This is a genomic window from Kitasatospora sp. NPDC058170 (assembly GCF_042883905.1).
Classification (GTDB): Bacteria; Actinomycetota; Actinomycetes; order Streptomycetales; family Streptomycetaceae; genus Kitasatospora.
In genome coordinates, this window is the sequence record NZ_JBHVUV010000008.1 from 1 (window position 1) to 54889 (window position 54889).

At 75.1% G+C, this 54889-nt stretch carries 53 protein-coding genes (1 of these 53 cut by a window edge); 22 read left to right on the forward strand and 31 right to left on the reverse strand.

The annotated features are described in order from the left end of the window. The 5 genes from ACFVVX_RS10910 to ACFVVX_RS10930 form a co-directional block, all read right to left on the reverse strand. Positions 1-1036: ALF repeat-containing protein (locus ACFVVX_RS10910; protein ID WP_387943800.1), on the reverse strand; the 1036-nt coding region annotated here is incomplete at its 3' end. A gap of 374 nt (positions 1037-1410) precedes the next feature. Next, complete coding sequence (locus ACFVVX_RS10915; protein ID WP_387943802.1) at positions 1411-3390, reverse strand: trypsin-like serine protease; 1980 nt, start codon at positions 3388-3390, stop codon at positions 1411-1413. 658 nt (positions 3391-4048) lie between these two features. Then, complete coding sequence (locus ACFVVX_RS10920) at positions 4049-4273, reverse strand: hypothetical protein (RefSeq protein WP_387943804.1); 225 nt, start codon at positions 4271-4273, stop codon at positions 4049-4051. 319 nt (positions 4274-4592) lie between these two features. Then, positions 4593-5432, reverse strand: a complete 840-nt coding sequence (locus ACFVVX_RS10925) for a hypothetical protein (RefSeq protein WP_387943806.1) — start codon at positions 5430-5432, stop codon at positions 4593-4595. 137 nt (positions 5433-5569) lie between these two features. After that, positions 5570-6271 (reverse strand): hypothetical protein, encoded by a 702-nt coding sequence (locus ACFVVX_RS10930; RefSeq protein WP_387943808.1) that lies wholly within the window; start codon positions 6269-6271, stop codon positions 5570-5572. A gap of 345 nt (positions 6272-6616) precedes the next feature. Between ACFVVX_RS10930 and ACFVVX_RS10935 the strand changes: the two genes are divergently transcribed. Beyond that, complete coding sequence (locus ACFVVX_RS10935; RefSeq protein WP_387943810.1) at positions 6617-7075, forward strand: MarR family winged helix-turn-helix transcriptional regulator; 459 nt, start codon at positions 6617-6619, stop codon at positions 7073-7075. A gap of 183 nt (positions 7076-7258) precedes the next feature. Next, positions 7259-8083 (forward strand): aldo/keto reductase, encoded by an 825-nt coding sequence (locus tag ACFVVX_RS10940; RefSeq protein ID WP_387943812.1) that lies wholly within the window; start codon positions 7259-7261, stop codon positions 8081-8083. 229 nt (positions 8084-8312) lie between these two features. On the opposite strand, the gene ACFVVX_RS10945 is transcribed toward ACFVVX_RS10940, so the two are convergent. Beyond that, complete coding sequence (locus ACFVVX_RS10945) at positions 8313-8561, reverse strand: DUF5302 domain-containing protein (protein WP_387943814.1); 249 nt, start codon at positions 8559-8561, stop codon at positions 8313-8315. A gap of 193 nt (positions 8562-8754) precedes the next feature. Here ACFVVX_RS10945 and ACFVVX_RS10950 point away from each other — a divergent pair, with 193 nt between their 5' ends. Beyond that, a complete protein-coding gene (locus tag ACFVVX_RS10950) occupies positions 8755-9288 on the forward strand; it encodes a hypothetical protein (protein ID WP_387943816.1) in 534 nt (177 codons plus the stop codon). A gap of 114 nt (positions 9289-9402) precedes the next feature. Here ACFVVX_RS10950 and ACFVVX_RS10955 read toward each other — a convergent pair whose 3' ends face one another. From ACFVVX_RS10955 to ACFVVX_RS10965, 3 genes are all read right to left on the reverse strand, one after another. Beyond that, a complete protein-coding gene (locus tag ACFVVX_RS10955; RefSeq protein WP_387943818.1) occupies positions 9403-9654 on the reverse strand; it encodes a hypothetical protein in 252 nt (83 codons plus the stop codon). Positions 9655-9920: 266 nt separating this feature from the next. After that, a complete protein-coding gene (locus ACFVVX_RS10960) occupies positions 9921-10379 on the reverse strand; it encodes a carboxymuconolactone decarboxylase family protein (protein WP_387944242.1) in 459 nt (152 codons plus the stop codon). Positions 10380-10589: 210 nt separating this feature from the next. Further along, a complete protein-coding gene (locus ACFVVX_RS10965) occupies positions 10590-10796 on the reverse strand; it encodes a hypothetical protein (protein WP_387943820.1) in 207 nt (68 codons plus the stop codon). A 182-nt stretch (positions 10797-10978) separates the two neighbouring features. Between ACFVVX_RS10965 and ACFVVX_RS10970 the strand changes: the two genes are divergently transcribed. After that, on the forward strand, positions 10979-12865 hold the full coding sequence (locus ACFVVX_RS10970; protein ID WP_387943822.1) for an acyl-CoA dehydrogenase: 1887 nt from the start codon (positions 10979-10981) through the stop codon (positions 12863-12865). A 92-nt stretch (positions 12866-12957) separates the two neighbouring features. Here the strand turns inward: ACFVVX_RS10970 and ACFVVX_RS10975 are convergent, their stop codons facing one another. Together ACFVVX_RS10975 and ACFVVX_RS10980 are read right to left on the reverse strand one after the other, a co-directional pair. Next, positions 12958-13749 carry a DUF2785 domain-containing protein gene (locus tag ACFVVX_RS10975; protein ID WP_387943824.1) on the reverse strand — a complete coding sequence of 264 codons (792 nt, stop codon included), beginning with the start codon at positions 13747-13749 and terminating at the stop codon, positions 12958-12960. Between the two features lie 87 nt (positions 13750-13836). Beyond that, entirely contained in the window at positions 13837-14451 is a 615-nt protein-coding gene (locus tag ACFVVX_RS10980) for a TetR/AcrR family transcriptional regulator (RefSeq protein ID WP_387943826.1), read from the reverse strand. Positions 14452-14488: 37 nt separating this feature from the next. Here ACFVVX_RS10980 and ACFVVX_RS10985 point away from each other — a divergent pair, with 37 nt between their 5' ends. After that, the gene (locus tag ACFVVX_RS10985) at positions 14489-14815 is read left to right on the forward strand and encodes a rhodanese-like domain-containing protein (protein ID WP_387943828.1); all 327 of its coding nucleotides are present in this window, start codon (positions 14489-14491) and stop codon (positions 14813-14815) included. A gap of 107 nt (positions 14816-14922) precedes the next feature. Here the strand turns inward: ACFVVX_RS10985 and ACFVVX_RS10990 are convergent, their stop codons facing one another. The 3 genes from ACFVVX_RS10990 to ACFVVX_RS11000 form a co-directional block, all read right to left on the reverse strand. Next, on the reverse strand, positions 14923-15138 hold the full coding sequence (locus tag ACFVVX_RS10990) for a hypothetical protein (protein WP_387943830.1): 216 nt from the start codon (positions 15136-15138) through the stop codon (positions 14923-14925). Positions 15139-15455: 317 nt separating this feature from the next. Beyond that, positions 15456-16061: a flavin reductase family protein gene (locus ACFVVX_RS10995; RefSeq protein WP_387943832.1), complete on the reverse strand. Its 606-nt coding sequence runs from the start codon at positions 16059-16061 to the stop codon at positions 15456-15458. A 163-nt stretch (positions 16062-16224) separates the two neighbouring features. After that, positions 16225-16626, reverse strand: coding sequence for a hypothetical protein (locus ACFVVX_RS11000; RefSeq protein ID WP_387943834.1), 402 nt, complete (start codon positions 16624-16626; stop codon positions 16225-16227). A 242-nt stretch (positions 16627-16868) separates the two neighbouring features. Between ACFVVX_RS11000 and ACFVVX_RS11005 the strand changes: the two genes are divergently transcribed. From ACFVVX_RS11005 to ACFVVX_RS11015, 3 genes are all read left to right on the forward strand, one after another. After that, a complete protein-coding gene (locus tag ACFVVX_RS11005) occupies positions 16869-20009 on the forward strand; it encodes a BTAD domain-containing putative transcriptional regulator (RefSeq protein WP_387943836.1) in 3141 nt (1046 codons plus the stop codon). Between the two features lie 105 nt (positions 20010-20114). Continuing rightward, complete coding sequence (locus ACFVVX_RS11010; protein WP_387943838.1) at positions 20115-20927, forward strand: SDR family NAD(P)-dependent oxidoreductase; 813 nt, start codon at positions 20115-20117, stop codon at positions 20925-20927. A gap of 93 nt (positions 20928-21020) precedes the next feature. After that, positions 21021-21686 (forward strand): class I SAM-dependent methyltransferase, encoded by a 666-nt coding sequence (locus ACFVVX_RS11015; protein ID WP_387943840.1) that lies wholly within the window; start codon positions 21021-21023, stop codon positions 21684-21686. A 29-nt stretch (positions 21687-21715) separates the two neighbouring features. Here ACFVVX_RS11015 and ACFVVX_RS11020 read toward each other — a convergent pair whose 3' ends face one another. After that, a complete protein-coding gene (locus ACFVVX_RS11020; protein WP_387943842.1) occupies positions 21716-22906 on the reverse strand; it encodes an FAD-dependent monooxygenase in 1191 nt (396 codons plus the stop codon). A gap of 63 nt (positions 22907-22969) precedes the next feature. Here ACFVVX_RS11020 and ACFVVX_RS11025 point away from each other — a divergent pair, with 63 nt between their 5' ends. After that, a complete protein-coding gene (locus ACFVVX_RS11025) occupies positions 22970-23548 on the forward strand; it encodes a TetR/AcrR family transcriptional regulator (RefSeq protein ID WP_387943844.1) in 579 nt (192 codons plus the stop codon). A 46-nt stretch (positions 23549-23594) separates the two neighbouring features. On the opposite strand, the gene helR is transcribed toward ACFVVX_RS11025, so the two are convergent. Beyond that, complete coding sequence (gene helR / locus ACFVVX_RS11030) at positions 23595-25742, reverse strand: RNA polymerase recycling motor ATPase HelR (protein ID WP_387943846.1); 2148 nt, start codon at positions 25740-25742, stop codon at positions 23595-23597. 293 nt (positions 25743-26035) lie between these two features. Further along, the gene (locus ACFVVX_RS11035) at positions 26036-26788 is read right to left on the reverse strand and encodes a helix-turn-helix domain-containing protein (protein ID WP_387943848.1); all 753 of its coding nucleotides are present in this window, start codon (positions 26786-26788) and stop codon (positions 26036-26038) included. A 254-nt stretch (positions 26789-27042) separates the two neighbouring features. Between ACFVVX_RS11035 and ACFVVX_RS11040 the strand changes: the two genes are divergently transcribed. Genes ACFVVX_RS11040 through ACFVVX_RS11050 form a run of 3 tightly spaced genes read left to right on the forward strand, consistent with a single transcriptional unit; the run spans position 27043 to position 33252 of the window. Beyond that, on the forward strand, positions 27043-30078 hold the full coding sequence (locus tag ACFVVX_RS11040; RefSeq protein WP_387943850.1) for a LodA/GoxA family CTQ-dependent oxidase: 3036 nt from the start codon (positions 27043-27045) through the stop codon (positions 30076-30078). After that, positions 30075-31280: an FAD-dependent monooxygenase gene (locus ACFVVX_RS11045; protein WP_387943852.1), complete on the forward strand. Its 1206-nt coding sequence runs from the start codon at positions 30075-30077 to the stop codon at positions 31278-31280. Before ACFVVX_RS11040 ends, ACFVVX_RS11045 begins: the two co-directional genes overlap by 4 nt. A 10-nt stretch (positions 31281-31290) precedes the next feature. After that, positions 31291-33252 carry a hypothetical protein gene (locus ACFVVX_RS11050; RefSeq protein ID WP_387943854.1) on the forward strand — a complete coding sequence of 654 codons (1962 nt, stop codon included), beginning with the start codon at positions 31291-31293 and terminating at the stop codon, positions 33250-33252. 50 nt (positions 33253-33302) lie between these two features. Here ACFVVX_RS11050 and ACFVVX_RS11055 read toward each other — a convergent pair whose 3' ends face one another. The 6 genes from ACFVVX_RS11055 to ACFVVX_RS11080 form a co-directional block, all read right to left on the reverse strand. Then, positions 33303-33947 (reverse strand): hypothetical protein, encoded by a 645-nt coding sequence (locus ACFVVX_RS11055; protein ID WP_387943856.1) that lies wholly within the window; start codon positions 33945-33947, stop codon positions 33303-33305. After that, positions 33944-35509 carry a DUF58 domain-containing protein gene (locus ACFVVX_RS11060; protein ID WP_387943858.1) on the reverse strand — a complete coding sequence of 522 codons (1566 nt, stop codon included), beginning with the start codon at positions 35507-35509 and terminating at the stop codon, positions 33944-33946. The genes ACFVVX_RS11055 and ACFVVX_RS11060 overlap by 4 nt, the downstream gene beginning before the upstream one ends. Then, positions 35506-36579, reverse strand: coding sequence for an AAA family ATPase (locus ACFVVX_RS11065; protein ID WP_387943860.1), 1074 nt, complete (start codon positions 36577-36579; stop codon positions 35506-35508). The genes ACFVVX_RS11060 and ACFVVX_RS11065 overlap by 4 nt, the downstream gene beginning before the upstream one ends. Positions 36580-36668: 89 nt before the next feature. Then, positions 36669-37226, reverse strand: a complete 558-nt coding sequence (locus ACFVVX_RS11070; RefSeq protein ID WP_387943862.1) for a hypothetical protein — start codon at positions 37224-37226, stop codon at positions 36669-36671. Further along, positions 37223-38317 carry a DUF4129 domain-containing protein gene (locus ACFVVX_RS11075; protein ID WP_387943864.1) on the reverse strand — a complete coding sequence of 365 codons (1095 nt, stop codon included), beginning with the start codon at positions 38315-38317 and terminating at the stop codon, positions 37223-37225. The genes ACFVVX_RS11070 and ACFVVX_RS11075 overlap by 4 nt, the downstream gene beginning before the upstream one ends. 128 nt (positions 38318-38445) lie before the next feature. Next, positions 38446-39300 (reverse strand): hypothetical protein, encoded by an 855-nt coding sequence (locus ACFVVX_RS11080; protein WP_387943866.1) that lies wholly within the window; start codon positions 39298-39300, stop codon positions 38446-38448. A 412-nt stretch (positions 39301-39712) separates the two neighbouring features. Between ACFVVX_RS11080 and ACFVVX_RS11085 the strand changes: the two genes are divergently transcribed. Continuing rightward, on the forward strand, positions 39713-40114 hold the full coding sequence (locus ACFVVX_RS11085) for a recombinase family protein (RefSeq protein ID WP_387943868.1): 402 nt from the start codon (positions 39713-39715) through the stop codon (positions 40112-40114). A gap of 36 nt (positions 40115-40150) precedes the next feature. Here ACFVVX_RS11085 and ACFVVX_RS11090 read toward each other — a convergent pair whose 3' ends face one another. After that, positions 40151-40756, reverse strand: coding sequence for an SGNH/GDSL hydrolase family protein (locus ACFVVX_RS11090; RefSeq protein WP_387943870.1), 606 nt, complete (start codon positions 40754-40756; stop codon positions 40151-40153). A 300-nt stretch (positions 40757-41056) separates the two neighbouring features. Between ACFVVX_RS11090 and ACFVVX_RS11095 the strand changes: the two genes are divergently transcribed. After that, a complete protein-coding gene (locus ACFVVX_RS11095) occupies positions 41057-41677 on the forward strand; it encodes an HAD family acid phosphatase (protein ID WP_387943872.1) in 621 nt (206 codons plus the stop codon). Positions 41678-41978: 301 nt separating this feature from the next. Continuing rightward, positions 41979-42866 carry an MBL fold metallo-hydrolase gene (locus ACFVVX_RS11100; RefSeq protein ID WP_387943874.1) on the forward strand — a complete coding sequence of 296 codons (888 nt, stop codon included), beginning with the start codon at positions 41979-41981 and terminating at the stop codon, positions 42864-42866. A 118-nt stretch (positions 42867-42984) separates the two neighbouring features. Here ACFVVX_RS11100 and ACFVVX_RS11105 read toward each other — a convergent pair whose 3' ends face one another. After that, positions 42985-44097 carry an FAD-dependent monooxygenase gene (locus ACFVVX_RS11105; RefSeq protein ID WP_387943876.1) on the reverse strand — a complete coding sequence of 371 codons (1113 nt, stop codon included), beginning with the start codon at positions 44095-44097 and terminating at the stop codon, positions 42985-42987. 191 nt (positions 44098-44288) lie between these two features. On the opposite strand from ACFVVX_RS11105, the gene ACFVVX_RS11110 reads away from it, so the two are divergent. Next, positions 44289-45293, forward strand: a complete 1005-nt coding sequence (locus tag ACFVVX_RS11110; protein WP_387943878.1) for a TetR/AcrR family transcriptional regulator C-terminal domain-containing protein — start codon at positions 44289-44291, stop codon at positions 45291-45293. Between the two features lie 106 nt (positions 45294-45399). Here ACFVVX_RS11110 and ACFVVX_RS11115 read toward each other — a convergent pair whose 3' ends face one another. Beyond that, positions 45400-45882 carry a peptidylprolyl isomerase gene (locus ACFVVX_RS11115; RefSeq protein ID WP_387943880.1) on the reverse strand — a complete coding sequence of 161 codons (483 nt, stop codon included), beginning with the start codon at positions 45880-45882 and terminating at the stop codon, positions 45400-45402. A 219-nt stretch (positions 45883-46101) separates the two neighbouring features. Continuing rightward, positions 46102-46782, reverse strand: coding sequence for an HD domain-containing protein (locus ACFVVX_RS11120; RefSeq protein ID WP_387943882.1), 681 nt, complete (start codon positions 46780-46782; stop codon positions 46102-46104). Positions 46783-46965: 183 nt separating this feature from the next. On the opposite strand from ACFVVX_RS11120, the gene ACFVVX_RS11125 reads away from it, so the two are divergent. Beyond that, positions 46966-47712: a DUF3592 domain-containing protein gene (locus ACFVVX_RS11125; RefSeq protein WP_387943887.1), complete on the forward strand. Its 747-nt coding sequence runs from the start codon at positions 46966-46968 to the stop codon at positions 47710-47712. Positions 47713-47722: 10 nt separating this feature from the next. Here the strand turns inward: ACFVVX_RS11125 and ACFVVX_RS11130 are convergent, their stop codons facing one another. The 3 genes from ACFVVX_RS11130 to ACFVVX_RS11140 form a co-directional block, all read right to left on the reverse strand. Then, positions 47723-48454, reverse strand: a complete 732-nt coding sequence (locus ACFVVX_RS11130; RefSeq protein WP_387943889.1) for an AIM24 family protein — start codon at positions 48452-48454, stop codon at positions 47723-47725. Positions 48455-48485: 31 nt separating this feature from the next. Next, the gene (locus tag ACFVVX_RS11135) at positions 48486-49178 is read right to left on the reverse strand and encodes an AIM24 family protein (RefSeq protein ID WP_387943891.1); all 693 of its coding nucleotides are present in this window, start codon (positions 49176-49178) and stop codon (positions 48486-48488) included. 105 nt (positions 49179-49283) lie between these two features. Beyond that, on the reverse strand, positions 49284-50651 hold the full coding sequence (locus ACFVVX_RS11140) for a TerD family protein (protein WP_387943893.1): 1368 nt from the start codon (positions 50649-50651) through the stop codon (positions 49284-49286). Between the two features lie 204 nt (positions 50652-50855). Between ACFVVX_RS11140 and ACFVVX_RS11145 the strand changes: the two genes are divergently transcribed. Beyond that, positions 50856-51302, forward strand: coding sequence for an SRPBCC domain-containing protein (locus tag ACFVVX_RS11145; protein WP_387943895.1), 447 nt, complete (start codon positions 50856-50858; stop codon positions 51300-51302). After that, the gene (locus ACFVVX_RS11150) at positions 51299-51652 is read left to right on the forward strand and encodes an ArsR/SmtB family transcription factor (protein WP_387943897.1); all 354 of its coding nucleotides are present in this window, start codon (positions 51299-51301) and stop codon (positions 51650-51652) included. Before ACFVVX_RS11145 ends, ACFVVX_RS11150 begins: the two co-directional genes overlap by 4 nt. A gap of 44 nt (positions 51653-51696) precedes the next feature. On the opposite strand, the gene ACFVVX_RS11155 is transcribed toward ACFVVX_RS11150, so the two are convergent. Further along, positions 51697-52680, reverse strand: coding sequence for an aldo/keto reductase (locus ACFVVX_RS11155; RefSeq protein WP_387943899.1), 984 nt, complete (start codon positions 52678-52680; stop codon positions 51697-51699). A gap of 340 nt (positions 52681-53020) precedes the next feature. On the opposite strand from ACFVVX_RS11155, the gene ACFVVX_RS11160 reads away from it, so the two are divergent. The 3 genes in view from ACFVVX_RS11160 to tgmC are tightly spaced (each overlapping or abutting the next) and all read left to right on the forward strand, a layout consistent with a single transcriptional unit that may run on beyond the window. After that, positions 53021-53251, forward strand: coding sequence for a putative ATP-grasp-modified RiPP (locus ACFVVX_RS11160; protein WP_387943901.1), 231 nt, complete (start codon positions 53021-53023; stop codon positions 53249-53251). Then, positions 53251-54216 (forward strand): ATP-grasp ribosomal peptide maturase, encoded by a 966-nt coding sequence (tgmB, locus tag ACFVVX_RS11165; RefSeq protein ID WP_387943903.1) that lies wholly within the window; start codon positions 53251-53253, stop codon positions 54214-54216. Before ACFVVX_RS11160 ends, tgmB begins: the two co-directional genes overlap by 1 nt. Further along, a protein-coding gene (gene tgmC, locus ACFVVX_RS11170) for an ATP-grasp peptide maturase system methyltransferase (protein ID WP_387943905.1) crosses the window boundary here: on the forward strand, positions 54213-54889 show its 5' portion. Its footprint extends 466 nt past the window's final position; the window shows 677 of its 1143 coding nt (coding positions 1-677); its start codon is at positions 54213-54215; the stop codon falls past the right edge of the window. The genes tgmB and tgmC overlap by 4 nt, the downstream gene beginning before the upstream one ends.

Sequence of the window (54889 nt, forward strand, 5' to 3'; positions counted from 1 at the left end):
GTGCGCGGGCCGCGGCGTTGCCGGCCTTGGTGGCGGCCGCGGCCGCGTTGGCCGCGGCGTTCGCGGCCTGCCGGGCGGCCTCGTTCGCCGCGCCCGCCGCCGAGGAGGCGGTCTGGGCGGCCGTGGCGGCCCGTCCGGCGGCGTCCGCCGCGCGCCCGGCGGCGTTGGACGCCTGCCCGGCGGAGCCCTGCGCCGCCTGTGTCTCGGCCGAGGCCCGTTCGGCGGCCTGCTTGGCCAACCGGGTGGCGTCCAGGGCCTTGCCCGCGGCGTCCTTGGCGGTCTGCGCCTGCTCACCGGCCTGGGCGGAGGCGGTCTTCGTCAGATCCGCCAACTGTGCGACGGTCAGCGTCTCCTGGTCGTGCGCGGCGGCAGTCTGGTAGCCGTACTTCAGGAAGTCCTGGACGTCCTCCATGCCGCCGTCCAGCGCGGTGCCGGCCGCCTTCTTCACCTCCGGTCCGCCGGCGGCCATCAGCTGGGAGAGGTGGACCCGGTCGTCGTCGTCCCTCGCCTTGGACCAGCCCTCGTTCAGGAACCGGGTGACGTCGTCCAGGGAGCCGTCCATGGCCTTGCCGGCGGCGTCCCTCACCCCGGGGCCGCCGGTGGCCATGATCTGTGACAGCCGCACCCGCTGGTCGTCCTCGAAGGCCTTCTTCCCGCCCTTGTCGAGGAAGTTCTGCAGATCGGCCGCGGACCCGGCCAGCGCGGCGGTCCCGGCCTCGCGCACCCCGGGGCCCGAGGCCGCGAGGAGTTCCTCGATCCGCGCCCTCAGGTCCTGGTCGGCCGCGGCCGTCTGACCGGTCGCCACGAACGCCCTCAGGTCGTCGTCCGAACCGGTCAGCGCGGCCTCCGCGGCCCGGCGCGTGGCAGGCCCCCCGGCCTGCCACGCCGCCACCGCCTTCACCCGGTCCGCGACCGGCCCCGTCGCCGGCGTCGCGTCCACTGCCGCCGCCGGGATCGCGAGCAGCCCTGTCAGCAGGCTCCCCGCCACGATCCCGGCCGCGACGGCGGCCCGCGGCCGTATCGTCCTCGGTCTCACTGACACCCTCATCGAAATCCGCTGTCCCTTCCTCTGGGTACCGAAGTGCCGTGCGGCCACCGGCATCCGGGCCGGTGGCTTCGAGAAGCGCCCGCGGGCTGCGGTGGGACGCGGGAGGCGCCCCACCGCACCCCGCGGGCGGCTGTACGGGCGGAGCGGCGCACCCGCAGCCGCCCGGCGAAGCCGTGCCCGGGCCGGCACCGGCCGGTGGCCGCGGTCGTGCCCGGGCAGGCGGACGGCCGCCGACCGGGTGCCGGCGGCCGTCTGTGCCCTGCGCTGTGCCTGTGGCGCTGTGCCTGCGCGGTTCCTGTGCCCTGCGCTGCGTCTGCGACCTGCGCTGTGCCCGTGCCTGTGCCCTGCGCTGTTGGCGCCGCCTACCAGGTGCCGGTCAGGGTCGTGCCGGTGTGGCTGCCCGCGAGGCCCTGGAGGTCGACGGACCGGAGGGGGCTCCAGTTGCCGTCGGCGAGGCGGGCGGTGGTCAGGACGCGGTTGTCGCCGGTGTCGGCGACGAACTGGAAGTCGCCGTCGCCGATGGCGCCGCTGATGGAGGTGGCGGTGATCTGGCCGAGGACGCCGTTCAGGGAGAGGAAGGAGTGCCATGTGCCGTCGGCGTAGCGGACGGTGTGGTAAGCCTTCGTCCCGCCGTCGGTGATGACGGCCAGGTTGACGTCATTGCCCTGGCGGGCCATCGCGACGGCGTTGACGGGGCCGGTGGCGCCGGCCGAGGTCGCGAGGGATCCCCAGGTGCCCCAGTAGCCGTTGGCGTCGCGCTGGGTGTGGAAGGCCTTGCCGTCGGAGACGGCCGCGACCTGCAGTTCGGTGCCGACGCTGGTGGCGGCGAGGGAGGTGATGCCGTTCAGGGGGCCGGTGGCGTCGAGGACCCTGCCGTAGGCGGTCCAGTAGCCGCTGGGGACGCGGACGGTGTGGTAGAGCTGCCCGTCGGCGACGACCACGACGTGGAGGTCGGGGCCGATCGACGTGGCGGCCACCTGGGTGATCTCACCGAGCGCACCGGCGTTGGGGGTGAGGTCCCCGAAGCTGCTCCAGGAGCCGTCGGGCTCGCGGAGGGCGTGGTAGAGGCGGCCGTTGCCGCCGACCGCGAGGACGTGGGTCTGGCGGTCGATGCCGGCGGTGGCCGAGCTGCGCACGCCGCCGATGTTCCCGGCCTTGCTCTGGACGTCCTCGAAGGGGGTCCAGGAGCCGTCGTAGAGGCGGGTCGCGTGGTACAGGTTGGTGCCGCCCTTCACCAGTACCTGGGTCTTCCAGCCGAACGCGGTGGCGCGGACCTGCTGGACCCAGCCGGCGATGTCGTCGGTGCGGGTGCTGGAGGCGCCGGTGCGGGTCTCCGTGCTGCCCAGGCAGCCGCCCTGCCACGAGCGGGACGCGACGGCGACGAGCTCGGTGCCGCCGTTGCGCTCCCGCAGCAGGGGCGCGCCGGCGTCGCCCGCGCAGATCGAGGCCGCACCGGCGGCGGGCGCGGTCTCGATGCCGGTGGCGCTCACGGCCCCGGCGGTGTGGGTGGTGGTGTGCTGTTTGAAGGGGGCCCAGTCCGCGGCCGTGCGCCCGAATCCGGGCACGCGCAGGCTCTCGCCGACCGCGGGCGCGGTGGCGGCGAGGACGGCCGGGGTGACGCCGTCGACGGGGTTGGCGAGGCGGGCCATGACGAGGTCGCGGTCGGTGCGCGGGACGAGCTCGACGATGCCGACGCTCTGGCCGCCGACGGCGGCGGTGGCGGCGACCGGAGGCGCGCCGGGGGCGAGGGCGGCGGCGTTGTCGCTGAAGCAGCCTGCCGCGGTGAGGACCCAGGAGCGGTCGACCAGGGTGGCGGTGCAGGCCCGCGAGCCCGCGCTGCGGCCGGGCTGGCCGACGGTGACGGTGCCGACCGCCGGGTGGTCGGCGGCGGCGGCCGGCGCGGCCGGTCCGTCGGTGGCGGTGAGTTCGAGCAGCGTGGTCGCGTCGCCGGTGCTCTCGCCCACGGGCGTCCAGTCGTTCTTCTTGACGTCGATGCTGGTGACCGCGCCCGCCGTCTTCAACGTGGCCTTGACCGTGTGGTCGTCGCCCCTCAGGTTGTAGACCTTCGGGACCTCCACAGCCAGGTAGCCCGTCGGTCCGGTCACCCTGAAGCAGATGTGGCTGGGCGACGCCGCCCGGCTGTAGACCTCCAGCAGGCCGGGCCCTGACGCGCAGTCGGCGAGCTGGATGTGCCCGTCGCCCGTCTTCAGGACGATGTTGCGCTCCGCGAGGATCTTCGCGGCCCCGGGGTAGGCGAAGTCCTCCACCGCCGCCGACGGCGCGGCCTCCGCGGCGGTGGCCGTCGCCGGCACCACCCCGGCCACCACGGGTACCGCCACCATCACACCAAGAGGCCAGGCCAGTCTTCGAACCGTACGCACGATAACTCCCGCAAAGGACATGCCCGGAGAGGCGCCAGAGCCCCCGAGCCGGCAAAGAGGAAAAGAGTCGGTCGGACGCGGCGCGCCATGCGCCCGCGTCAATCCGTCGGCCGCACCGGCAGCGGGTCTTCGACGAGGGGTCAAGTGCCGCCGCCCGCCGCCCCGAACGGATCCGCCCGGCCCGGATCATTCGTCCATGAACAAGGATTTCCCGGGCGGGGCAAGGGCGGTGGTGGATGCCGGTCGGCCGATGTCCCCAGTCTCACCTCTCCGGCGCGGCCGTGCCTGCACCTGTCGGGTGTAGCCACAGCAGGTGCCCGGTCGTCCCGCACCGGCCGCCGGCGCGTCCACGGCTTACCGGGCCTCGGGGCAGGCCGGTGCGTGCGGCCGCCCTCCCGATGTCCCTGCGCTCCGGTGGCGTGACGGCGGTGCCGCGCCCGGGTGCTGTCCGCGGCTAGTGCCGCGTCAGGCAACTTTTGCCCGTCAAGGAGCGGCGTCCGGTGCGTGCTATCGGCGTGCCGGCCGGAAGTCCTCGTACTGGACGTACTTGGGCTTTCGGCCGGTGCGGCGAGAGTGCGTGCCGGGCGTCGCGACGGGGCGAAGGTTGCCTGACGCGGCACTAGCTGTCGAGCCGGCCCGCCTCGGTGCGGCCGGTGGTGTCCGCGGTTGCCCGCAGGACTCCCGTGACCGCGCTGTCGGCCGTGCGGCTGGGGCAGGCGAGGGAGCGGGAGCACTCCACGGCCTGGCCGAGCCGGACGGCGAACAGGACGACGGCGGCCGTGAGCGCCAGCAGCAGGGCGGCGGCGGACAGCGCGACAACGGTCTGGAGGTGCCTGGTGGTCAAGGGGGTACTCCGTGCGGTCGGGGGCGGGGCGAAGCCCGGTGGACACGAGCCGGGCCGGCTCCCGCAGTTGACGGGGGGCCACGACCGCGAGCATAGGTCAATGATGAGAGTATGTCGATGGTTTAGCTATCGATCCACCCACAGAGGCCCGCACTCCGGGCGAAACCGGGGCGATCCGGCTGCGGGACGTCGCGGGCGGCAGGACCCTCGTCACCGGCGGCGGCAGCGCGGGCGCCCTGCGGGTGCGGCAACTGCCCTGAGGGCCCGTCCGCCCGCGGCGTCCGGGACGGACGGGCAGGCGGGAGTTCGGGGACGGGCCCTACGGCCGCTCGAAGTACTGCAGGACGCCGCCGACCGAGAAGCACAGCGCGCCGGCGAAGGTCCCCCAGTTGGCGATGCCGATGCTGACGAGGCTGTCGGTCTCCGGGCGGGTGAAGGCGGCCAGCGCGGAGACCAGGAACAGCACGGACCCGAACTGGTTGACCGCGACGACCCACCAGCCGAGGCTGCGCGCGCGCCAGCACGGGCGGCCGTGGCAGACCTCGACCAGCGCGAGGTGCCCCGAGACCAGGAACAGCGCGCACCCCACCATGTCGGGGGCCCAGATCAGCCGGTTGACCTGCTGGGCCGAGAGCCCCTGGAGGAAGGAGTCCAGCAGGTTGACGCCGAACACGAGCGTCCCGGCGAACAGGACGAAGGTGCTCAGCCAGTCGATCCGCCCGGGCTCGTAGCTCCACCACCGCCAGCCGCCCGTGACCAGCGAGTCCGCCGCGCCGGAGCGGCGCGGGGCGTTGACCGCCTGGAGCAGCGAGACGTAGCCGCCGGTGTTGAAGAACAGGCCTCCGGCGAAGTAGACCGAGGCGATCGCGGTGGCGCCCACCGAGCCGGCCTCGGCGAGGGCCGCGCCGAGGGCGAACAGGGCGCCGCCGATCGTGAAGGCGACGGCGGCGACGGTGTTGAGGACGCGCAGGCGGTGCAGTGCCGTGTCGTCGGCGCTGCGCGGCGGGCCCTCCGCCCCCGTCTCGGCACGGACCCTGAGGGCGCCGCGCTTGCGGGCCAGGCGGGACTCCCAGACGGCCGAGCCACCCTCGGCCAGCCGCCAGGTGAGGCGGGTGGTGAACGGTCCGGCGCCTTCGGCGCGCTCGTCGGGGCGAACCACGGGGTGAGCCTAGCCCCGTGCGCGCCGTGCGGTGCGGTGCTGGGGGCGTGTCATCGCCGCATGTCATCGCCGTATGTCATCGCCGTATGTCATCGCCGCGGGTCCAGCCGGGCCCCCGGCAGCCGCCCCCGGACCGGTCAGGCGAGCACGTTGACGGCCCGGGCGACGACCAGGCCCAGGATGAGCAGGGAGATGATCGACTGGACGGCCATGGCGATCTTGGCCCAGGCCGCCAGCGGCATGACGTCGGTGGGGCTGAAGGCGGTGGAGTTGGTGAGCCCGAGGTAGAGGTAGTCGATGTACCGGGGCCGCCAGTGCGGGGGGCTCAGCTCGGGGGTGAGCTGCTGGGGGAAGGCGAGGGCCGGGGTGGCGGGCATCCGGTGGGCGCGGACGGCCGGTCCCCCGCTGTCGAGTTCGAAGTAGAGCAGGGAGAAGGCCAGCACCGTGTTGCCCCAGACGCCGCCGCCGGCGCGCAGCAGTGCGGCGGCCGAGGCGGTCTCGCTCCCGCCGTGGACGAGGTCGTCGACCAGTTGGACGGTCGACCAGGCGGCGCTGACGACGAGGACGCCGACCAGGGCGATCGACAGCGCGCGCAGGGCGGTGGAGCGGCGGTCGATCCGTCCCGGGTCGCCGGCGATGAGCGCCACCAGGAGCAGCCCCTCGACGAGGGGGATCACCCAGCGGGGCGCCAGTCGCAGGTCGTCGGGCAGCAGCAGGGTCAGCACCATCGCGGCGCCGACCGCGGTGGCCATCGGCCAGCGGGCCTCGCCGTAGACCGGTTCCTGCTGCGGTCCGGCGCCGTCCGGCGTGCGGGGGTCGGTGGGGCGGTGTCCTGTCATGGTCGGTGGGCTTCTTCGGGTCGCCGGGCGGTGGGGGCGGTGGGGGCGGTGGTCGCCTCGCCGGCTGGGGCCGGGCGGCCCGGCACTCGGGCGGCGGCACAGCGGGGCGGGGCGGGCTGGGGCTGGGCGGGCTGCGAGCGTAACCCGGTGGTGGGCGGCTCCCCGGGTGGCCGGGCCCGGCGGGTGGCGCGTGTCCTCCCGGCGGTCGCAGGCGGCCGGGAAGGGGGTTCCCGACGGACCCAGCCGGGCTCCGATGTATTTGCTTACGCCGACTACATGTAATCGCGGGTAATTTCAGATGTAAGCTATCCTGGAGCGCAGTCGCCCGGGACGGAGGAACACCCCATGACCGCTACGGACCCCGCCCTCACCGCCCTCGCCCAGGGCTGGTGCGCACTCTCGCTGCTGCACGACAGGATCGAGACCCATGTCGAACGGGCCCTGCAGAGCGGGCACGGCCTGAGCGTGCGCGAGTACTCGCTGCTCGACGTCCTCAGCCGCCAGCACGACGGCGAGGGCGGCCACCTGCAGATGAAGCAGGTCGCCGACGCCGTCGTGCTCAGCCACAGCGCCACCACCCGCCTGGTCACCCGCCTGGAGGACCGCGGGCTCCTGGCGCGCTACCTGTGTCCCACCGACCGCCGGGGCATCTACACCAACGTCTCCGGGGCCGGCCTGGAGCTGCTGGAGGAGGCCCGCCCCACCAACGGGGCCGCGCTGCGCGAGGCGCTCGCGGCGGCGGACCTCGATCCCCGGCTCCAGCCCCTGGTCGCGACCGTCAGGGCGGCCGGCACCCCGGTGTGACCGGGCACGCGGCCACCCCGCACGGGCACCGCGGGCACCGCACGGGCACCCGCCGCCCCGCACCGGACCACGCCACCGCCACCGCGGCGCTCACGGCGCGGTCCTGACCGACCGTCCGCTCCCCCACCCGTCCGTATCCGCATCCGTATCCGCACACACCCTCACGACAAGGAACCGTCACCCATGGCATCCGCCCCCACCGTCAAGCTCAACAACGGCGTCGAGATCCCCCAGCTCGGCTTCGGCGTCTACCAGATACCCGACGACGAGACCGCCGCCGCGGTGGGCTCCGCCCTCGAAGCCGGCTACCGCTCCATCGACACCGCCGCGATCTACGGCAACGAGGTCGGCGTGAGCCGCGCCGTCGCCGCCTCCGGGCTGGCCCGCGAGGACCTGTTCATCACCACGAAGGTGTGGAACGCCGACCAGGGCTACGACGCCACCCTCCGGGCCTTCGACGCCAGCCTCGCCAAGCTCGGCACCGACTACGTCGACCTGTACCTGGTCCACTGGCCCGCCCCCGCCCGGGACCTCTACCTCGACACCTGGCGCGCCCTGGAGAAGCTGGCCGCCGAGGGGCGCATCCGCGCCGCGGGCGTCTCCAACTTCCTGCCCGCGCACCTGCGCCGCCTGGCCGAGCACAGCTCCCTCGTCCCGGCCGTCAACCAGATCGAGCTGCACCCCGGCCTGCAGCAGGCCGAGCTGCGCGCCCTGCACGCCGAGCAGGGCATCGCCACCGAGGCCTGGAGCCCGCTGGCCCAGGGCGCGGTGCTCGGCGACGACGCGATCGTCTCCGCGGCCGCCCGGCACGGCAAGTCGCCCGCCCAGGTCGTCATCCGCTGGCACCTGCAGCTCGGCAACGTCGTGATCCCCAAGTCCGCGACGCCGGAGCGGATCCGCGAGAACATCGACGTCCTCGACTTCACGCTCTCGGACGAGGAGATGGCCGCCATCGCCGCACTGGACCGCGGCCTGCGCACCGGCCCGGACCCCGACGCCTTCAACTAGGCCCTGCCGGGCCCACCGGCCCACCGGCCGCCCGCGGCCTCCGCTCCCCCGCCTCGCCCCGCCTCGCCCCCGGGTCCGTCCATCGCCCGGGCGGCCTCGCGGGCGGCCCGGCCGGGGAGCGGAGGCCCGCTCCCCCGACCAGGTGCTCAGGCCGCCCGGCCGGAACCGGGCCCGGCGGCGGCCCCGGCGTCAGCCTCAGTGACCGGAGCAACCAGGGCGACCGGAGTGATCAGCCACCGCTCTTGCGGCGGAAGTTGCGCTTGCCGCCCGCTGCGCTGTGGGCGCCGTGGATCTTCGAGTCCCCGTCCGGACCGCCGCTCTTGCCGCCGGTCTTGGCGCCGTGCTTGCGCTCCAGCGCGGCGAGGAACCGGGCCTTCACGTCATCCTGGGAGCCCGGCTCCGGGGCCTGGGCGGCGTCGGGCGTCTCGGACTCGTCGGGCGTCTCGGGGCTGGTGGATGGCGCTACGTCGCTGCTCATGCAGGACCTCCTGGGTGGGGTGGTGCCGGTAGACGGCTTCACGGGACACCATGTCATGACCGAAGGCCCCCCTGCTGACACCGCCCGTCCCGCACGGCCTCCGCCCGCCGCCGGAGCCGAGGACCGACCCGGAGCCGTCCCGCCGCAGGTCCGACGCCCGGTCGCACCGCGCCGGCCTGGCTAGGCTTCGCCCATGGCGAGCCGGCACCGTTCGACGGAGTTCACCGAGTCCCAGCTGTCGGTCATCGACGAGCTGAGCGTCCTGCCGTTCCCCGAGCAGGAAGGCAGACCGGGGACCGACGGCGGGTGGAGCGGGCCCGGGTATCACGTGGCCGTGCTCCGGGAGAGCCAGGACTTCTGGAACGACCGCGGCGAGGAGATCGTCGAGGCGGCCGAGCAGGAGCTGGAAGCCGATCTTGACGCACTGGCGGCCGTCCTGACCGCCCGCTGGGGCGCCCCCACGACGGTCGATCTGGGCCCGTATCTCGGGTTCGACGATCCGGACCCCGAGTTCACGGCTCCCGAGCCGCTGGGCTTCCTGTGCAACGTCGCCGCCGGCAGCATGCAGCTGTGGCAGCCGCCGTCCGGTGGCCGATGGCTCGCGCTGGCCATCGGCCAGGCGGACCGGGAGCTGCCGTTCGAACTGCTCGCCGCGATCGGCGAGGCGTCCTCGCTCCCGGGACGAGCCGGGCCGGCGGGCCGACCGTCACCCACGGGATCGTCATGAGCGTCGGCGACGGCGAGGGCGAGGGCGAGGCCTGCCGCTGGTGAGGTCCCCGGGCACGCCGCTGCCCCGGGCGGCAGCGGTCGCGGCCCGGGGCAGGAGGCGGGGTGTCCGGGCTCAGGCCATACAGGCGTACCACTGGCCGAGCGCGAAGGAGGCGCCCCCGGCCCAGTAGTTGACGTTGTACGCCGCCACGCACTGGTCGCGCTTCGACAGCTGCAGCACCCCGACCGGCTGGTCGGGGGTGATGTCGAACGGCAGGTCGACGACCGACGGCTTGGAGGTCGGCTCCGCGGCGTTCGCCTGGGCCCCTGCGGTCATGACCAGCACGGGGGCCAGCACGGCCACGGCGGCCGCTGCGGTGATCATTCGGCGGATTCTCATGGGGTGTGCACTCTCCTTCGAGGCGGGCGGGCATCCCGGCGGCAGTGCGCACCCGCGGTACGGCGGGTGCGCACTCCCCCCGGTGTCCGGGCTCCCGCGACGGCTTGCGGCGCCCGGGACCTGGCCGGCGTTCGGCGCCGTACGCCGGATCCTCGCAGCGGCGGTCGGGGCGGCGACATCCCATGTTCCAGGGATGCTCCCGGGACCGCCCCGACCCGGGCCGCCTTCGGGCGCCGGTGGCCGAGGGTGCGTCAGGTCCACTGCTGGGCGGGGGCGACACCGGGGACGGGCTTGCCGATGAGGGCGAGGGGGACGAAGAAGTTGACCTGGCCGATGGCGATGGTGAGGGTGGCCAGCGCCCTGGGGTCGTAGTGGCGGGCGGCCTCGGCGTAGAGGGCGTCGGGGACGCGCTCGCCGTGGGGGTTGGGGGTGAGGACGGCCTCGACGAGGGCGAGCGCGGCGCGCTCGGCGTCGGTGAAGTACGGCGCGGTGTGCCAGGTCGCCACGGCGTCGATGCGCCGGTCGCTCTCGCCGGCCTTGCGCAGCAGACCGGTGTGCATCGCGGTCAGGTAGGTGGAACCGACGATCTGCCCGGCGCGCAGCTGGACCAGGCCGATCGTGGTGCGGGCGACGGAGCGGTTGCCGGTCGCCCGGTAGAGCCAGCCGCCCAGCTCCTTCAGCTCCGGGACCAGCTCGGACGGGTCCGACATCCGCGACGTCGGCCCGGTGGCGGCCTCAACGGCGGTCGCGGCGGTCGCGGCGGTCTCGGCGGCGGTGGCCTCGGTGGCGGCGGCCTCGGTGGCGGTGGTGTTCACGGCGGGCTCCTCTTCAGCGGTTTCTCGTGCCTGCACCCCACTGACGGATCCCGGGCCGGGGTTGTGACAGGCGGCCGCGAAGAAGAGGCCCCCGGCTGCCGGCGGTCAGAACCGCCGGGCCGCCGCTTCGGGCAGGTCGCTGCCGAACGGGTCGTGCTCGGCCGCGAACCACTGCTGCTCGTCGGACGAACCGGCGGGCTCCAGGAAGGGGGACCGCTCCACGGGCAGCAGGCGGGGGCGCTCCTGCTGGGCGGGCAGGTCGGCGGCGGATTCGGAGAAGGGGCGCCACGACGGGCGCTGGTCGGCGGTCATGATCAGCAGTCTGTCAGTCCCGGGGCGGCTCCGGCGCCAGATCGCGGCTCGGCGGTTCGGCGGCGGCGCGCCCGGCCCGCCTGACGGTCCGTCAAGACGGGTGCGGGCGGTGAGCTTGATCACAAGGGCGTGTCGTCCGGGCGGGTCGCGCAATTAGTTCAGACATGACCTCCCTTCCTGGCATGCGCACGCCTTCCGACGACGCACTCGACGCACTTGACGCACCCGGCGCAATCCGCGCATCCGATGCGTCCACCGACCCGACCGCCGCCGAGCTGAGCGGCCTCCTCTTCGGGGCGGACCGCGAGCAGGTCCACGGGCCGTGGCGGGAGTTGGCCGCCGACCCGTGGATGCAGCGGCAGCACGAGACGAGCCCCGCCGACCAGCTCACCGCGTCCTACCGGCGGCTGCGGCGGCTGAACCGGGCGGCCGATCCCGCCCGCCTGGCCGCCGACCCCTACCGCCTGACCGCGCTGCACGAGTGGACCGCCCTGATGGACGGCGGGCTCACGGTGCTGGCCGGCATCCACTTCAACCTCTTCCTCGGCAGCCTGCTCGACCACGACCCCCATGACAAGCGGCCGTTGGACGAGTACCTCGCCATGGAGCGGATCGGCACCTTCCTGTGCACCGAGCTGGGCCACGGCAACGACGCCGCCGCCCTGGAAACCACCGCGGTCTACGACCCGGCCGACCGCACCTTCACCCTGCACACCCCGCACGCCGGCGCGCAGAAGTTCATGCCGAACACCGGCCCGGCCGGGGGCCCCAAGTCCGCCGTGGTCGCCGCCCGGCTCCTGGCCGGGGGCCGCGACCACGGGATCTTCCTCTTCCTCACCCCGCTCACCGACCACGGCGGCACCCTGCCCGGGGTCACCGTGCGCCCGCTCCCGCTGCGCCCCGGCAGCCCGGTGGACCACTGCCTGACCTCCTTCGACCAGGTCCTGCTGCCCCACGAGGCGCTGCTGACCGGCGAACACGGCCGACTCGGCGACGAGGGCACCTTCACCAGCGCACTCGGCAGCAAGCGGAAACGGTTCCTCACCAGCATCGGCCGGGTCACCCTCGGCAAGCTCTGCATGAGCGCCAGCGCCCTCGGCGGCGCCCGGGTCGCGCTGGCCACCGCCGTCCGCTACGCCCACCACCGCCACGTCACCGGCGCCCGCCCGGACCGCAGGGTGCCCCTGTGGGCGCACCGCACCCACCACGGCCCGCTGCTGGAAGGACTCGCCACCGCCTACGCCATGACGGCGCTGCACCGCGCCACGACAGCCCTGTGGGCCGGGCACGACCGCACCGATCCGGCCGCCGCCGCCCTCGCCGAGCGCCGGGTCGCCCTCGCCAAGGGCTGGATCACCTGGCAGGCCCGTGCGCTGCTGATCGAGTGCCGCGAGCGCTGCGGCGCCCAGGGCCTGCTGCCCGTCAACGGGATCGTCTCCCTCACCATGGACATCGAGGGGACGATCACCGCCGAGGGCGACAACCTCGCCCTCTGGGCCAAGACGGGCGCCGAACTGCTGCTCGACCAGGACGCCCCGCCCGCCGCCCCCGAGGGCGAGCCCGCCGACCCGGCCGACCCGGCCGTCCGCCAGGAGCTGCTGCGGGCCGCCGAACACCTGCTGCTGGCCCGCGCCCGCACCCGCCTGCGCCAGGCGCCGCCCGGCGACAGCCTGCGCCGGTGGAACGCCGCCGCCCCCGGCGCCCTGGCCGCCGCCACCGCCCACGCCGAGCACCGCGCCGCGGCCGCCCTGCTCGCCATGGCCGAGCGCGCCGCCGACCCGACGGCCCGCGCCGTGCTCCTCGATCTGCACCTGCTCTTCACCGTGCGGCGCATCCAGGCCCACGCCGCCACCCTCCACGCCGGGCGGTACCTGGCGGCCGACCGGATCGACGCGCTCGCCGACCTGGCGGAGCAGAGCATCGCCCGACTGGCCGGCCACGCGGACGCGCTGGTCGGCGCCTTCGACATCCCGGAGCAGGTCCTGGCCGGGCGCCCGATCGCCAACTCCGGCTACCAGGAGGCCTTCGACGACCCGTCGGCGCACTGGAACGCCGTCCACCGCGCCTGAGCGGGCCCGGTGTGCGGTACCGGGAGGCGGGGCCGGGTGCCGCCCGCCTCCCGGCACCCGGGGGCGGGCGGCCTGCCGGGGGTGCGCCGCCGTCAGCGCCTGACGATCAGGTCGAGGACCTCGGCGAGGCGGGCCTTGACCGCCCCGCCGTGGTGCAGGGGCTGCGGCGGCGACTCGGCGCTCCACCGCACGCCCCGGTCGGCGAGGACGTAGAGCAGGCGCAGCGTGCGCAGGCAGTTGGTGAGGTGGGCGGGGACGGGGACGCTGATGGTGTCGGCGCCGAAGCGGTCGGCGACCCGGTCCAGCCAGGCCGTCGCGTCGGGCCGGTCGAGGTCGGGCCGGGTGAGGATCCGGGCGACGGCCCTCGCCAGGCGGTCGTCCTCCAGCTGGTCGAAGACGTGGTCGGTGGGGGCGGTCAGCCGGGCGGCGGCGAGGTCGAGCATCCGTACCGGCGCCACCTCGGGGTGGCATCCGAAGCGGCCCAGCAGGTCGGCGCCGTGCGCGACCGCGTGGAGCCAGCCGAGTACCTCGTCGTGGCCGCGCAGGTCCTGCTCCTGCGGGTACCACCGTTCGAAGGCCGTCACCCAGGGGGCGCTGAAGTCCCCCGCGCCCACCAGCAGGTCGAGGACGAGGGGGGCGAACGTGCGGGCCTGGACCTCCCGGTCGAGGAGGCGGGCGGCCATCTCGTCGCCCAGGGCCAGCCGCCGGGGTGCGTCGATCACCCCGCGGTCGATCCAGGTCGACAGGACGTCGTAGGCCGCGCCGTCCCGGATCAGCGGGTCGGGGTCCGCCAGGGCCCGGGAGAGGCCGCGTACCAGCTCCTCCAGGGGTCGGTCGGCGGGTACGGCGCAGTCGGCGGCTTCGATCCCGCTCCAGTCGATCACGGTGGGGAGGATAGGCCCACCGCGCGGTTCCGCGCCTGGCATTTACCGGTCCGCGCGGACCGGCTCACGGACCTGCACGGACCGGCCTCACGCCGCGCGGAGGGCGAGGCGCAGCAGGCCGGCCCGGATGCGCTGTTCGCCGAGCTCGGGCAGGAGTGCGGCGACGTGGTCGGCCGCCAGGGCGGCGAGCAGGGCGTGGGCGGTGTGGTCGGGGTCGGGCGCGGTGGTGAGCAGGATCGCCACGTGGCGGTGCCAGAACCGGTAGGCCCCGATCCGGTACCGGGCGCCGGGGGTGGCGGTCTCCGACATCCGGACCAGTGCCAGGTGCTCCAGCAGGTAGTCGAGGTAGGCGTCGAGGAACGCGGCCAGGCGTTCGTCGGGCGGGGCTCCGGGGCCGAGCGGGGGCGGCCCGTGCAGGACCGCCTCCTGCAGCACGCGCTCGCGGGCGTCGAGCAGCGCGGCGGCCAGTCCCGACTTGTCGCCGAACCGGCGGAACAGGGTGCCCTTGCCGACGCCGGCGGCCGCGGCCACCTGGTCCATCGACACCGCCTCGACGCCCTGCTCGGCGAACAGCCTGGCGGCCGCCTCCAGTACCGAGGCCCGGTTGCGGGCCGCGTCCGCGCGTTCCTTGGGTGGCGGGGTGCGCAGGAGTTCCAACGGGATTGCCGAACCGGACTGCGGTCCGTTAATGTCGTGAGCCATAACAGGACTGTAGTCCGATTCCCTGGGAGGCAGCACCATGACCGCACTCATCACCCGCGACGAGCTCGCGGCGGCGATCGAGGCCGGCGCCGTGACCGTCGTCGACACGCTCGGCGGCGAGTACTACGCCCAGCAGCACCTGCCCGGCGCCCTGGCGCTGGTCCCGGCCGAGGTCGACGCCCAGGCGCCCACCGCGCTCCCCGACCGCGGCGCCCCGATCGTCACCTACTGCTCCAACCCGGCGTGCCCCAACAGCGGACAGGTCGCCGACCGGCTCACCGCCCTCGGCTACACCGACGTCCGCAAGTACCGCGAGGGCATCCAGGACTGGGTCGGGGCCGGCCTGCCCACCGAGGCCTCCTGACCCGCCCCGCACGCCGGACGGCCGGCGGGCCCGGGGTGGTGTCGCCCCGGGACCGCCGGCCGTCGAACCCTGGATGCGGCCCTCGGCCGCGGCTCGGACCCGGCCGATCAGCCGTGGGTCTCCTCGGACGCGACCAGCCAGTTGATCCGCGGGCCGACGAGGCCGACCGCGGCGTTCCCGGCCTCCAGCTTGCTCAGGGAGGAGGGCAGCTGCGGCTGGTGCTGCCCGCCGTACGCCAGGGCGGCGGTCGGGGCGGCGACCGCCGCGGCGGCGGCCAGGGTGGCGATCACGACAAGCTTGGGGAGCGTTCCACGCACCGACATTTCAATGTCCTTCCGGTCGTCTCTGGTCTTCCACCGGCCCGCGGGGCGAAGTGCCCCGGGCGGGCCGGGCAAGGAGCTCCCGCAGGGGAGCCGCCGAAGAGACGTTTGCACACCAACTCAGGCCGCCCGCAATCCGATCGGCGCGGACGGGTGAACGGATGCCCCGACCGGGTGAGGAATGCGGTCATCCAGCCCAAGAAGCTGACCTGACGAGTTGCCCTGACGAGCCGACCCGGCAAGTCGCCCGGACGGGCGCCGTCCTGACGAGCCGTCGGGGTGCGGGCGATCCGTCGGGGTGCGGGCGGAGCCGGCCGGGCTCAGCGTCCGGGCCACTGCGCGAACGGGATCCGGGCGATCTCGCGCAGCTCGCCCGTCGTGCCCCACTCGTTCCTGCCGAGCCGCGACAGCGGCCGCATCCGGGTGATGTCCGGGTGCCCGTCCACCAGCACCGAGTCGTCCACCACGGCGTGCACCACCCGGCCGAACACCACGGTCGAGTCGCCGAGGCCGAGGGTGCTGTGCAGCCGGCACTCCAGCGCCACCGGGGAGGCCGCCACCCGCGGCGGCTTGACCAGCAGCGAAGGCTCCGCCTCGATCCCGACCGCCTCGAACTCGCCCTGCTCGGCGGGGAAGTCGGTGCCGGTCGCGTTGATCTGCTCGAACAGTTCCTCCGGCGCCAGGCTCACCACGAACTCGCCGCTCTCCTCCACGTTGCGCAGCGTGTCCTTGCGCCCCACCGAGGTGAACTGCACGATCGGCGGCTGCACGGACGCGATGGTGAAGAAGGAGTGCGGGGCGAGGTTCGCCGTGCCGCTCGCCGACAGCGTGGACACCCACGCGATCGGCCGGGGCACCACGACCGCGGTGAGCAGCCGGTAGAAGTCATCACGGCCGGTGGCCTGGGGATCGAAGTCGACGCGCATACGGCCAAGTATCCCGGCTCGGGTGCGCCGGTCGTGACCGGGTGGGCGGCGCGGGCGGCGCGGGCCGCGCGCGCACGCCCCCCCGGGGGCCGGCCGGCCCGGTCCCCCGTTGTGACTCGGGCCGGCCGGTGTCAACTGCGCGGCGCCGGGGCCGCGGGGCGGGTCAGAGCTGGGTGGCCGTGACGCTCAGGGAGCCGCCCCCGCCGAAGAAGAGCGTGGCGGTGGGGTAGCCCGACCACTTGTTCACCGGGCCGGCGGAGACGCCCACGCCGGTGCCGCCCGACTTCCACTCCGAGTACCGCTCCTCGCCGTTCGCGGCCCGGACCCGCACCTGGTAGCTCTTGTTGGTCTTGTTGGAGTACCCGTTGGCCCAGGCCTCGCCGGTCACGGAGATGTGCACGGCCACCCAGTCGCCCTGGTACCACTTGGAGGCGTTGTAGTACATCCGGCAGCTGGAGTCGTTGCTTCCGACCTCGTTGTAGCAGTTCCTCGTCCCGCTCAGCAGCGGGGCGGGCGCGGCGGAGGCCTGCGCCGGGACCGCCACCGCCACCCCCAGCAGGGCCATTGAACTCAGCGTTGCAGCAAGGAGCTTCGATCGCACGGCGGCTTCCCCTCGGTCGGCCCGCCCGTGGTCCGGGCGGCGCTTTCGGTCGTACGGACGACTGTGCCGCCGGGCGCCACGGATCCGCCCCGGTTCCGCTATGGCCTGTACATGCTCCGCCCTCTTGGTGGGGCCGCGGCCGTCTGCCAAGGTGGCGTACGGACGGTCCGGTGGGCGGACGCGGCAGTCAAAGGCGGGGGCCTGGTGTGGAGTTGAGGGTGCTCGGGCCGCTGGAGGCGGCGGTCGGCGACCGCCCGGTCGCCCTGCCGGGCGGGCGCGCCCGGATCCTGCTCGCGGTGCTCGCCGTGCAGCGCGGGCGTTCGGTGTCGGTGGAGCAACTGACCGACGCCGCATGGGGTCCCGAGCCGCCCGCCACCGCCCGTGCCCAGGTGCAGGCCATGGTGTCGGCGCTGCGGCGCGCCCTGGGCGCGGGCGGCCCCGGGCCCAGGGCGGCGATCGAGACCCGGGAGGCCGGTTACCGGCTGTCCGCGGAGGCCGTGGACACCGATCTGGGCCGCTTCGAGCGGCTGGTCCTCGACGGGCGGGCGGCGGCGGGCGGACGGCGCCCGGCCGAGGCGGTCCGGCGGCTGCGGGCGGCCCTCGCCCTGTGGCGCGGGCCCGCGTTCGACGGGTTGGCCTCGGAGCCGCTGCGGGCGGAGGCCGCGCGGCTGGCGGAGGGCCGGGTGGAGGTCCTCGAGGAGTGCCTGGACCTCGAACTGGCCCTCGGGCCGCGGCCGGACCTGGTCGCGGAGATCCGTGCCGTGGTGCGCGCCCACCCGCTGCGGGAGTCCGCGTACCGGCTGCTGATGCTCGCCCTGTACCGGGCCGGGCGGGCCGCCGAGGCGCTGGCCGCGTTCCAGGACGCCCGGTGCGTGCTGTCCGCCGAGCTGGGCGTGGAGCCGGGAGCCGCGCTGCAGGAGCTGCACCGGCTGATCCTGACGGAGGACCCGGCGCTGCCCCCGGCCGCGGCCGCCGTGCGCCCGCCCGGGCCGGTGCCGGCGCCGGTGCGGTCCGCCGCGCCCGCTCCCGCCGCCGTCCGGGCTCCGCTGTTCGGGCGGGACGCGGAGGTGGCCGAGCTGGCGGCGCTGCTCGCCACCCGGCGGCTGGTGACCCTGGTGGGCCCGCCCGGGGTCGGCAAGACCAGCCTGGCGCTGGCCACCGCGCAGCGGGCCGGCGGCGAGGGCGGCGGGAGCGGGTGCGCCGGGGACGGCGGGGACGCGGGCGGATGCGGCGGCGGGGCCGGGTGCGAGATCGGCGGCGGCGCCCGGCCGGTGGAGCTGGACGCCGTGGACGACCCCGAGCTGGTGCCCGCGGCCGTCGCCGCCGCCCTGGGACTGCCCGCGGGGCCGGGCCGCCCGATCCTCGACGCCCTGTCCGCGGGCCTGGCCGCCCACGACGCCCTGCTGGTCCTCGACAACTGCGAGCACGTGCTGGAGGCGTGCGCCGCCCTGGCCGACGCCCTGCTGTCGCGCTGCCGCGGCCTGCGCATCCTGGCCACCAGCAGGGAGCCGCTGGCGATCCCCGGCGAGAGCGTGCGCACGGTCGGTCCGCTGGAGGTCCCGACGCGCGACTCGCCCGAGGACGTCCTGCGGTCGGCGGCGGGCCGGATGCTGGTCGACCGCGCCGTCGCGCAGGTGCCGTCGTTCGCCGTGACGGCACGCACGGCGCCCTCGGCGGCCCGGATCTGCCGGGCCACCGAGGGGCTGCCGCTGGCCCTGGAGCTCGCCGCGGCGCAGCTGCGGACGCTGCCCGCCGCCGAGGTCGCCGCCCGGCTGGACCGGCAGTTGCAGGTGCTGGCCCGGCGGCGGGCCCGGCCGGCCCGGCACAACTCGCTGCGCTCCGCGATCGGGTGGAGCCACCGGCTGCTGACCGAGGAGGAGCGGTACGTCTTCGCCCGGCTGTCGGTGTTCGCCGGCGGGTTCACCGAGCAGGCCGCGCTGGCCGTGGCCTGCGGCGGCGACAGCGGCGGTACCGGCAGTAGCGGCGGGGCCGGGGTGGGGGCGGTGCTGCGCGACCTCGTCGAGCGCTCGCTGGTCGTGGCGGAGCACGACGGTGAGGCGGTGCGCTACCGACTGCTGGGGGCCGTACGGGAGTTCGCGGCGGAGCAGCTGGCCGCCGAGCACCGGGCGGCGGAGCGGTCGGCGGTGGAACCGTCGGCGGAGCAGTGGCCGGCGCCGGACGGGGGTGCGCGGGCGCAGGCCCTGCGCCGGCACGCCGCCCACTACTGCGGGCTGTGTACCCGGGTCGGGCAGGGCGCGGTCGACGGCAGCGACGTCGGGCTGCGCACGGAGCTGCGGCGGGAGCTGCCGAACCTGCGGGCCGGCCTCGAATGGGCGCTGGGCTCCGGCGCCCGCGCACCGGGCGATCCCGCGCTGGGGGCGGACCTCGTCGGCGCCATGGCCTGGCTGTGGGCCGACCTGCCGCGCGAGGGGCTGTACTGGGTGCGGCGGGCCCTGGAGCGGATGGACCCGCCCGCGCCGCCCGAGGCACGCCGGCATGTGCTGTACGCGGCGGGCATGATCTCCTTCAGCGTCGACCTGAACCATTCGGCGGGCATGCTGGCCGAGGCCGCCCGGCTCGCCGAGGGCTGCGGCGACGTCCCGCTGCAGCTGGAGTCGCTGGCCCAGCTCTCGGTCGTGCGCTGTCTGCAGGGCCGGGCGCAGGAGGCCGCCGCGATCGCGGCGGGCGTGCTGGCGCCCGTGCTGCGGCACGGCACCCGGCAGGCCGCCGCGCAGCTGCGCACCGCGGTCGCGATCACCCACTGCGCGCTGGGCGACACGGAGGCGGCCGGCGCCGAACTCGCCCGCGCCGAGGAGGTCCTGGCGGCCTGCGGGGCCCGCACTCCGCTGGCCGCCGTCCGCTGGGCGCAGGCCGAGACGGCCTACTACGGCGGGGATCCGGAGCGCGCCGCGGCGCTGTCGGGGGCCGCGCTGCGGGACTCCGCCGTGGCCGGCGACCTGTTCGCCGCCGTGTGCCACCGGGCCCAGCACGCCCGGAACCTGCACGCGGCCGGCGATCCGCGCACGGCCGCCCGGTGGCTGGCGGCCTCCCTGCGCGGCTGCCTCGACGCGGGGCTGTGGATGCCCGTGGTGGACGCCCTCACCGCGGCGGCGCACCAGGAGGCCGGGGCGGGACGGCCGGAGCGGGCCGTGGTCGTGCTGGCCGGCGCGCAGGCGCTGCGCGAGCGGACCGGGCGCCACCCCGCGCCCGTGGAGCTGCCGCTGCTGCGCGCACTCCAGGAGCGCCTGCGCGAGCAGGTGGGCGAAGCGGACCACGCGCACGCGCTCAGCAGCGGCGCCGCCATGGGGGTGGAGGAGGTCGTCCGCTACGCCCTCGCCGCCCTCTGAGCCCGGGGCGGTGGGCGTGCGAACGGGCCGGGCGGGCGACCGTTCTGACGCGTCGTAGGATCTGGTGGTCCACAGAGCACCGGTTCCCCGCGGAGGCGTCACCCCATGTCCGACCAGCGCGTTGTCCTCGTCACCGGCGGCGGTACCGGCATCGGTGCGGCCACCGCCCGGCTGCTGCGCGCCGAGGGCTGCCAGGTGGTGGTCTCCGGGCGGCGCCCCGAGCCGCTGGAGCGCGTCGCCCGGGAGTGCGGCGCCCTCGCCCACGTGTCGGACGCCACCGACCCGGACGACGTCCGAGCGCTCGTGGAGGCGGCCGTGTCGGCCTTCGGGCGGCTCGACGGGGTCGTGCTCAACGCCGGTGTCGGCCGGGGCGGTTCGGTGGGCGACGTCACGCTGGAGGACTGGGAGCTGGTGATGCGGACGAACCTCACCGGCCCCTTCCTGCTCCTGCGGGCCGCGCTGCCGCACCTGCTGCGCGCGCGGGGGGCCGTCGTCGCGGTCGCCTCCGTCTCCGCCCTGCGCAACGGGGGCTCCAGCGCGGCCTACGCCACCTCGAAGGCCGCGCTGCTCCAGCTCTGCCGCTCACTGGCCGTCGACTACGGCCACCTCGGGCTGCGGGCCAACACGGTCTGCCCGAGCTGGGTGCGCACGGAGATGGCCGACCGCCGGATGGCGCGCTTCGCCGAGGAGGAGGGCCTGGCAGGCGGCGCCGACCAGGCGTACCGGGAGGCGACCCGGCTGACCCCGACGGGCCGGCCCGGCGAGCCCGCGGAGGTGGCCGCGGCGATCGGCTGGCTGCTGTCGCCGGCGGCGAGCTACGTGAACGGCGCGGTCCTCACCGTCGACGGCGGGGTCACCGCGCTCGACCCGGGGGCCTCCGCCTTCGACTTCCGGATGGAGCCGCGGCGCCCGCTCTGACGCCGTCGGCTCCCACGAACGGACCCCGCGCCGGGGCGGTGCGCGAGCGGTTCGTTCAAGACCCGGGGCCGCCCGGCGGCCGACACTTCCGGCATGACCGAGCAGACCTTCACCCCCGCGCTGGGCCGCGTCGCCCCGAACCGGTTCTACGACCCCGTGGTCGCCCTGACCCGCGAGCGCCTGTGGCGCGCTCTGAGCGCCATGCACGTGGCACCGCAGCCCGAGGACGTGATCGTCGACGTGGGCTGCGGCACCGGCTCGCTGGCCCTGCTCCTGCACCGGATCGAACCGCGGGCGCGGATCATCGGCGTCGACCCCGACCCCGACATGCTGGCCCGGGCGCGGCGCAAGGCGGCCGCCACCGGCGCCCGCGGCGGGGCCGCGCCGCAGTGGCACGTGGGCATGGGCGACGCGTTGGCGCCGCTGCTGGGCGCCGGCTCGGCGAGCACGGTCGTCTCCAGCCTGGTGCTCCACCAGTGCCCGCTCGCCGTGAAGCGGGCGATCCTGGCGTCGATGGCCGAGGTGCTGCGCCCGGGCGGGAGGCTGGTCATCGCCGACTACGGGCTGCAGCGGACCGCGCTGATGCGCCTGGCGTTTCGCACCGTACAGCTGGCGGACGGCCGGGCGGACACCCAGCCGCAGGCCGAGGGGGTGCTGCCGGGGCTGATCCGCGAGGCCGGGTTCCGCGAGGTCCGCGAGGCCGAGGTCGTGCCGACGGCCACCGGGTCGATCTCCGTCTACCTCGCGCGCCGCGACTAGACCCTGTCCGGTCGGTCGTGGCGGATCGCCTACGCGCAGGGGGCCGGGTAGGCGGGCAGGGGTCGGCGGGAGCCGGTGGGTCCGATGCGGCGCTCCGCCGCCGCCATGATCCGCATCAGCGGGAGCCGGACCAGGGTGTTGCGCACCCATCGGGCGGAGCGGGTCCCGGGCACCATGAGGCGGATGTTGACGCCGATCTGCTGCTTCTCCTCCACCCGTGGGCGGTGGCCCTGCTGGTAGCGCCGGAACGCGAGCCCGTGGTCGCCGCCGGCGGCGGCGAGCTCGCCGGCCAGCCGGTAGGCGCCGACCAGGGCGAGTTCCGCGCCCGCGCCGGATGCCGGCGAGGCGCAGTAGGCGGCGTCGCCCACGAGTGCCACCCGGCCGGTCGACCACGACTCCATCCGTACCTGGCTGAGGGAGTCGAAGTAGAACTCGGGGTCGGCGAGCGCCGCGGCCAGCAGCTCGCCGGTGCGCCACGAGGAGTCGGCTGCGAACGCGTCGCCGATCACGCGCCTGTGCTGGTCGGGGTCGCGGTGGTCGTAGCTGATCGGCTCGTCGCTGCGGAAGATGAAGTACGCCTTGGCCTGGGCGTGGTTGCCCGAGCGGTAGATCCCGGCCATCCTGCCCGGCAGGTTGTACATCGTCACCCAGCGGTCCTCCCCCAGCGCCGCGTCGGCATCGGCGAAGGCGAAGTAGTGGCCCTTGTACTGCAGGAACCGCGACTCGGGGCCGAACGCGAGCCGTCGGACGGTGGAGTGCATGCCGTCGGCGCCGATCACCAGGTCGAACCGGCGGGCGGGGCCGTGCTCGAAGGTGGCATCGACGCCGTCGCCGCTCTGCCGCAGTGCCGTGACCGAGTCGCCGAAGACGCGTTCGACGCCGCTTCCCGCCGCCTCGTCGAGAAGCGCGAGCAGGTCGCCGCGCATGATCTCCACCCCGTCGTCCACCCGGGTGTCGATGCGCGCCACGTCACGGTCCTCGGCGTTCACGAACCTGATTCCCAGGATGTCCGTCGCCGCCGCCCGGACCTGTTCCATGATGCCCATGCGCTCGGCCACCTCGATCGCCTGGTCGCGCAGGTCGACGCCGTTGCCGCCGGTGCGCAGCCCGGGTGCGCGCTCGACCAGGGTGGGGCGGAAGCCGAACCGCGCCAGCCAGTGCGCCAGGGTCAGGCCGGCGATGCCCGCCCCTGAGATCAGGATCCGGTTGTTCGTCGGCATGGATTCCCCCCGGCTTAAGTGAAATACTCATTTCAGTTAGAAGGTAGAGAGGGGCCGATCACCATGTCAACATCCAAGCCGCAGCTCCGTGCGGACGCGGCCCGGAACCGTCAGCGCACGCTGGAGGCGACCCGGGTGCTCCTGGCGGACCCCGGTGCCGTCATCACCGTCGAGGCCATCGCCAGGCAGGCGGAGGTCAGTGCGGCGACGGTGGTGCGCACCTTCGGCGGCAAGGAGGCGCTCATCGACGCCGCCGCGTCCGGGCTGCTCGCGCCGCTCGTCCGGCGGGCGCGGGACCTGCTCTCCGGGATGCCCCCCGAGGAGGCGCTGCGGGCCTTCCTCGGCGAGATGCTGGTGTTCCAGGCCGCCCACCACACCATGAACACCCAGATCGAGGCGCTGAGCCTGCCGGCCACGGAGGCGGAGGAGGCCGCGCTGAAACAGGTCGTCCTGGACATGGTCGTCCGGGCGCGCGACGCCGGCGCGATCCGCACCGACCTCGACCCGGTCGTCACCATGACCCTGATCGGCGAGTGCACGTACGCGATCGCCAGGTCGCGGGCGCACGCGCCCGGCCTCGCGGCGGACTACCTCACGGTGCTGATGGACGGCCTGCGCCCGCGGACGCCCACCGCGCGGTAGGCGCGGTGGACGTCCTGTCGGGCGGTGGGCGTCCTGTCGGGCGGTGTCAGGGGCTGGTGAGGACGACGAGCTGACGGGTCGCCCGGGTCATCGCGACATAGCGGTCGACCGCTCCTTCGACCCCCGTGCCGAACGCCTCCGGGTCGACGAGGACGACCAGGTCGAACTCCAGCCCCTTCGACAGCTCCGGGGTCAGCGACCGGACCCGGGGCGTCCCGCGGAACGCGGGGGCGCCGATCACGCAGGCGATCCCGTCGGCGTTCTCGGCGAGCCAGCCGTCCAGGACCGCGTCCAGGTCCGCGACGGACCCGTGCACCACGGGGATGCCGCTGCTGCGCACCGAGGTCGGCACGTTGGCGTCCGGGAGCGCGGCCCGGATGGCCGGCTCGGCCTGCGCCATGACCTCCTCCGGCGTGCGGTAGTTGATGCTCAGGGAGGCCACGTCGATCCGGTCGAACCCGATCCGTTCGAGCCGCTCCTGCCACGACTCGGTGAACCCGTGCCTGGCCTGGGCGCGGTCCCCGACGATGGTGAAGCTCCGGGACGGGCAGCGCAGCAGCAGCATCTGCCACTCGGCGTCGGTCAGCTCCTGGGCCTCGTCGACGACGATGTGCGCGAACGGTCCGGCGAGGGGTGCCGGATCGGCGGCGGGCAGTGTGCTCCCGTCGACCAGGGTGTCCCGCAGGTCCTGTCCGCGCAGCATCGTCAGCGCGCCCTCGCCGTCGTCGTCGGCCTCGATCAGGCGGTCGATGACGTTGGACATCTGCGCGCGTTCGGCGGCGAGGGCGGCCTCGTGCCGGAGCTTGCGCAGTGACGCCTGCGAGTCGCCGAGCCGATGGCGGGCCGCGTCCAGGAGCGGCAGGTCGGACACCGTCCAGGCCTGGGCGTCCTTGCGCTGCAGCCTGCGCACGTCCTCGACGGCGAGCCCGGGGGCGCACTTGCGCAGGTAGGCGGGCACCGTCCACAGGTCGCCGACGAGGTCGGTGGCCTCCAGCATCGGCCACGCGCGGTTGAGGGCCCCGGTCAGCTGCCTGTTCTGCAGGAGCGACCTGCGCAGCTGCTCGGGCGGGGCGTTGCCGGGGTGCTTGTCCATCAGGATCGTCAGCAGCTCCTCGCGGATCTGCTCGCGCGCCTCGTTGTGCGGGGTGCCCGGTTCCGGTGCCTCGAACGCCGCGGCCCAGTCGTCGGGGCTCAGCCAGATGTCGGACCAGTGGGTCTCGACCGTCATCCCCTCGGTGGGCGGCTCCTCGTAGATGCCGACGGCCGGCTCGATCGCCTTCACCAGGTCCGCGGACGACTTCAGGAGGGCCACCCGCGGGTCGGCCTCGACCGCCGCCGCGGCCCCCTCGGCGACGAGGTCGCGCAGGGTGCAGGTCTGCACGCCCTCCTCCCCGAGGCTGGGCAGGACGTCGGCGACGTAGGCCAGGTAGGGCTGGTGCGGGCCGACGAACAGCACGCCGCCGCGGCGGTGGCCGAGGCGGGGGTCGGAGTAGAGGAGGTAGGCGGAGCGGTGCAGGGCGACGACGGTCTTGCCCGTGCCCGGGCCGCCGTCGACGACGAGGGCGCCGCGGGATCCCGCCCGGATGATGGCGTCCTGGTCGGACTGGATGGTGGCGAGGACGTCGCGCATCCGGGCCGAGCGGTTGCCGCCCAGGCTGGCGATGAAGGCGGACTGGTCGTCGAGCGCGGCGTGCCCTTCGAGCCCGTCGGCGGTGAACACCTCGTCCCAGTAGTCGCTGATCAGGCCGCGGGTCCAGCGGTACCTGCGGCGGCTGGCCAGGCCCGCCGGGTTGGCGTGGGTGGCCGCGAAGAACGGCTCGGCCGCGGGGGCGCGCCAGTCGAGCAGCAGCCGGCGGCCGGTGCTGTCGGTGAGGCCGAGCCGTCCGATGTACACGGGCTCGGGGCTGTCCGTGCCGACGATGCGTCCGAGGCACAGGTCCAGGCCGAAGCGGCGCAGGGTGCGCAGGCGGCCGGTCAGCCGGTGGATCTCGGTGTCCCGGTCCATCGCCTCCCGGCCGATGCCGCCCGGTGCCCTGCGCTCGGTGTCGAGGCGGTCGGACAGTTCGGCGATCGACTGTTCGAGGCTCTCGGTGATGGCCGCGAAGTGCCGCTCGTCCTCGGCGATCAGCGCCGGGTCGGCCTTGGCGGAAAGACGGTCGGGAAGGTCGAACGCGCTGGTGGTCAGGGGGCTCATGTCAGCGGCTCCGATCCTGGGTCGCTCCCGCGCGGTCCGGCGACGCGCACGCCCGCGTCCCGGCGGCGGGGGCGCGCCACCGCGGCGCGGGCCCCGTCACCGGCTCGATGTCATGGCACGGCCTGTGGACCGACAACAGCACACGCACTTCGTGGATCTCCCGTTTCTGCAGCTTATGGCCTTGATCAGGGATTCTGCGGCATGACGGGGGCCTTGCCGCAAGCCCCCCGCTGCGCTATAGATTGAGAGTGGCAAGGAGTGGGTTCTTCCTCCTGCCCTCCCTCATCGCCCCCTCACCGTCCACCGTGGACGGGCCAATCCTTTCCGGAGCCCCGGGCATCGCCGGGCGCGTCGGCGCCGTGCGCGAGCAGCGGCAGGATTGCCGCCGGGGTGAGGCCGATCATCTCCCGCAGCCGGCGGTTGAAGTGCGCCTGGTCGGCGAAGCCGGCCGTGGCCGCCGCGTCGGTGATCGACCGGCCCTCCTGGAGGGCCCGGGCCGCGCGGCTGAGGCCCTGCCAGATCCGCCAGCGGGTCAGCGGCATGCCCAACTGGCCGTGGGCCAGGGCGCGCAGGCGCTGCGGCGAGAGTCCGACCGAGGCGGCGAGGGCCGGCATCGGGATCCGCCCGGCGGCCAGGGCGTCCATCGCCGCCAGCAGGCGCGGGTCCAGCTCCTCGGAGGGCCGGGCGCCGGCGGGGCGCAGGTCCTCCTCGGCGAGGCCGTGCAGGTCGTCGGCGGCGCTGATGCCGTGGCCGCGGTGGACGCGCAGCCGGTCGGCGAACGCGCAGTGCGGTTCGACGAAGTAGGTGAGCAGGTCGGGCGTCGTGGCGAGCATGCGGTGGCGCACCATGGGCGGCACCACCAGGACGGGGGCGCTGTGGCGGGTGCCGGCGGCGTCGGCCATGGCCACCTCGCCGCGCGGGGCGAGGGCGATCTGGAACGCGGCGTGGGCGTGCAGGCTACCGGCGGCGGAGGGCCCCCGGTAGACGGCGTACCCCGTACGGACGGCGAAGCTCCCCGCCCCCGGCTCCCCGCCCCCGTCCGCCACACCGTGATGGTGCCAGAGCCCCCCGGCCCAGCCCGAAGCCGGGGTGCCCGGCCCTGGGCGCGCGGGTGGCGGGGCGGATCGTGCAGCGGCGCGGTGCGCCGCCGGCGGGGCAAGGGGTGGGGGCTGATGCCGTCCGGATGGAGTGCGAGGTGCGCTCGAAAAGACCTGCCGGGCGCGCTTTTCGGGGGTGGCGTTCGCAGGCTGGTCCCAGGACGGGCGGGTGTGCCCGGGCCGCCGTATCCGAGGGAGCACACATGATCGGGACCCCTGAACCCGCCGACGGGCCCGCCGGGCCGGCGGGGCTGCCCGGCTGCGCCGACGACGCGGCGGGCGCGCTGCAGCAGATGTTCGTGGACATGACCCAGGGCGCGCGGGTGGCCCGCGGGCAGGACCCCGTGCAGCGGCCGGTGTTCCTCAAGCCGCACGGGGTGGCCCGCGGCGTGCTCACGGTCGCCCCCGACCTGCCGGCCGAGCTGCGGGTCGGCTTCCTGCAGAGCGCCCTCGACCGGGGCGAGGGGCTGACCGCCTGGGTGCGCTTCTCCAGCGACACCGTGCCCTCCCGGCCGGATCTGCGCACCACCCTGGGCGTGGGCGTCAAACTGTTCGGGGTGCCCGGCCCGAAGCTGCTGGAGGACGAGCGGGAGGCGGGCACCCAGGACCTGCTGCTGCAGAACCACGACGTCTTCTTCGTCGACACCGCCCGGGACATGTGCGAGTTCACCCGGGCCGGCGTCGTCGACGGCGACTACGAGTCGTACCTGCGCGCGCACCCGCGCACCCGGGAGGTCCTGGACGCGATGGCCAAGGTCGAGGACAGCGTCCTGACGGCCACCTACTGGGGCGTCCTGCCCTACGCCTTCGGGCCCGAGCGCTTCGTGAAGTACAAGCTGGTGCCGGCCGGCTGCGAGGGCGGCGACCCGGCGGCGGTGGCGCCCGACGAGGACCCCGCCTACCTGGGCGCCGACCTGCGCCACCGGCTCGCCGCGGGCGCGGCGGCCTTCGACCTGCTGGTCCAGTTCCGGACCGACCCGCAGCGCATGCCGCTCGACCGGGCCACCGTGCCCTGGGACGAGGCGGAGAGCGCGCCGGTGCGGGTGGCCCGGCTGACCCTCCACCGGCAGGACGTCGACGCCCGGGGCCAGGCCGCCTACGGCGAGAACCTCGCCTACAACCCGTGGCACGGCCTCGCCGAGCACCGCCCGGTGGGCAGCATCGCCGAGGTCCGCAGGAGCGTGTACGAGGCCTCGGCCCGCGGGCGCCGCGACGTGAACGGCATCCCCGCCACCGAGCCCGGCCCGGCCCGCCCGCAGCTCACCCCGCCGCCCGGCCGCGACACCCGGATCGTGCGGGCCGCGGTGCACCCCGCGATCGGGGTGGCCCGGGTCGGCGACAGCGCCGAGGAGTTCTTCCTCGCCCCCGAGACCGAGGACCAGCCCGCGCTGCCCACCGGCGGCTACAAGGACGCCACCGGCGCCCTGAAGCGCCAGGCCGTGCGCTTCCGCGTCTACGGCTACAACGCCGCCGGGGAGCCGGTCGCCGAACTGACCGCCGACAACGCGGACCTGCGCTGGACCGTGCACGTCGCCAACTCCAAGGCCGCCTGGTACCAGTTCCAACTGGCCCTGGACATCCCGGAGTCCGAGCACACCGACGACAGCCTGCTGCGCAACCCCAAGGTCCCCGACGCCCAGCGCCACCGCCTGGTCATCGACCCCGGCCCCCGGTCCGTACGCGGCCGCAGCCGCTCCGGCAGGGCCGAGTACCGCTTCGACACCGGCACCTTCCTGGACAAGCCCGTCTACCTGGGCGAGCTGCAGACCGACGACAGCGGCCGGCTGATCTTCCTCGGCGGCCGGGGCGTCTCCGCCTCGGCCACCGGCACCCCCGCCGACACCTTCGCCAACAACGACGGCTGGCACGACGACGTCAGCGACGGCCCGGTCACCGCCGAGGTCCGCATCGACGGGCGGGCGGTACCGGTCGACCCCGGCTGGGTGGTGACCACCCCGCCCAACTACGCGCCCGAACTCACCTCGGTGCGCACCATGTACGACCTGGTGCGCGACGCCTTCGTCACCGCCGGCCTGCTCCCCGCCCCGCAGCAGGTGTCCTTCACCCGCGACGTGCTGCCCGTCCTGCGCCGGCTGTGCGACCTGCAGTGGGTCAACCGCGGCCTGGCCGCGCAGTTCGGGTACGGCGGGCGCGCGTACTTCCTCGACCCGCAGCAGCTCGCCGCGCTGGCCGACCCCGCCCCCGTCCACAAGGAGATGCGCCGCCAGGTCTGGGCCACCATGCGCAACCACGAGCGCGACGGCATCTCCCCCGTCCCGTGGCCGGCGATCTACGGCGACGCGATGAGCCTGCCGCCGGAGTCCCCGCTCCAGCACATGGCGCTCTCCCCGCTCCAGTACCGCCTGCTGGACCGCTGGGCCGACGGCGCCTTCACCCCCGACTACGACCCGCAGGCCCCGCCGCCCGCCGCCCTCGACCAGCTCCCGCTCTCCCAGCGGCCGCGCGCCCTCGACCGGGCGGCCCTGTCGTTCTGCCTGGCCGACGCCTTCCACCCCGGCTGCGAGCTCACCTGGCCGATGCGCCACACCACGCTGTACAGCACCCCCTTCCGGATCCGCCACCGCGACCCGCTGGCCCCTCCCCCGCCCTCCTACGGCCCGAAGCTCACCGCGCAGAGCGCGCTGTCCTTCGACGGCCCGCTCTACGCCCAGGGGCCGGGCGACCTGACCCGGTGGATGGCCGTGCCCTGGCAGACCGACACCGCGAGCTGCCTGTCCGGCTACGGCTACGGCTCACCGGGCTTCGGCCCCAAGTACGACCCGTACCTGCCGACCTTCTGGCCGGCCCGGGTGCCCAACCACGTCCTCGCCGAGGAGGACTACGACGTCGCCGTCGACACCTCCCGGCCCATCGAGGAGCGGCTGGCGGCGTTCGAGAAGCGCCGGCCCTGGCTGCGGTGGCTGCCCTCCGGCTACCTCAACACCATCAACGCGATGGTGAAGGACTTCGGCCGGCTCGGCCTGGTCGAGCGCCGCCCCGGGGCCGGCGACGACCCGCGGCTCCCGGCGGAGATGCTGGTCGAGTCCGAGGTGAGCTTCCCGCTCGCGCCCGCGCCCCCGGCCGGGCGCAACCTGGTCACCCTGCACGTGCCGCTCGGCGCCGACCCGGTCCTCGGCGAGGCCGCGCTGGCCACCGCGGTGAGCATGGCGGAGCAGCCCGACGAGGAGGTGTCGGCGGGCTACATCGACAAGGTCGTCCGCTTCCGGCACCGCCGGTGAGCGCCCGCACGCGCCCGCCCCGGCCCTTCGACGCCGCCGTGGCGGGCGGGGGCCCGGCGGGCGCCGTGGCGGCGCTGGTCCTGGCGGGCGCCGGCCACCGCGTCCTGCTCCTGGACGACGGCCCCGGGGACGAGGGCGCCGAGGACGACGGCGGCGAGGGCGGCGGCCCCGCGGCGGTCAAGATCGGGGAGTTCCTGCCGCCCGCCGCCCGCCCGCTGCTGCGCGACCTCGGGCTGCTGGACGCCTTCCTCGCCGCCGCGCACCCCGCCTCCACCGGCACCTCCAGCGCCTGGGGCTCGGCGGCGCTGCACGAGCGCAGCCACCTGTTCGACCCGTACGGCCACGGCTGGCACCTCGACCGGCGCCGCTTCGACGCCCTGCTGCGCGGCGCGGCGCGGGCGGCCGGCGCCGAACCGCTCCGCGCCACGGTGCTGGAGCGGCTGGGCGAGCGCCTGCTGGTGCGCGAGCGCGCCACCGGGGCCGTGCGGGAGCTGCGCTGCCGCTGGACCGTGGACGCCACCGGCCGCCGCTGCGCCATCGGGCGCCGGTACGGCCGGCGTCGGCGCCAGGACCGCCTCGTCGCCGCGTACGCCGTGTTCGCCGACCGCCGCCCCGGCGGTCCGCCGGACCGCGAGGCGCGCACCCTCGTCGAGGCGGCCCCGCACGGCTGGTGGTACACCACCCTGATCCCGGCCGGGCGCCTGGTCGCCCATCTGACCGACCCCGACCTCGCCCACCCCTCGCTGCGCACCCCCGGGGGCTTCTGGCACGGCATCACCCGCACCGGCCACCTGCGCCGGCGCCTGGACGGCTACGACCCCGCCGCGACCCCCGTCCCGCGCTGGACGGCCGCCCACGGCCTGCGGCTGGCCCCCGCCGCCGGCCCCGGCTGGATCGCGGCGGGGGACGCCGCCCTCGCCTTCGACCCGCTCTCCTCGCAGGGCATCCTCACCGCCCTGCACACCGGTGCCCGCGCCGGGCAGGCCGTGGCCTCGTGCCTGGCCGACCCGGGCCGCACGGGCGCCGCCCTCGCCGACTACGGCGGGTTCCTGGACGGCATCGAGGCCGCCTACCGCAGGAACCACGCACAGGCCTACCGGCAGGAGCGGCGCTGGCCGGACCACCCCTTCTGGGAGCGCCGCCACCCGGGGCGGGGCATCCCCGGCGGGCATAGCCTGAAAGAACCGAACCACTTGTCCTAGGGAGCCGGTCATGGCCTCTCAGACACAGGTCTTACTGGATGCCACCGAAGTCACCCAGTCGGTGCAGGACCTCCACCACAGCGTCACCCTGATCGCCGGCAAGGTCACCGTGGTCCGCCTGTACGTGCGCTGCTCCGACGGCCCGCCCGTCGACGCACGCGGCACGATCACGCTGCTCCGCTCGCCCGCCGATCCCCCCGTCACCCTCTCCTCCGTCAACACCGTCGACCTCGACGCGGGCGACCCGGCCGTCCTCGCCGACCGGCGCGCCGACGCGACCCTGAGCCTCAACTTCCTGCTGCCGGCCGCGTTGACCGCCCCGGGGGCGCTCAGCGTGAGCACGGTGTCCGTCACCGACGCGCTGACCGGCGCCGCCCTCCCCCTGGGCGGGGCGCCGCACGGCCCGACCGTCTGGTTCCACCCCGGCGCGCCGCTGCGCGTGCGCATCCTCGGGCTGCGTTACAGCCAGGGGAACCCCCCGGTCACCTACACCCCCAGGGACCTCGACTTCACCGCCCTGGTCAGCTGGCTCAGGCGCGCCTACCCGGTGGCCGAGGTCATCAGCTCGCACACCGTCATCGACGCCGCCGCCAGCCCGCCCTTCCTCTGTGACGACGTCAACGCCCAGCTCGCCGCCATCCGCGCCCTGGACGTCAGCTCCGGCGGCGACCGGCGCACCCACTACCTCGCCCAGGTACCCGACGGCGGGTTCTTCATGCGGGGCTGCGCCGCCGGCATCCCCGCCCTGCCCGACCCCTCCACCGTCGCGGCCGCGCCGGCCGGGGCCGACAGCTGGGGCTGGGACTTCGACGGCGTCTACAGCGACTGGTACGGGGCCCACGAGCTGGGCCACACCTACGGCCGCAAGCACCCGGGGTTCTGCAACCAGACCACGGACGACCTGCAGAACTACCCCTTCGAGAACGGGCAGCTCGCCGACACCGCGGACACCTTCGTCGGATTCGACGTGGGCGACGCCTCGCTGCACCTGCCCATGCGGGCCCGGCCGGGGGTGCTGTGGCACGACGTGATGACCTACTGCCCGCGCCAGTGGCTGAGCAGCTACACCTACGAGGGCATCCGCCAGCGTCTGCTGGCCGAGCAGACGGCGACGGACGGCACACCGCCGCCGCTGGGCGTCCCGCAGGCCGCCCCCACCCCCGTCGCCACCCCCGTCGCCGTCGCCGTCCACGCGGTGGCCGGCCCGGGCGGCGGGCCCCCCGACGGGCGGAACCCGCAGATCGCCGTCATGCGGGTGGCGGCACCCCAGCCGGCGGCCCCGGCGGGCGGGGCCGGTGGAGCGGACCCGTCGGCCGGGCAGCTCGTCAGCATCGTCGGCACGGTCAACCTCACCCGCCGCGAGGGCGGCATCCGCTTCGTCAACCCGGTGTCCCCGCTGGCCGCCCGGTCCGCGGCGCCCGGTGCGGACGGCGCGAACGGCCCGAACGGCGGCCCCAACGGCGGCCCGGGCGGCGGCCCGGGCGGCGGGACCCCGGTCGTCCTGCGCATCCGGCAGGCGAACGGCGCACCCCCGCGCGAGATCCCGGTCGCGGTCAGGCTGGCCTCCGAACTGGCCCCGGAGGACGACCGCAGGGGCCTGATCGACGCCGTCGTCCCGATCGGACCCGACACGGAGGCCGTCGACCTGGTCGTGGCGGGCCAGGTCGTGGACACCTTCCGGGCCGCGGGCCCGCCCCCGGCCCTGCGCGGCGCCCGCCACGCGAGCGCCGTCGACGGGTCGCTCGGCCTGGCGCTGGAGTTCGACCCCGGGCAGGACTCCGCGTACACCTACTCCGCCCAGGTCAGCACCGACGACGGGAAGACCTGGCAGACGATCGGCGTGGGCCTCAAGGACCCCCTGGTCCAGATCGACCACAGCCGCTTCCGCCCGGGAGAGCGGGTCCGGCTGAGGATCACCACGACCAACGGGTTCACGAGCACGACGGCCGAGACCGCGCCGATCCAGATCTGACCCGGCAGGCGCCCGGCGGCCCGGCAGACCCCTGCCGGGCCGTCGCGGGCCTACCGGCCCTGCGAGTCGTGCGGGTCGTGCGGGTCGCCGGGGGCCGGCGGGCGGGCGGGGCGCAGGGCCAGGCCGATGCCGCAGGCGGCGGCCGCGATGCCCAGCAGCGCGAGCGGGCGCGACCACTCGCCGGCCCCGGTCGGCGCGAAGGCGGCCGGCAGGGCCAGGGCGGACGCGGCGAGGGCGGCGAGCGCGTGCGGCGCCCGGGTGGCCCGGCGGTCCGGGCCGAAGGCGTCCAGGAGCAGGAGGTAGCCGACCAGCAGGACGCTCGCGCCCGCGGCCTGCCACAGCGGCGGGTCGCCGAACGCCGCCAGCAGGACGGACCCGGCGGCGAGGGCGGTGGTGCGCCGGTCGGCCAGGCGGGCGAGCCCGGTGGGCCGGCGGCGCGGCGCGACGGCCGGGGGCGGGGTGGCGGCCCAGAGCGCGAGGGCCGCGGCGGCGGCCACGGCGGCCGGTCCGCCCCGGTCCAGCACGCCGATCGCGGCGGTGGCGGCCGCGAGGGCGGCGCCGGTGCAGCGCAGCGCCGCCCGCTCGGCCCACAGCGGGAGGACCCGGCCCGCCGGGGCCCGCACCGGGGCCCGCACCGGGGACAGGGGCGGGGCCGCGGACGGGGGCGGGACGGCCGGGGTGGTGGTCTCGTTCAACGGGTCGCTCCCCTGATCCGGCGGCGCAGCAGCGGTGCGAGTGCCAGGTCGAGCGCCTCGCCGGGGGTGTGGCGGGTCACCGGGACGCCGCGCTCGCGCAGGGCGCTGCGGATGGCCTCGCGTTCGGCGTGCCACAGCCGCAGGGCGAGGGCGCCGATCTCGTCGCCCGGCTCCACGGGTGGTTCGCCGGCGGGGATCTCCACCACAACGAGCGGGTTGCCGCGGTCGGCGACGCGGCCGAGGACCTCCAGGATCCGCTGGTCGGCGAGCGGGGTGAAGGCGTACACGAGGGCGTGGCCGGGCAGGGCGGGCGGGGGGATGCGGTGGAGGGCGGGGCCGCGGTGGGCGCGGTCCTGGCGGACCTCCAGCACGCTCTCGACCATGCGGTAGAACTGGCGGTCCCCGGCGGCGGGGCTGAGCCAGCGCAGTTGTCCGCCGACCGCGACCAGGCCGATGCGGTCGTGGCGGCGCAGGTAGGCGCGGGTGAGTCCGGTGGCCGCGCGCAGGGTCTCGTCCAGGCTCGACAGGCCGGTGGCCGCGTCGCGGAAGTCGCCCAGGGTGTCGAGGAGGACGACGGCGTCGGAGGCGCGCTCGGCGGCGAACTGGTTGATCTGGACGGCGTCGCGGCGGGTGGTGGAGGGCCAGTGGATGCGGCGTTGGCGCTCCCCCGGGACGTGCGGGCGCACGCCGACCACCTCGACGCCGGTGCCGTCGTGGGCGGTGGTGTGTTCGCCGAGCCGTTCGGGCAGGCGCACCGGGATGGGGGTGAGCCGGGCCGTGCTGGGGACCGGGAAGACGTCCACCCGGCCGAGGTCGGCGCGCAGGGTGCGGCAGGTCAGCGCCCCGGGGTCGTAGACGTCGAGGTCGATGGTGCCCAGTGTCCAGCGGCCCCAGCGGTCGGCCCGGACGGCGAGGTTCACCGCGGTGGGGGTGACGGCCACGGACTCCAGGACCAGGCCGGGGCCGAGGGAGATGACGGGGTCGAGCGGGCCGATCCGTCCGTCGTGGTGGACGGTGGTCCGCACGGTGATGCGTTCGCCTTCGAAGCAGCGCTGCGGTTCGGCGGTGGTGGTGAGGGAGAGCCGGGGCGGCCCGGCGGCGCCGGGGGCGGCCAGGGCGAGCAGGACGGCGGGGGCGGCCGCCAGGGCGAGCAGCCAGGGGTGTCCGGTGGCCAGGGCGGCGGCGGCCGCGACGGCGGTGACGGTGAGCAGGCGCAGGGTGCGCTCGCCGGCCCGCCAGTGGGGCGGGGGCGGGCTGCTCGGCAGGCCTTCGGCGGTGGCGGCGGCGCTGCGGGCGAGGATGCGGGCGGTGGCCGGGTCGGGGTGGCGGGCGCGGGTGCGGTCCTGGCGGGTGCGGTCCTGGCGGGTGCGGTCCTGGCGGGTGCGGGGCTCGGCGCGCTTCGGGGCGGGGTCGCGGGGCCCCTGGGGGCGGCGGTTCGGGGCGGGGTCGGCGGGCGGGGTGGCGAGGCGGCGCAGCGGGCGCGGGCCGTGGGCCCCGCTCTGCGCGGCGAGGCGCCCGGCCCGGGCGGCGGCCGGGTCCCCGGCGGGCGGGGCGGCGCTCACCGCGGCTGGTCCCGCCGGGGCGGTCGGGTGCCCTGGTCGGCGGGCGGGCGCGGCAGGGTCTGCGGTGCCGGGACGGTGGCGACCAGCCGGGCCAGGACGTCGTCCGCCTCGATCTGGCGCACCCACAGCTCGGGCTTGAGGGTGATGCGGTGGGCCAGGGCGGGGACGGCGACGGCCTTGACGTCCTCCGGGGTCAGGTAGTCGCGGTCCTCCAGCATCGCGCGGGCCCGGGCCAGCTGGATCAGGGCGAGGCCGCCGCGCGGTGAGGCGCCGACCTGGACCTGCTGGTCGCCGCGGGTGGCGTCGACCAGTGCGACGACGTAGTCGACCAGGTCGTCGTCCACCTCGACCCGCTCCAGGGCCGCGCGCATGGCGAGCAGTTCGGCCGGGCTGCTGATGCTCTCCAGGACCGGTTCGGGCACCGCCCGGTCCAGGCGGGCGCGCAGCATCGCGGCCTCCAGGCCGGTGGACAGGTAGCCCATCCGCACCCGCAGCAGGAAGCGGTCGAGCTGGGCCTCCGGGAGGGTGTAGGTGCCCTCGTACTCGATCGGGTTGGCGGTGGCGATCACCGTGAACGGCTGCGGCAGGAGGCGGGTCTCCCCGTCGACGGAGACCTGTCCCTCGGCCATCGCCTCCAGCAGCGCGGCCTGGGTCTTCGGCGGGGTGCGGTTGATCTCGTCGGCCAGCAGCAGCTGGGTGAAGAGCGGGCCCGGCCGGAAGACCATCTCGCCGCTGCGCCGGTCGTAGAACGGTGCGCCGGAGACGTCCGAGGGCAGCAGGTCGGGGGTGAACTGGATGCGGCGGAAGTCCAGGCCGAGGGTGGTGGCGAAGGAGCGTGCCAGCAGGGTCTTGCCGAGTCCGGGGAGGTCCTCGATCAGCACGTGGCCGCCGGCCAGCACGCCGAGCATGACCAGCCGGAGTGCCTCGGGCTTGCCGACTACGGCCCGTTCGACCTCCTGCAGCACCGCGCGGGCGCGCCGGCCGGCCTGTTGCGGCGTCAGCTCGGGCCCCGCGGCCGGCCCTGCGGCGGGAGCGCCCGGGGCGGCGGGGGCCTGGGGGGCGGCGGTCATCGGCTCTCCTGAAGGGGCTGCGAGGCGGTACGGGCGGTGGCGGGTGAGCTGGTGAGCGGGTGGCGCGGTGGCGGGTGGGCGGTGGCCGGTCAGAGGGATTCGAGCCGGTCGACCAGGGCGAGCAGGACGGGCGCGGGCAGCGGGCCGGGCGGGGCGCCGGGGTCGATCCACGGCCACAGCTCGCGGCCGACCAGTTCGGCCGCCCGGTCGCGGTCGGCGGTGAGCGAGAGGCCGTGGGCCTCCGACAGGCGGGCGGCGAACAGCCGCTGGAGCCGGCCCCGCAGCGGCTGGCCGTCGCCCTGGGGGTCCAGGCCGTGGCGGACGGTCCAGTGCCAGTCGCCGAGGCCGGGCTCGCGGGCCTCCGCCTCCTGCGGTCTGCGGCGCAGGCCCGGGGTCGGGGTGCCCGCGCCGGCGACGTAGCGGCCGGTGACCAGGGCGGCGGCGGCCAGCAGGGCCGCTCCGGCGCCGGCCGCGGTCAGGCCGCCGACCAGGGCGAACAGGATCTCGGCCAGGACGGCGGCGACGGTGAGCTCGAGGAGGCAGTGCCGGATCGAGCCGGGCACGGCCAGCCCGCCGAGCGGATGGGCGGGCGGCGCGGCGGGCGGCTGGGCGGGGTCGCCGGGCGGCGGGGTCGGGCCGGCGCTCATCGGCGCGCTCCGGTCCGGTCGGCCGGGTCCGCCGGGTCTGCCCGGCTGGTCCGGTCCGCCTGGTCCGCCCGGTCGCTCCGGTCTGCCCGGCCGGTCCGGTCTGACTGGTCCGGCCGGTCCGCCTGGCTCGCCTCGTCGGTCCGGTCCGTCAGGCGCTCGGCGATGGTGTCGAGGGCCAGCCGCGCCCGGTGGACGTGGGTGTCGTCCATCGGGTGGGTCGAGTACCGGGCCTCCCGGAAGAGCGCGGTGAGCGCGTGCGCGTGGACCGGGTCGACCCGGTCGTCGGCCACGGCCCGCTCCAGCAGCTCCGTCGGGCTGTCGCAGGCGCGGCGGGCCACTCCGGAGGCCGCCAGCGAGCCCTCCATCGCGGCGTAGCAGGCGATCACCGCGGCGCGCGGGTCACCGCCGTCCAGGGCGCGGCGGCCGGTGGCCACGGCGGCGGCCAGGACGTCCTCGCCGGGCGCCGGTCCGTCGGCGGTCGGCGGGAGGGTGCGCAGGCGGCGCAGCCGGCCGCCGCGCAGGAGCCAGCGCACCAGTGCGACGGCCGCCACCAGCAGCAGGACCGCCAGGGCGGTGGCCAGGACGAACAGCAGCAGCGCGGGCAGGGGCGAGGGGTCCGCCGGCTCGGGGAAGGGCTTGGGCGGCTGCGTCGCCGTCGGGGCCGGCTCGGGCAGCCAGGCCGCCTGCGGCGGTTCGACGGGCGGCGCCACCGCGCCCCGGCGGTGGAAGGCGTACATCAGCAGCGGCACCGCGGGCACCGCGCCGACCATCAGCACCACGGCGGCCGAGCGCATGCGCTCGGCCCACGGGGTCGGTCCCGCCAGCCGGCGGACCTCCTCGCGGAAGCGGGAGGCGAAGCGCCCGGCGAGGGCCAGCCAGCCGAGGGCGAGCAGGGCGACGAAGCCGCCGGCGGCCACCGGCGGGGCGGTGGCCGTGCCGAGCAGGCCGCCGTCCGGGCGCAGCGCGGCCGCGGCGAGCAGCAGGCCGCCGCCGACCAGCAGGAGGCCCTGGATCCGCCCGGCGGGCGCGCCCGCCCACCGGCGGTGGCGCCGGTGGGGCCGTGGCCCGTTCGGTGGTGCGTCGTGGTGCATGCGGTCACCCCCCGGTTCCTCCGCGGCGCGGATGATCACGCGCAGGTGCAGCGTCGCACACCGGTCCTCGCACTGTCACCCCGGTCCGGGGGCGTCCCTGCGGGGGGGGTAGGGCGGTGCCGGTGCGCTCAGTTGGCGAGGACGGTGTCCGGGGTCCGGCCGGACTGGGCCTGTTCGATGCGCTTGGCCAGCATGACGGCGAGGCGCTGCGTCGTCCGGGTGTCCACCGGGCCGTCCTCGGTGGTCACGCTGGCGACGACGGTGCCCGCGCGCATGACGATGCCGACGCCGTCGCGGCCGCCGGGCCGGCCCTGCCAGGCGCGGCTCTCGGTGCCGACGACCTGCAGTTCAGTCGGGACGTAGCGGGCGTCGCCGAACGCCGCGTACGCCTCCTTGAGCTTGTCCTGGGCGGCGGCCTTGGTGGGCAGGGTGTCGACGAGGAAGCGTGCGGTGACGTCGCCGGAGGTGAACCTGGCCTCGCCGCTGAGCGGCTTGCCGTTGCAGGACTCGGTGTTCTGGCAGTTCGAGGAGTGGTCGGTGAGGTCGACCCGCCGCTTCTCCTGCTCCCAGCCGGGCATCGCGGACTGGTCGGGCATCAGCTGCAGGACGAGCTTGTAGTCGAGCAGGGGCGTCGGGGCGTCGCTCCAGGTGGGGGCGGGCGCGGGGGCGGAGCCGCCGGGTGCGGTGGTGGCGGTGCCGGGGGGCACGGCGCCGGGGGCCGGGGGTGCGCCGGTGGCCGCGCCGGTGGCGGCTCCGCCGGTGGCGCCGCCTGCCGCTGCGGTGGCGGCGCCCGTGCCGGCGGCCGGGGCGGTGGGGGCGGGCGCGCCGCTGCTCGCGGCGGCCGGGTCGGCGGCGGCCGTCGTCGACGCGCTCTGGCCGGCCGCGGCGGTGTGGCCGCCGGAGCCGCTGGAACCGCAGGCCGCGAGGGTGCCCAGCAACAGTCCTGCCGCGGCAGCCGTCATCGTCCGACCGACCGACTTCATAGCGTTCTCCTCATACCCGGGTGTCCGTGAACCGCCAAGAAACACAGCCATGATCGCCCCCCGCCCCCGCCCGTCCTCCCCCGCCCCCCTCGGCGGCCCGGCAGGCGGGCTGGTGAGCGGCCGGTGGGCGGGCCCGCGCGGCTGCGGCGGGTCGTACCGTTCGGCTCCGGTGGGTCACGGCGCCCGCGAAAGTCTGGACATTCGCAGATGGTCCAGTCCAAGCTGGGACACTGTACGGAGAGTCGCGTCCATGGCGGCCCGTAACCGTACGGCAGGTCGAGCGCCGGCCCAGCAGCCTCCGCCGGACCCGCACAGCCCGCTCGGGCTCACCCGTCGGTCCCCCCGGCCTCCGGGAGCGGCGCCGGGCGGAGGAACCCAGGTGCCCCGTGCACCACGCTCAACGAGGAGCGCCATGCCCCCCGCCCGTCAACCCGCTCCGGCGGTCGCCGTCTACCTGCGCTGCTATCCCTATGACAGCTGGCAGATGGGCCCGCACCTGCGGGCGCTGGAGGAGCACGCCACCTCGCTCGGCCGCACCGTCGCGCACGTCTTCCTGGACAACGGGGTCTCCTCGCGCACCTTCAGGCCCCAGCTGCAGCGGCTGCTCGCCTGGTCGGCCCGCGGCCGGATCGACACCGTGCTGGTCCCGGGACTGTGGGTGTTCTCGCTCGACACCACGACCGCACACTGCGTGACCGGGTTCCTGCACGCGGCCGGCGCCGACGTCCTGGAGCTGCCCGAGCGCCGCGGCGGCGGGGCCGGGCCGGTCCGGGGCCTGGTGCGGCAGCGCGAGCGGGTGCCCGGCGCCGCCTGAGCCCGCCGCCCGGGCGCACCGGGGGTCACCCGTCGCTCACACGTCGGTCAGCTCGCCCAGGCCCAGGGTGCGCAGGGTGTGGTTGGCCATCTGCAGGTGTCCGGCGGCGTTGGGGTGGGCGGGGTCGTCGAGCCAGGGGATCGGGTCGGTGTCGGGGAAGCGGGCCAGCCAGTGGGCCTCGTGGTCGACCAGCAGGGCCCCCGTGTCACGGGCGATCTCCCGGACGGCCTGGCAGTAGGCGGGCAGCTCGGGGCGGGCCGTGCGGCCGCTGACACTGGTCAGGACGGGGGTGTGGAGCACGATCTGCGCACCGGCGGCCCTGGCGATGATCGCCCGCAGGTCGGTGTGGAACGCGTCGAGCCCGGCCAGGCCGGCGCGGGCGTCGTTGGTGCCCAGCGAGATCGACAGCACGTCCGGGGAGAACCGGCCGATCAGGTGGTCGTAGGAGCCGAGGACGTCGCCGGCGCGCCAGGCGGAGACGCCGGAGTTGACGACGATGTCGGTCAGCCGGTCCAGCTGCCAGCGGATCCGCTCGTGGACGTGCTCGACCCAGCCCCGCGCCCCGTAGGTGTGCAGGACGGCCTGGGTGATGCTGTCCCCGGCCGCCACCCAGGTCATCGGCGCCGCCGACAGTTCGATCATGTGACTGTTCCCCCTGCTCGTCGTGGTGCGCCCGGATCCCGCGCGCGGACGCCATTCGATCATGGCGCACCGCGCGCCCCGACGGGACGTCTCCGGCGGCGGCCCTCCCCCGGAACCGCCGCCCCCTCGTCGGCAGGGGTGTTGCGGCGGGTGTGCACGGGACGCACAGAAGATCGTTACCCGTTGGTAAGCATTACTCCCGCCACCCGACTTGACGGTGTGGGAGATTGCTCGGGCCGCGGTGCGAACACACGTGCGGCGAGCTCCCCGACACCGTGACAGGAAGGTCCGATGACAGGTATGAGGTTCGTTGGCAGAGTCGCCGCCCCCGCGGTGCTGACCGGCATTCTCCTCTCGGGCCTGGCCGTGCCCGCGATGGCCGCGCCGGCGCCGGTGGTGGCCGCGGCCCCCGCCGCGGCGGCCGCACCGGCCGTGACCGAGGGCCAGTGGCTGGCCGACGTGCAGGCGGCGGTGGCCCCCGCGCGCTCGTACGTCGAGCAGCGCACCGCCGGCGCCCGGGCGGGTGAGCGGCTCGCGATCGTGTTCGACATCGACAACACGACGCTGCAGACGCACTTCCACCCGTTCACCCAGCCCGCGATCGCGTCCTCGCTGGCGCTGGCGGACTACGCGCGCTCGCGCGGCGTCGCGGTCGTGTTCATCACCGCCCGGCCGGACTTCATCGAGTCGGTGACGCGCTACAGCCTCCAGCACGCCGGGTACCCGGTGGACGGGCTGTACGGGCGCGACCTCGGCGACCTCTTCCGCCCGGTCCAGGGCTTCAAGACGGCCAAGCGCACCGCCGTCGAGCAGCAGGGCTACACGATCATCGCCAACGTCGGCAACAACACCACCGACCTGGCCGGCGGCCACGCCGAGCGGACCTTCAAGCTGCCCGACTACAACGGGCTGCTCTCCTGAGCCGTCCCACGCGGTAGGTGCGGCAGGTCCCGACGGGACGCCCGCGGCCCCCGGCCCCCCGCCCGCATCCGGGCGGGGGGCCGTGTCGCATCGTCAGCGCACGCGGACGCCGATGCCGACGCCGATACCGGTGCGGATGCCGATGCGGGTGGCGCAGGCGCTGCCGGGAGCGGCGGCCAGGCAGCGGCCCCGGGCCGTCATGGGGCACCTGGTAGGTTCGCGGCGGCGGCCCGCCGGGGCCGCCGCCGGACGGGGCGCACGCCGCACCGGGCCGGCGGACACGACGCGGTGGGGAGCAGGGATGACCTCCGGACGGGACCCGATCGACTTCACGGACGCGGGCCCGCACGCCGCGGGGCGCTCCCTCGACGTGCGCTGGATCCACGGCTCGGAGTCGGCGCGGCACAACACCGATCCCGAGATCCAGGTCCACCACTACGACGAGCACACCGTCGTGCTGCGGCAGAACATGGCGGTCAACTACGAGGCGCCGTTCCTGTTCCTGCTCTTCGGCGACGAGCGGGCGGTGCTGCTCGACACCGGCGCCACCGCCTCCCCCGCGTACTTCCCGCTGCGCCGCGTCGTGGACGAGCTGGTCGCGCGCTGGCTGGAGCGCCACCCGCGCACCGGCTACCGGCTGCTCGTGCTGCACAGCCACGGCCACGGCGACCACGTCGCCGGGGACGCCCAGTTCGCCGGGCGCCCCGACACGGTGGTGGTGGACGCGAAGCTCGCCACCGTGCGGGAGTTCCTCGGCCTGGGCGACGATCCCGACCGGCCGGCCCTGCTGGACCTCGGCGGCCGGGTGCTGAGCTGCCTGGCCGGCCCCGGCCACCACGAGGCCGCGATCACCTACTACGACCCGTTCACCGGGTTCCTGCTGACCGGCGACACCGTCTACCCGGGCCGGCTGTACGTCGCCGACTGGGACGCCTACGTCGCGACGATCGACCGGCTGATCGCCTTCGCGGCCGCCCACCCGGTCAGCCATGTGCTGGGCTGCCACATCGAGATGACCGACCGGCCCGGCGTGGACTACCCGATCCGGTACACCTACCAGCCCGACGAGCCGCCGCTGCAGATGACGGTCGGCCAGCTGCGCGACATCCGCCGCGCGCTCGACGAGGTGGCCGCCCGGCCCGGGCGGCACGTCTTCGACGACTTCGTGATCTCCTACGACACGCACTGACCCGCGCCGGCCCGCACCGACCCCGGCGCATCCGGGGCCCGGGCGCATCCGGGACTCGGGCTCATCCGGGCGGAGCCGGGGGTCCGGGCGCCTCCGGGGGCAGGGGCCGAGGTCCGGCTCAGAGGCCGAGCTCGATGGCGTTCTTGGCCCGCTCGACGGACTCCTCGGCGGGCGGGCCGCCGGGGTTCTCGGTGGCCAGCGCCTGGTTGAGGGCGACGAAGGGGCGCAGCCGCTGCTCGTAGCGCTCGAAGGCCGCGCGGTGGCCCTCGGCGCCCTCCCGCGCCCGGCCCAGCTCCTCGGCGAGCACGTGGGCGCCGACCAGCGCGAGGCTGGTGCCCTGGCCGGACAGCGGCGAGGGGCAGTAGCCGGCGTCGCCGAGCAGCACCGCCCGGCCGGCCGACCACCGGTCCAGGTGCACCTGGGCCATCGTGTCGGCGTAGAAGTCGGGGGTGCGGTGCAGCGCCTCCAGCAGCCGGGGCGTCTCCCAGCGCAGCTTCGACATCCGCTCGGCGACCAGATGCCTGCTGCGCCCGGCGTCCCGGACGGCGGGCTCGGTGCTCGCGTATCCGAAGGTGACCCGCAACTCGCTGTTGCCGCGCACCGGGTAGATGCCGTAGCCGGCGTCGCCGTCGCGCTGCCAGACCTGCCAGTCCTCCAGGCCGAGGAAGTTGTCGGCGCTGAAGATGGCGAGGTGGCTGCCCAGTTGGCGCAGGAACCGCTCCTCCGGGCCGAAGACCAGCTTGCGGACCCGCGAGTGCAGGCCGTCCGCGCCGACCACCAGGTCGAAGGTGCGGGGCCGGCCGTGCTCGAAGGTCACGTGTACGCCGCCGTCGTCCTCGCGGAGCCCGGCGATGGCGTCCCCGTCGATGAACTCGACGCCGTCGGCGGCGCGTTCGCGCAGTATCGCGACCAGGTCCGCCCGCAGCAGCTCGACGTCCGGGCTGTCGAGCCGGCCGGCGCTGTAGGTGGCCTCGGTGGAGCGGTGGACCTCGTTGCCGTCGGCGTCGAGCACGGACATGCCGAGCATCCGGGTGCGCACGGCCCGGATCCGCCCGGTCAGGCCCATCTGCTCGACCACCGCGAGGGCGGCGCCGCGGATGTCGACGGCCTGGCCGCCGCTGCGGGGGGCGGGGGCGAGCTCGACCACGGTCGGGGCGAAGCCGCGGCGGTGCAGCAGGTGGGCGAGCGCCGGTCCGGCCACGCCGCCGCCGGAGATCAGAACGGTCTTCACGAGGGGTTCCCCTGTTCATCGTTGGTACGCTGTAAGCAACGTGAATGTACGACGTAAATCCAGGGCCTTGCAAGCCACTTGAGAGCTGCTCTGACCTAGTACAGAAGGGCCTCGGCCGCGGTCTCCGCTGCTGGGGTCTGAACTAGTACAGGACCGGACGCGGCGAAAAAATCCTCCAAGGAGTCGACACCGTGACACCCGGGACGCCCCCGCCCTTCCGGCGCATCGCCGCCGACCTGCGCCGCCGCATCGCCACCGGCGAACTCGCCCCGGGCGAGCGGGTGCCCTCCACCCGCCGCCTCGCCCAGGACTGGGGCGTCGCCCTGGCCACCGCCACCAAGGCGCTGACCGAGCTGCGCCTGGAGGGCCTGGTCGAGGCCCGGCCCCGGGTCGGCACCGTGGTCGCCGCACCGGACGCGCCGCACGCGCCGCACGCACCCGCCGCACGCACCGCATCCGCCGCGCCGGACGCCGCGGGTACCGCATCCGCGGCGCAGCGCCGACCGGCCCCGCCCGAAGGCGAGTTGAGCCGCGAGCGGATCATCCGGGCGTCCCTGGAACTGGCCGACGCCCAGGGGCTGGCGGCGCTCTCGATGCGCGCGGTCGCCGCCCGGCTCGGGGTCTCCCCGATGTCCCCGTACCGCTACGTCGCCGGCAAGGAGGACCTCGTCCTGCTGACCGCCGACGCGGCCTTCGGCGAGGCGTCCTACCCGGACGTGCCGCCCGCCGGCTGGCGCCCCCGCCTGGAGCTGGGCGCCCGCACGCTCTGGTCGCTGTTCCGCCGCCACCCCTGGCTGGCGCACCTCAGCCCGGTCACCCGGCCCAAGCTGCTGCCCAACCTGATGACGCACGCCGAGTGGGCGCTGTCCGCGCTGGACGGGCACGGCCTGGACGCCCCGGCCATGCTCGACGTCCACGTGCTGTTCTACAGCTACATCGAGGGCATCGCCGTCAACCTGGAACGCGAGACCCAGGCGCAGGCGGCCACCGGTGTCACCGAGGACCAGTGGATGGAGCACCAGGCCCCCGCCCTCGGCGCGCTCGCCGGCTCCGGCCGCTTCCCGGTGTTCAGCCGGCTGATCGCGGACCTGGAGAACGGCTACGACCTGGACCTGGACAGCCTGTTCGAGTTCGGCCTGGCCAACCTGCTGGACGGGCTGGCCCTGCGCATCGAGGCGGCCGGGCGCACCGCGTAGCGCCGGGGCCAGGGCGCGGGCTCGGGCGCAGGCGCGGCCGGGGGCCCGGACGGAATCCGTCCGGGCCCCCGGCTCATCCGCCGAACGCGCTCACACGGTCACGCGCTCACTCCACCACGGTGGCCGACTCGATGGAGATCTGCTCGACCGGCACGTCCTGGGCGCCCGTCTTGGCCTTGCCGATCGCGTCGACGACGTCCTGGCCCCGGACGACCTTGCCGAACACCGCGTAGCCCCAGCCGTCCTGCCCCGGGTAGTCGAGGAACGCGTTGTTCTTGGTGTTGACGAAGAACTGCGCGGAGGCCGAGTGCGGGTCCGACGTACGGGCCATGGCCACGCTGTAGTGGACGTTCTTCAGCCCGTTCTTCGCCTCGTTCTGGACCCTGTTGGGCGCCGGCTTCTCCCGCATGTTCCGGTCGAGGCCGCCGCCCTGGATCATGAAGCCGTCGATCACCCGGTGGAAGATCGTGCCGTCGTAGTGGCCGCTCTTGACGTATGCCAGGAAGTTCGCCACCGTCTTGGGCGCCTTCTCGGCATCGAGTTCGAGCTCGATGTCACCCTTGGTGGTCTTGAGCAGGACGTTGGTCATGGCTCTCCAAATCAACGCAGTACGTCCGGCCCGGCAGGCCGCCCCTCGGGGGGCTCGCGCCCCGACCGGACCGGACACGGACAGCCGCAGCCTACCGACGAGGCGTCACCGGGCCCGGCAATCCGCACGGCAATCCGCACGGCTGCGCCGCCGCGCGCCTCTGCCGCAGCCGCGGGGAGCCCTTTCCGCGGCCGCAGGTTCTCCGCGCGGGAGGCCGCCTCAGGGGGTGATCGGCGGATCGGGGCGGTAGCCGTCGTAGTCGTCCCATCCCGAGGACCGGGCGAGTTCTCCCCAGGTCGGCCAGGTCCCGCCGGTCACCTGGCGGACGAGCTCGCCCGGCAGCGTGAAGGGCGGCGCCTTGTGCGGCCTGCCCAGCGCCTGGCCGACGATGCTGTCGTGGAGCACCGCCGCCGCGTGCCCGCGGGGCAGCACCCGGTGGACGCGCTCCGCGTAGCCGTCCGGGAGCGCGCCCGGCCCGCCGCCCAGGTCGAAGCCCGCGCCGAGGGCGACCAGCGCGATCTCCGGCCGCTTCCGCCGGGCGATCTCGCGGTCCGTGTGCAGCGCGATCGCGTCCCACACGACGTCCGTCCGGTCCGGTGGCACTCCCCGCCCGGCCAGGAAGCGGACCGCCAGGTCGGCGCCGTCCAGCTCGAACCGCTGGTCGCCGTTGCCCTCGGCGCTGAGCCCGCAGTCGTGCAGGACGCACCCCAGGAAGAGCAGTTCGTCGTCGTAGTCGCGGTCCGGCAGAAGGCCGCGCCGCTCGCCGAGGAGGCGCCCGTAGAGGTAGGTGCGCAGGCTGTGGTGGAAGATCGCGGCCGGGAGGAGCACCCGCGCGTGGCGCAGCGCGTCGTGCGCGAGCGCGGTCGAGGGGAGGGCCAGTTCACTGTAGTCGTCGTTCACGAGGGGGTCCGTACCCACTGGTGGGGCTGTCACGGCCGGCGTCGGGGCGCCACGGCCGGGCGGTGCCTGCTGTTCACCCGGCGGCCATGTCGTGGTCCAGACCACTGGGCGGGATCCCGGTAGCATCCGCGGGTGACCATGGAATCCGCTGCGGACGCCCGCGAGAAACCCCAACGTCCCACTGTGGGGCGGCTGTTGATGCTGCTCGTCTGCGCGGCGCTGCTGGCCGCGGACGGCTGGGCCACCGGGCGGGGCTACGCGGCGCTGGGCAGGGCCGGCGACTGCGGCGACACCGGCCAGCGGGTCTGCGGGAGCATCGACCTCTGGCACGGCCTGGCCGCCTCCGGCGGCACCATCGTGGGGATGGTCCTGCTGATCGGCACGGCCTTCGTCCTGGCCGCCGACGGCACGGCCTCCGCGTCCTCCGACCTGCCGATCGGCGCCGGCACCCTGGCCGGCGTGCTCTGCCTGCTGCTCGGCGTCGCCCGCGGGGCCGACACCACCAGCGGCTGGCTGCTCGGCCCGGCCGCCGTGGTCGCGCTGCTCGCCCTCTGGTCGGCCCGCGCGGAGGCGCGCAGGCGCCGGCGCATCCTCGCCGAGGAGCGGCGCCGGGCCGAGCGCGAGCTGCGCCTCGAACGGCACGGGGTGAGCGTGCCCGCCACCGTCCTGGACATCCGGGGCACCGGCGTCCACCTGAACGACTGCCCCGAACTGGTCGTCACCCTCCGCTACACCACCGACGACGGCCAGGAGTACACCGAGTCGGTCACCGAGACCTTCCCCGCCTACGACGCGCCCCGCCGCGGCGATGTGCTGACCGTGCGCTACGACCCGGACCTGCCGGACCTGCCGCAGCTGCGCGCCGACACCGGCGCTGGCGCTGGCACCGGCACCGGCACCGGCACCGGCACCGACACCGACACCGGCTGAGGGCGGTGGGTCAGCGCAGCGGGACGCGCTGGGGCGCGAGGAGTTCGCTGGGCTGGACGATCACGAAGCCGTCGCCGGTGAAGGACAGCTCCCAGCCCTCGGTGGCGGTGCCGCGGCGGCGCCAGGCCTCGGTGTTGCTGCTCTGCGCCTGCAGCTGCACCTCCAGGGCCGAGGACCAGCCGACCACCGCGTCGGCGTCCGCGTAGACGTACGTGCCCTCCCGTACCGGCATCACCAGCGGGCGCCCGGAGGTCATCACCACCAGCGTGCCGCTGCCGGACAGTTCCAGGCTGTGGCGCCCGACGCCGGAGATCCGCTCGCCGCCCTCGATGCCGACGGTCTGCCAGTCGATGCCGGTGTCCAGTGCCAGGACGTAGCTGCTGGTGATCGTCAGCCGTTCGCGGTGGAGCTCCAGGATGTGCAGGTGCTGGGCGAGGTTGGCGAGGTAGACGGTGCCGGTGCCCGCGCAGCGCATCAGGTCCAGTGCGGGGGCCGGCTGGTGGCCGGGCGGGCGCTGCTGCTGGTTCTGCGGGCTCTGCTGGTTCTGGCGGTTGCGGCGGCGGCCGCCGCCGGGCGGGGTCCAGTCGGTGAACTGCACCCGGCCGGTGTGGGCGACCATAGCGCCGCTGCGCGCCAGGACTTCGGCCCGCCCGTCCAGCGCGACCCGCAGCAGCTGCGGGTTCTGCAGGGCGAAGCGCTCGTCGCCGGTCAGGGCGGTGTGGTCCAGAAGGGAACTGTGCACGGTGCTCGCTACTCCTTGGGCCGCGGGCTGTTCAACCGCGGATCTTGAGCCGGTCGGAGGTGTCCTCGCTGGGCTGGACGACGACGAATCCCGGGCCCCTGAAGCCGAGTTGCACCGCCTCGCCGCTGCCCCGGCCGATCAGCGAGCCGACCTTGAGGCTGCGCCGGACCTTGATCTCCAGGCCCGTCGTCCAGGCGACCAGCGCGTCCGGGTCGACGTAGGTCTCGGCCTCGGCGCAGTCCAGTACCACCGGGACCCCCCGGGAGGTGACCGAGACCCAGCCGCTGCCGCTGGCCGTCACGTTGTACAGCCCGGTGCCGGCCATCAGCACCGGCCCCTTGACCTTCTCGACGGCGCAGCCCAGCGAGGCGTCCAGGGCCAGCAGGTGCGAGCCGTTGACGGACAGCGACTCGTTGTCGAGCTGGAGGTTGAGCACGTCCGCGCCGAAGTCGGCCAGGTAGAGCGTGCCGTCGCCGAACCAGCGCAGCAGCGGGCTGCGCTCTCCGGACGCCCACTCGCCGAGCGTGCGGCGCAGCGACTGCGAGACGGGCTCGTACTGGAGGAAGCCGTCGTAGGCCACCATCGCGCCCGCCTTGGCGAGCACGTCCTGCCCCTCGGTCACGGCGACCTTGCACATCGCGCCGCCGTGCCGGCTCATCCGCGCCGTGGCCGGGGAGGCCGTGAACCCCTCCAGGTACGTGCCCGAGAGCACCCGCCGCTCCATCTCCCGACCTCCTTGACTGTGTTGCCGGCCGTGCTGTCGACCGGGCCGTCGGCCGTGCTGCCGGCCGTGCTGCTGACTGGGGCTGCCGACCTGGTCCGTGCCCGTTCAGACCTCGAACGGCTGGACCACGATGAAGTTGCCCGGCCCGCCCCTGAACTGAAGGCTGTACGACTCGGCGGCGTGCCCCGCGTACGCCGAGCGCCGGATCCGCACCGGGGCCGTGGTGATCACCTGCGCGCCGCGCGACCAGGCGACCAGGGCGTGGATGTCGGCGTACGTCTCCGGGGCCGGGGTGACCGGCAGCACCACGGGGATGCCGTTGGTCTTCACCACCACCGTGCCGTGGCCGCTGAACTGGAGCGTGTAGAAGCCCCCGTTGGGCAGGCCCTCGCCCTCGATGCGGCGGACCTCGTGCTCCAGTTGCGCGTCGAAGGCCAGGACCCGGTCGGAGCTGACGCAGATCGCGTCGCCCTCCAGCCGCACGACGTGCAGGTGGCTGGCCTCGTCGGCGAGGAAGACCTGGCCCTCGCCGGAGACGCGCATCAGCTTCAGCGTCTGGCCGGTGAGGTTGCCGGTCAGTTTGCGCAGCACGCCGGAGGCCTCGTGGGCGAAGTCGGCGCGGCCCTGGTAGGCCACCATGCTGCCGTGCAGGGCGAGGACGTCCTGGCCCTTGGTGAGGGTGTAGCGCACGAGGTGGTCGTTCTGCTGCGCCCAGCCGCTCTGCTCGGGGACTTCGGCGTACTTGACCAGGGAGACCCGGACGCCGGGCCGGTCGGGCGGCTGGGGCTGCTCCCGGGCGGGCGGCTGGGGTTGCGGCTGCTCCCGGGCGGGCGGCTGGGGCTGGGCGGGGACCTGGAGGGTGGGCGCCGGCGCGGGCTCCCCGCCCCGGGCGTCCGGCCCGTCCTGGGCGCCCGGCGCGTCCGGCGCGTCCTGGGCGTCCTCCTCGATCGCCTCGCCGCCGAAGTTCTCCAGCAGCGCCCGCAGGCCGCCGTCGAAGCCCTGGCCGACCGGTGTGAAGCGCCACTCCCCGCCGCGCCGGTAGACGTCCGCCAGCATCACCGCGCGCTCGGTGCTGAACTCCGCACCGGTGAAGGAGTACCGGCCGACCTCGGTGCCGTCCGCGACGAGCCGCACGTACCCGGAGGCGACCTGCGACATCTCGCCGTCGCCGTCGATGGTCGCGGTCAGGCTCAGCCGGTGGATGGCCTGCGGGACGTCCGGCAGCACGATCCGGAAGGCCTCGGTGTCGCCGGACTGCGCGCCCAGCAGGCGGATCGAGCCCTCGGGGCTGGCGGGCTGGTTGAAGAACACGAAGTAGCGGTCGTCGCTCAGCCGCTCCTCGGCGTCCAGGCCGAAGCAGCTGATGTCGAACGTCAGGTCCGGCGCGGTCAGCCGCACTCCGAGGTAGAGCTCGGCACCCGGCGTCAGATCGGCGATGCGCACACGCGCAGCCTTGACGATTTCCCTGGTCATAGCGCTGAGCCGACCCTCCCCCTGGCCGTGACGGGCATGGTCCCGCGACCCTACCCCACCCCGTTCGGACGAGGCATCAGCCCGTGCGGTTGCCGCCGGACCGAAGTGGTGCAACTCCCCGGTTGCACCAGAGGGGCCGACGTGCAACCCTGGAGTTGCATTCAGTGGCCGCGGTGGTCGCAACGGAGACGAAGGAGCCCCCTCATGAGCGAGGACCGGATCGAGCGCGAGACCCTGATCGAGGCGTCCCTGGAGCGGGTGTGGTCGCTGGTGGCCGAGCCCGGTTTCTGGGTGGGCGACCCGGAGAGCCTGGCCGGCACGGTGGCCAGGGAGGGCGAGTCGATGGTGGCCAGGAACGCCGAGTACGGCGACTTCCCGGTGCGCGTGGAGAAGGTCGAGCCGCCGACGTACCTGGCGTACCGGTGGGCCAGCGCCTTCCCCGGGCAGGAGCTCAGCGAGGACAACAGCACCCTCGTGGAGTTCACCCTGATCCCGGAGGACGGCGGGATCCGGCTGCGCGTCGTGGAGAGCGGGTTCGCGGCGCTGGCCGGCTCCCCGGAGCTGCGCAGCAAGGCGCTGAAGGACAACACCGACGGCTGGCCGCAGGTGCTCGACGCGTTCAGGAAGCGCGTCGAGCAGCCGGCCGCGTGACGCCGGAGGACCGCGGCGCGGGCGGGGCCGTCGACGACGTCCTCGCCGCGCTGGCCGACCCGACGCGGCGCCGGCTGCTCGACCTGCTCGCCGCGCAGGGCGAGGCCACCGCGACCACGCTCGCCGGACGGCTGCCCGTCTCGCGGCAGGCGGTGGTCAAGCACCTCGCGGTGCTGGACGCCGCCGGGCTGGTCACCGGCAGCCGGGTCGGGCGCGAGGTGCGGTACGCGGTGCGGCCCGCGGCGCTGGACGCGACGGCGCGCTGGATGGCCGCGCTCGCGGCGGACTGGGACCGGCGGCTGGCGGGCATCAAACGCGCCGCCGAGGCGGCGGAGCGGGACTCCCGTTAGGGCCTCCCGCTCCGCGCCTGCGCCTGCGACGGCGCGCGGCGGTGTCACCAGCGGTCGTGCACCTGCGGGCGGATCCGGCGGTCGTAGAGTTCGCGCACCGCGGCGAGGGTGTCCGCGGGCAGCGGCGCGAGGGCGGCGGCGGCCGCGTTCGCGCGGGCCTGTTCGGGGTTGCGGGCGCCGGGGATCACCGTCGTGACGCCCGGCTGCTGGACGATCCAGCGCAGCGCGGTCTGCGCCGGGCTCGCTCCCTCGGGGGCGAGCCCGGCGAACTCCGCCGCCGCCTCGACCCCGGTGGCGAAGTCGACGCCGGAGAACGTCTCGCCCTGGTCGAAGGCCTCGCCGTGCCGGTTGAAGGTGCGGTGGTCGTCCGCCGCGAACGAGGTGCTCGCGGTGTAGCGGCCGGAGAGCAGCCCGGAGGCGAGCGGGACCCTGGCCAGGATGCCCACCCCGGCCGCCGCCGCGGCGGGCAGGACCTGCTCCAGCGGCTTGAGGCGGAACGCGTTCAGGATGATCTGCACGCTGGCCACGCCCGGGCGGGCGATCGCGGTCAGCGCCTCGGCGCAGGTCTCGACGCTGACGCCGTACGCGGCGATCCGCTCCTCGGCCACCAGGGTGTCCAGGGCGTCGAACACCTCGCCGCTGTCGTACACCGGGGTCGGCGGGCAGTGCAGCTGCACCAGGTCGAGCCGCTCCACACCCAGGTTGGCCCGCGAACGGTCCGACCAGGCACGGAAGTTCGCCAGGGTGTAGTGCTCCGGGCGCTGCTCGACCCGGCGGCCGAACTTGGTGGCGACGAGGACGCCCGCGTCCGGACGGCCCTTCAGGTAGCGGCCGATCAACTGCTCGCTGCGGCCGTCGCCGTAGACGTCGGCGGTGTCGAAGAGGGTCACGCCGGCCTCGACGGAGGCGTCCAGGACGCCGAGGGCGTCCTCCTCGCGGACGTCGCCCCAGCCCGCGCCGAGCTGCCAGGTGCCCAGCCCCACGACGGAGACGGGCCGGCCGGTACGGCCGAGTACACGCTGTTCCATCCCCCGACCCTCTCACGGAGGGCGGCACACGGGCGGGAGGGCGGACCGGACAGATCAACCATGGTCTTCGAACCCCTTTCGTGCCCTTCCTGGTTGAAAGGTTGAAGACGTCGGAGACTCTAGGCCACAGTGAAACCACCCCGCGGTAGCGGCTCGACTACGCAAGGGAGCGATGATGACTGCCCGGACGGCTTGGCCGGCGAGAACGATCTATCGCTCCGAGGCGGGCGAACCGGCCCGAGGACGGCGGCGCCGAATGGTCGACGCCGCCGCGTGGGATCGGACCATGGGAGGCGCAGAACAGATGACGCAGACACCCGCACCTTGGGGTACGACCCGGATGGAACCGTTCGCGGCTACCGTCCCGGTCCCGCAGTACACGCCCGTGATCGACCCGGACACCCAGATGGCCGTCCTCGTCGACGACCGGGGCCGAACGGTCGAGCTGGCCGGGCACGGCACCAGCACCAGCGGTGTCACGCAGACGCAGACGACCCCTGACGGAAACTCGACGGGGGCGTCCGACACCGACGTCACCGAGTCCTACGACCAGGACCAGAGCGACGGCTGATGTCCGACCGGCACAGGTCGGTGCTGGTGCTGACCAATCCCTACGACGCGACCGCGGATCTGGTCCTTCGGGTGCTCGCCGAACACCGGGTGCCCGTGGTCCGCCTCGACCCCGGCGCCGACCTGCCCGCGGGTGCCTCGCTGACCGCCACGTTTCGTACGGGCGTTCAGCGGGGCACCCTGCGCACGTCGAGCAGGGAACTCGACCTCACACGGGTACGGTCGGTCTGGGTACGTCGGCCCTCGCCCTACACGGGCCCGCCGGACCAGGGCGACCAGAACCGCCGCTTCGCCGCGGAACAGTCGTTCTGGGGTGCCGGTGGCATCCTCGCGACGATCCCCGGAGCGCACTACGTCAATCACCCGTGGAACAACCGCGCCGCCGAGTACAAGCCTGCACAGCTCGCCACGGCCCAGCGCTGCGGGTTCCTGCTGCCGGACACGCTGATCACCAACGATCCGGTAGAAGCTCGGGAGTTCGCCACGTCCCAACACGGCGGGGCGGTCTACAAGCCGCTGTGGAACTCGCCCTACCGGGTGGACGGCCGACCGCACAGTGTGTGGGTTCGGGAGGTGAGCGGGTCCGAGATCACCGACGCCGTGTCCCTGTGTCCCCATCTGTTCCAGGCCAAGGTGGACAAGGCGTACGACGTGCGGGTGACCGCCGTCGGTGACCGCCTGTTCGGGGTTCGGATCGACAGCCCCGACATCGACTGGCGCGTACGGCAGGACCTGATGACGTGCACCCCGGTCGAGGTGCCCGAGCGGGTCACCCTCGCGGTCTCCGCCTATCTCGGCGAACTCCGCTTGACGTTCGGCGCGTTCGACTTCGCCGTGACGCCGTCCGGTGACTGGTGCTTCCTTGAGTGCAACCCCAACGGCCAATGGGCGTGGAAGCCGGCGGACATCGCCGAAGCAATCGCCCGTGCCCTTGCCGACCAGCTACGGAAAGGCCTCGACAGATGAGCACATCGGCTCAGCTCCGCGCCGCCCTGGTGGACAGACTCACCGAGGACGGCGCACTCACCGGACCCGAGTGGCGCAGCGCTGCCGGCGCGGTTCCCCGGGAGCTCTTCGCCGGGTCCTACTTCGCGCCGGTCGCCGGGAGCGTCCCGACCGGCTTCCGCGCCGTGCGGGAGGGTGAACCCGGATGGCTGGAGGGGATCTACACCGACCGGACACTCGTCACCCAACTCGACGGGGCCACCAGGCCCGACGACGTGGCGGACGAGACCGTGAGCGGTTCCCCCTCGTCGTCGTCCACCCTGCCGTCACTGGTGCTCGGCATGTGGCACCAGCTCGACACCGGCGCCGGGCAGCGGGTGTTGGAAATCGGCACCGGAACCGGCTACTCGACCGCTCTCGGCGCGCACCGCCTCGGGGACGCCAACCTCACCAGCATCGAGTACGACCCGGTGGTGGGCGGGGCGGCAGCCGCGGCACTCAAGGCGGCCGGGTTCACCCCCCGGCTGATCATCGGAGACGGGCTGCGCGGCGACCCCGACGGGGGCCGGTACGACCGGCTCATTGCCACCTGCGCGGTCCGGTACGTTCCGCTCCCGTGGCTTCACCAGGTCAAGCCCGGCGGTCGGATCCTGGTCACCCTGTCCGGGTGGAGCTACGCGAACGCCCTCGCTCT

Excerpts from the sequence above, each read along its gene's own strand:
- ACFVVX_RS10915 (WP_387943802.1), bottom strand. The coding sequence starts at position 3,390 with ATGGTGGCGGTACCCGTGGTGGCCGGGGTGGTGCCGGCGACGGCCACC.
- ACFVVX_RS10930 (WP_387943808.1), bottom strand. The coding sequence starts at position 6,271 with ATGACAGGACACCGCCCCACCGACCCCCGCACGCCGGACGGCGCCGGA.
- ACFVVX_RS10935 (WP_387943810.1), top strand. The coding sequence starts at position 6,617 with ATGACCGCTACGGACCCCGCCCTCACCGCCCTCGCCCAGGGCTGGTGC.
- ACFVVX_RS10940 (WP_387943812.1), top strand. The coding sequence starts at position 7,259 with ATGGCATCCGCCCCCACCGTCAAGCTCAACAACGGCGTCGAGATCCCC.
- ACFVVX_RS10945 (WP_387943814.1), bottom strand. The coding sequence starts at position 8,561 with ATGAGCAGCGACGTAGCGCCATCCACCAGCCCCGAGACGCCCGACGAG.
- ACFVVX_RS10950 (WP_387943816.1), top strand. The coding sequence starts at position 8,755 with ATGGCGAGCCGGCACCGTTCGACGGAGTTCACCGAGTCCCAGCTGTCG.
- ACFVVX_RS10955 (WP_387943818.1), bottom strand. The coding sequence starts at position 9,654 with ATGATCACCGCAGCGGCCGCCGTGGCCGTGCTGGCCCCCGTGCTGGTC.
- ACFVVX_RS10960 (WP_387944242.1), bottom strand. The coding sequence starts at position 10,379 with ATGTCGGACCCGTCCGAGCTGGTCCCGGAGCTGAAGGAGCTGGGCGGC.
- ACFVVX_RS10965 (WP_387943820.1), bottom strand. The coding sequence starts at position 10,796 with ATGACCGCCGACCAGCGCCCGTCGTGGCGCCCCTTCTCCGAATCCGCC.
- ACFVVX_RS10970 (WP_387943822.1), top strand. The coding sequence starts at position 10,979 with ATGCGCACGCCTTCCGACGACGCACTCGACGCACTTGACGCACCCGGC.
- ACFVVX_RS10980 (WP_387943826.1), bottom strand. The coding sequence starts at position 14,451 with ATGGCTCACGACATTAACGGACCGCAGTCCGGTTCGGCAATCCCGTTG.
- ACFVVX_RS10985 (WP_387943828.1), top strand. The coding sequence starts at position 14,489 with ATGACCGCACTCATCACCCGCGACGAGCTCGCGGCGGCGATCGAGGCC.
- ACFVVX_RS10990 (WP_387943830.1), bottom strand. The coding sequence starts at position 15,138 with ATGTCGGTGCGTGGAACGCTCCCCAAGCTTGTCGTGATCGCCACCCTG.
- ACFVVX_RS10995 (WP_387943832.1), bottom strand. The coding sequence starts at position 16,061 with ATGCGCGTCGACTTCGATCCCCAGGCCACCGGCCGTGATGACTTCTAC.
- ACFVVX_RS11000 (WP_387943834.1), bottom strand. The coding sequence starts at position 16,626 with ATGGCCCTGCTGGGGGTGGCGGTGGCGGTCCCGGCGCAGGCCTCCGCC.
- ACFVVX_RS11010 (WP_387943838.1), top strand. The coding sequence starts at position 20,115 with ATGTCCGACCAGCGCGTTGTCCTCGTCACCGGCGGCGGTACCGGCATC.
- ACFVVX_RS11015 (WP_387943840.1), top strand. The coding sequence starts at position 21,021 with ATGACCGAGCAGACCTTCACCCCCGCGCTGGGCCGCGTCGCCCCGAAC.
- ACFVVX_RS11020 (WP_387943842.1), bottom strand. The coding sequence starts at position 22,906 with ATGCCGACGAACAACCGGATCCTGATCTCAGGGGCGGGCATCGCCGGC.
- ACFVVX_RS11025 (WP_387943844.1), top strand. The coding sequence starts at position 22,970 with ATGTCAACATCCAAGCCGCAGCTCCGTGCGGACGCGGCCCGGAACCGT.
- helR (WP_387943846.1), bottom strand. The coding sequence starts at position 25,742 with ATGAGCCCCCTGACCACCAGCGCGTTCGACCTTCCCGACCGTCTTTCC.
- ACFVVX_RS11040 (WP_387943850.1), top strand. The coding sequence starts at position 27,043 with ATGATCGGGACCCCTGAACCCGCCGACGGGCCCGCCGGGCCGGCGGGG.
- ACFVVX_RS11050 (WP_387943854.1), top strand. The coding sequence starts at position 31,291 with ATGGCCTCTCAGACACAGGTCTTACTGGATGCCACCGAAGTCACCCAG.
- ACFVVX_RS11065 (WP_387943860.1), bottom strand. The coding sequence starts at position 36,579 with ATGACCGCCGCCCCCCAGGCCCCCGCCGCCCCGGGCGCTCCCGCCGCA.
- ACFVVX_RS11070 (WP_387943862.1), bottom strand. The coding sequence starts at position 37,226 with ATGAGCGCCGGCCCGACCCCGCCGCCCGGCGACCCCGCCCAGCCGCCC.
- ACFVVX_RS11075 (WP_387943864.1), bottom strand. The coding sequence starts at position 38,317 with ATGCACCACGACGCACCACCGAACGGGCCACGGCCCCACCGGCGCCAC.
- ACFVVX_RS11080 (WP_387943866.1), bottom strand. The coding sequence starts at position 39,300 with ATGAAGTCGGTCGGTCGGACGATGACGGCTGCCGCGGCAGGACTGTTG.
- ACFVVX_RS11085 (WP_387943868.1), top strand. The coding sequence starts at position 39,713 with ATGCCCCCCGCCCGTCAACCCGCTCCGGCGGTCGCCGTCTACCTGCGC.
- ACFVVX_RS11090 (WP_387943870.1), bottom strand. The coding sequence starts at position 40,756 with ATGATCGAACTGTCGGCGGCGCCGATGACCTGGGTGGCGGCCGGGGAC.
- ACFVVX_RS11095 (WP_387943872.1), top strand. The coding sequence starts at position 41,057 with ATGAGGTTCGTTGGCAGAGTCGCCGCCCCCGCGGTGCTGACCGGCATT.
- ACFVVX_RS11100 (WP_387943874.1), top strand. The coding sequence starts at position 41,979 with ATGACCTCCGGACGGGACCCGATCGACTTCACGGACGCGGGCCCGCAC.
- ACFVVX_RS11115 (WP_387943880.1), bottom strand. The coding sequence starts at position 45,882 with ATGACCAACGTCCTGCTCAAGACCACCAAGGGTGACATCGAGCTCGAA.
- ACFVVX_RS11135 (WP_387943891.1), bottom strand. The coding sequence starts at position 49,178 with ATGGAGCGGCGGGTGCTCTCGGGCACGTACCTGGAGGGGTTCACGGCC.
- ACFVVX_RS11140 (WP_387943893.1), bottom strand. The coding sequence starts at position 50,651 with ATGACCAGGGAAATCGTCAAGGCTGCGCGTGTGCGCATCGCCGATCTG.
- ACFVVX_RS11145 (WP_387943895.1), top strand. The coding sequence starts at position 50,856 with ATGAGCGAGGACCGGATCGAGCGCGAGACCCTGATCGAGGCGTCCCTG.
- ACFVVX_RS11155 (WP_387943899.1), bottom strand. The coding sequence starts at position 52,680 with ATGGAACAGCGTGTACTCGGCCGTACCGGCCGGCCCGTCTCCGTCGTG.
- ACFVVX_RS11160 (WP_387943901.1), top strand. The coding sequence starts at position 53,021 with ATGGAACCGTTCGCGGCTACCGTCCCGGTCCCGCAGTACACGCCCGTG.
- tgmB (WP_387943903.1), top strand. The coding sequence starts at position 53,251 with ATGTCCGACCGGCACAGGTCGGTGCTGGTGCTGACCAATCCCTACGAC.